Raw genomic sequence first — 55,733 nt, forward strand, 5'->3', positions numbered from 1 at the left:
TGCGCAGTGGATGCTCGTCGGCTTCGTGCACGGGGTGATGAACACTGACAACATGACGATCTCGGGCGAGACCATCGACTACGGACCGTGCGCGTTCCTGGACGCCTTCGACCCGGACGCCGTGTTCAGCTCCATCGACCTCCAGGGCCGCTACTCGTTCCGCAACCAGCCACATGCCGCGGGGTGGAACCTCGCGCGGTTCGCGGAGACGCTCCTCCCACTCTTCGCGGACGACGAAGACGCGGCCGTCGCCCTGGCCGAGCAGGCGGTCTCCGGGTTCGGGCCGGTCTACCAGGAAGCGTGGGTCTCCGGCATGCGAAGCAAGCTCGGGCTTCCCGGCGATGTTGCCCCCGACACGTTCGAGCGCCTGCTCGGCGAGCTTCTGACCCTCATGCAGCGCAGCGGCGCCGACTACACCTCCACCTTCCGGGCGCTCGGTGCCTACGCTCGCGGCAACCGCACCCCAGCGCTCGACATCTTCGGGGAGGCGGGTCCCGCGTTCCGCACCTGGGCGCAGGCCTGGCTCGCGCTCTCCCCGAACGCGAGCGCAATGGATGCCGCCAACCCCGTCTACATCCCGCGCAACCACCTCGTCGAGGAAGCACTCGAGGCGGCTCTTGACGACGAGCTCGAGCCGACGAGGCGTCTGCTCGCAGCCGTGACCGCCCCGTTCGACGAACGGCCCGGCCTCGACCGCTACGCGACCGGAGCACCGCAGGACTTCGGCGACTACGTCACCTTCTGCGGAACCTGAGCGCTGCGGCAGCCAGCAATGGATCTCCCTGTCGAACATGGACTTCTGCCTCTCGCCGAGTTCAACCGAACGGCCGATCCGAATGTCGGTGCGTGTTCCTAGACTCAGCGCATGACCGCTCCTCTCCCGAAGGCCCCGCACCTTGTGGACGAGCTGGCCCTCGACGGAGCGCAGCACGGCGGCAGGCTGACCGAGCGCGACCTCCGGTCGGCGGGGCTGCCGGTCGACAACCCTCGCTGGCGTCCGTGGATGCGGGCCGTCGCGATCTCGCTCGGGGCGCTGCTCGCCGGAGCCCTGCTCTTCATCCTGACGCTGGCCGTGCAGGTGGAGGACCCCGCCACAGACACGGAGTCCGGTGGGTTCATCGCGTTCCTCATCGTGAACCTGGTCGGCGGTCTCGTGGCGTGCATCGCCGTCGGCCCGGTCCGGGGGTCTCGCGCAGGGAACCTGTGGATCGTCGTCATCGGCATGACCAGCTCCCTGGCCGTCGGGGCATGGCTGATCGCCGTGATGCGGCTCGGCGCGCGCCGTTCACTGCCGTTGGATGCACTGGTCGTGGCTCTCGTCGTCGGCGGCGGGGTCCTGTGGGACTGGTTCCAGTCCAGTGTCACCGGCCGCGCCCCCATTGAGGCGCCCCTCTTCTACATCATCCTCATCGCGCTGTCGACGATCATCGCGCTGCTCTTCGGGCGATCCCGCGGCACTCGCGCCGCACTCATCACGTCGTTGCGCGCGCAGGCCGCGTCGGCCGAACGCGAGCGAGCCGCGCTCGCACAGAGCCGGGTTTCCGACCTCGAGCGCGCACGGGCCGAGGAGCGGGCTGCCATCGCGCGCGACATGCACGATTCGATCTCGCACGACCTGGCCGTCGTCGCCACGCAAGCGGGAGCGCTCGCGTACCGCAGCGACCTGTCACCGGAGATCGTGCGGGAGACGGCCGCCACGGTGCGGGAGTCGGCGGCCCGGGCCAACACCCGTCTCCGTGAAGTGCTCACGGGCATGCGCGAGCCTGACGGGGCCGGTCGAGGCGATGCGCCCCTCCCCGACCTGCGAGCACTCGAGTCGCTCCTCTCCGAAGGGGCGCCCCACCAGAATCCCCCGTCGGTGACCTGGCGCGACATCGAGCCAGGTGACCTCTCGCGGCTCTCCGCAGAGCGCATCCGTGCCCTGCACCGCACCCTCTCGGAGCTCCTCGTCAACGCTGGAAAGCACGCTCCCGAGGCGGAGGTGCATGTCGTGCTCGAGGGCGGTGACACTCACCTCAGCGTCACCGTCTCGAACTCCTTCCGGCCACCGGCAGCGCCGGCCCTCGGCACCGGCTACGGCCTCCTGGGCGCCCGGGAGCGCATCCACCTGGTCGGGGGCACCTTCGAGGCAGGTGCTGCCGAGAGCGGCGACTTCGTGGTGGAGGTGACGCTCCCTTGGTAACTCGCGGGCAGGACAGCATCAGCGTGCTCATCATCGACGACGAGGTGGGGATTCGAATGGGCCTCAGGCTCCTCATCGACGGCGCGGAACGCATTCGCGTCGTCGGAGAAGGCGTCAATGGCGACGAGGCGCTCACCCTCGCCGCCCACCACGACCCCGACGTCATCCTCATGGACGTTCGCATGCCCGGCCTCACCGGCATTGATGCAGTGCAGCAGCTCACCGACACCGGGTCCCGCGCGAAGGTCGTGATGCTCACCGCGTTCGACACGGAGGAGTTCCTGCTGGACGCGCTCCGGGCCGGCGCCGTCTCCTTCCTCCTCAAGGACGCCCCGCCGGAGGACATCGTCGGGGCGGTGCTCGACGCGGCACAGGGCAGATCCGTCTTCTCGCCGAGCGCCCTCGACCGGCTCGTTCGCGCCGCCGCCACCGGAAGCAACGGCGAAGCTCGCCCCCTCGAGGGCAGCGGCAAGCGACAGCGCGAGCCGGGCGCCACTCGCGATGACGGGGCGCTGGCCGGGGTCACGAGTCGCGAGCGGGAGATCGCGCGATACGTCGCGCAGGGCATGACCAACGCCGAGATCGCGTCGGCCCTGTTCGTCAGTCAGGCGACGGTGAAGACCCACCTGGCGAGCCTCTTCTCGAAGCTGCACGTCACCAACCGCGTGCAGCTCGCGTTGCTCGCCCTCGAATGGGATGCGGCTGAACACGCCTGAGGCGCCGAAGCCCGGCGTGTACTCTGGGCGGCACAACCGAGATCGAGGGGAGCGCCGCAGTGACGAATGCTCCCTCCGCCGACGGCCCGCCCCGCGCACCCGCATTGAGCGCTGCCCTCACCGCCTTTGCGGAAGCGAGGCAGGCGTCGCAGCATGAAGCGAGGCGTTCGCTCGGCATCGGCGAGATGGATGCGCGAGCCCTCGCGTTCTTGGCCCAGAACCCCGGCTCCAGGCCCAGCGCCCTCCGCGCATACCTGGGTCTCACCTCCGCCGGTGTCTCGACCCTCTGCGACCGGCTCATCGAACGCGGCACCATCCATCGCGATACCGACCCCAGCGATCGGCGCGCGAGCCTCCTCACGGTCACTGTCGACCTCTCGTCGAGTCCGTGGAACCGCCTCAACGAATTCGACCGGAGCCTCGAAGCGGCACTCTCCGCCGAGGCGGACCCTGCAACGCTGCAGAGACTCGCCGAGCTGTTGACGCACGCGGTGAGCGTCACGACGCAGGAGCTCGAAGGGCCCGGGTCCACTCAGGCAGGTTAGGGGCGGGCGTCGCCGTTCGCCGGTTGCGCCTCTGCGGGCGAGTGGAGCTCGGCGAGCAGCACGATCGACTTCGCCTGCAGGAAGGTGCACAGCGCTGAGATGACGGCCAGCTCCTGCGCGAGGGAATGCACGCTCGCCGCTGAGAGGTTCAGCGTATGCTCGCGGGGCTCCATCGTCACCGACCACTTCGGGCTCTCGCGGGTACCAGGTTGTAGGTAGAGCTCGGTGGGAACGTCCGTCAGCTGCACCCGCACGAGCCCCGTGTCATGGCCTTCGTCGCCGTCCTGCACGATGACCTTGACGACCCCCGGCTCGGCATAGCCGAGGCTCTCGAACTCCCGAGCCCATGACTCGAGTACTTCTTTGCTTCGATACGGCATTCTGGCCTCCGACCGGGGGTGACGGCTTACGACGTCCAGCATCCCTCATCCGGGGCACTTTCTCGAACACTCTTGCCTGCCAGCTGCTGGTTTGCCCGACCGCGCCAAGCATCGCCTAGGTTTGTCGGGTGTCAGACGCAGAAACCGCCCAGCCGGAGCAGCACCCCTCGCATCGTCCGATCTTCTCGTTCTCGCGGCGCAGCGGCCGCCTCACCGAGGGGCAGCTGAACTCGTGGAACACGCTCGGCCCGAAGTACCTCGTCGACGTCGAACGCGCCGAGCTCGACTTCTCCGTGAGTCCCTCGTTCCGGGTCGACCCGGCCGAGCTGTTCGGCAGGGACGCGCCGCTCGTCGTCGAGGTCGGATCCGGGACGGGTGAGGCCGTGGTCGCGGCGGCCGCCGAGCATCCGGAATGGAACTTCCTCGCCGTCGAGGTCTTCGTCGCCGGCCTCGCCCGCACGCTGCGCCGCATCGAGGACGCCGGCCTGTCGAACGTGCGTCTCGTCGAGGCGAACGCCGTCGAGGTGCTCGAGCACATGCTCCCCGCCGGCAGCATCGAGGAACTGTGGATCTTCTTCCCCGACCCCTGGCACAAGGCGAAGCACACGAAGCGGCGGCTCGTGCGCGAGGGCTTCGGCGCTGTCGCCGCGAACGCCCTGCGCCCAGGCGGCCGCATGCGGCTCGCCACAGACTGGGAGGACTACGCGTTCCAGATGCGGGAGGTGCTGGATGCGGCTCCCGAGTTCACGAGCGAGCATCCGGGCGACTGGGCCCCTCGGTTCGACGGTCGAACGCTCACCGTCTTCGAGCGGAAGGCAGCGAAGGCCGGGAGGCGCATCCACGACCTCAGCTACGTGACGTCGGAGTAGCCTCTGCGGCCGCCTCCTCCTCGCGCTTCCCGGAGCCGAGGCGCAACGTCGCGGCGAGGCCGAGCGCGAGGAACGCGGCGGCCGTGAACGCCGATGCGCGGGTGCCGTCGGAGAGCGCCGCCTTCGCGTCGTCCGCGAAATCGGCCGTCGCGGGGTTTTCGCCGAGGCCGGCGATGGCGCCGCCTGCCGAGTCGACCACCGCCGAGACCACCTGGTCTCGCTGTTCGGCGGGCACTTGGGCGTCGTCGAGCGAGGCACCGAGGGATGCGCCGGTGGTCGTGAAGAGGATCGTTCCGAGGATGGCGACGCCGAGCGCCGACCCCACCTGCCTGGACGTCGACTGCGTCCCGGACCCCTGACCCGAGAGCTCGACCGGAACATCCTGCAGCACAACTCCCGTGAGCTGCGCGGTGGCCAGGCCGACCCCGAAGCCGTAGACGAACAAGGCGGGGATGAGCCACCCCCACTGCGCATCCGGGGCGATGATGAATCCCGCCCACGCGATGCCGACGATCTCCGCGAGGATGCCGACGCGCACGATCGTGACCGCGTTGACCTTCCCGCTGCTCGCACCCGCGAATCCGCTCGCGACGAACGAACCCGCGGCGAGCGCCAGCAGCACGAACCCGGTCTGCAGGGCGTCGAAGCCGAGCACGAACTGCAGCCACAGCGGCAGCGACAGGATGATGCCGAACTCGCCGAGCGCAACCACCATCGCCGCGATGTTGCCGTTGCGGAACGACGAGATGCGGAAGAGGGAGAACTCGAGCAGCGATGACTCGCCCCGTCGAGACCGCCGCACGCCGCGGACGATGAACGTGATGAGGGCCAGCGCCGCGACGCCGAACGCGACGGGCACGGGCGAGATGGGGAGGGGCCACTCGAACGAGCCGATCGTGAACGTCTCGTTGACGGCCCACCACCCGTAGGTGCGGCCTTCGATGAGGCCGAAGACGAGGGCGCCGAAGGTGACCACGGAGAGCACCGCACCGACGAGGTCGAGTCGCTGCTGCGCGGGCTCTCTCGACTCGTTGACGAAGAGGAGCACGCCGATGACGATGATGATGCCGAGCGGCACGTTGATGCCGAACGCCCAGCGCCACGAGAACTCCGTCGTGAGCCAGCCGCCGAGCAGCGGACCGACCGCGGCCATGCCGCCGATCGTCGAGCCCCAGACGGCGAACGCGATGCCTCGCTCTCGACCCCGGAAGGTCGCGTTGATGAGCGAGAGGGTCGTCGGGAGGATCATCGCCCCGCCGACACCCTGGACGAGGCGGGCGAGGATGAGCAGCCCACCCGTCGGAGCGAGTGCGGCTGCCACTGAGGCGACGGCGAAGATCACGACGCCGATGAGCATCAGCCGGCGGCGGCCGACGCGGTCGGCGAGACTCCCGAAGAGGAGCAGCAGCGACGCGAAGACGAGCGTGTACGCCTCCTGCACCCACTGCACCTCGGTCGACGTGATGCCGAGCTCGGTGACGATCGACGGGACAGCGACGTTCACGATCGTCGAGTCGACGATGATGAGCGCCACCGCGACGCTGATGAAGACCAGTCCAACCCACCGTCGACGTGCTGACTCGGCCATGATGCTCCAACTTCTCGTGCAAGGGGGATGGTGACGACGAGGTGAGGGTACGCCTCCTTGCTTGCGATTTCGCTCAATCGTTTAATTACTTTTGGTGAGACGAGCCTCAGCTCTGGTCTCGCCGTTCCATTCCCGCCCTGACGGTTCGTGACGTCCCGGAGCACACCATTTGTTGTGTGTCATGAACCGTCACACCCGTGACACTCCCCCTGGTCAGGCGTAGCCTCGCTCAGTTCGCGGAATATCCCGCGAAATGAGAAATCGCATCGGGAGATCTTCCATGTCGGCCAACACCCCCACAACAGCCGGAGCATCCGAAGCTGAGGTGACGCCGCGCCCCAAGAGCCGCGCGCGCAAGCTCCTCACGTCGTTCGGATTCCAGATCCTTGCCGCCCTCGTCCTGGGCGTCGTGCTCGGACTGGTCGCCCGCAACCTGGGCGATGACGCGGAAGGCAACCCCAACGGGCTCGCCGCGACGCTCGCCACCATCGGCAGCTCGTACGTCACCATCCTGACCGCCGCCGTCGTTCCGCTCATCCTCACCGCCGTCATCTCGAGCATCGCGCAGCTGCGCCTCGTGACGAACGCGGCCAGGCTCGCGGGCCAGACGCTCCTGTGGTTCGGCATCACCGCGCTCATCGCGGTGACGATCGGCATCGTGCTCGGCGTGACCATCCAGCCGGGCAGCCGCGTCGACCAGTCGCAGCTCGAGACCGGCGAACCCTCCTCCGTCGGCACCTGGTGGAACTTCCTCACCGGGCTCGTCCCGCAGAACTTCCTCGGCATGGGCGTGCGCTCGCGCGTGGACGCAGACACCGGCGACGTGAACTCGACGATCGCGTTCAACGTGCTGCAGGTCATCGTCATCGCCGTCGTCATCGGCATCGCGGCGCTGCGCCTCGGCAAGCGCGCCGAGCCGTTCCTCGAGTTCACGGCGTCCGCCCTCGCAGTCATCCAGAAGGTGCTGTGGTGGATCATCCGCATCGCCCCACTGGGCACGCTGGGCCTCATCGCGAGCGCCGTCGTCAACTACGGCTGGGAGAAGCTCACGAGCCTCGCCTGGTTCGCGATCGCCATCTACATCGGCCTCGCGCTCGTCCTGTTCGTCGTCTACCCGATCCTCGTGAAGGCGCACGGCCTGTCCATCGGCCGCTTCTTCTCCGGCGTCTGGCCGGCAGTGCAGCTCGCGTTCGTGAGCCGCTCCTCCATCGGCACGCTCCCCCTCACGCAGCGCGTGACCGAACGCAACCTCGGAGTGCCCCGCGAGTACGCATCCTTCGCCGTTCCGTTCGGCGCGACCACGAAGATGGATGGATGCGCCGCGATCTACCCGGCCATCTCGGCGATCTTCGTCGCCCAGTTCTTCGGCATCGAACTGTCGATCATGCAGTACATCCTCATCGTCATCGTGTCCGTCGTCGGCTCCGCCGCGACGGCCGGCACGACGGGTGCCACGGTCATGCTCACGCTCACCCTGTCGACACTCGGCCTCCCGCTCGAGGGTGTCGGCCTGCTCCTCGCCATCGACCCGATCCTCGACATGGGCCGCACCGCGACCAACGTCGCCGGCCAGGCACTCGTGCCGATGATCGTCGCGAAGCGCGAGGGCATCCTCAACGAGAAGCTCTACAACGCGCCCCGCGGCGACGTCGCCTTCTCCGACGAGACCGACGAGGAAGTGGAGGAGACCATCCAGCGCTCCACCGGCTCGCAGGCCGACCGCGAGCAGGACGCCTTCGAAGGCGCGACCCTGCAGGATGCGGAACGCCGCAGCTAGCTTCGGCTCAAGCAGTCAACGGGCGCTTGCCCTCGGAACCCCTAGCGGGGCATCCGGGAGCAGGCGCCCGTCTCGCGTGACTACTCGGCCGGCATGCGTCCGTAGCGTCGTTGTGCGGAGTGCGCGCAGCAGCTGCCGCTCTCACCGCGCTTCGACCAGTCGGGCACGTCCAGCGCGGGGTTGCGATCGAAGAACCCGTACGGCTTCAGCTGGAAGCGGTAGATGTCGACCGGCATGATCGGGAAGTCCTCCGGGCGTGGGAGGTGCGTCGGCCCGAAGGAATGCCAGACGACGATGTCGCCCCCATCCACTGACTCCGCATCACCGACGTACTCGGGCAGACCCGCACCACCCGCATGCTGGTTCGGATACTTGCCAGCAGGCCAACGCTCGTCGTCGTGATACCTCGTCACCCAGGTATTGTGGGCGGCGAACGTCGCCCGCTGGTAGACACTCGATTCCGGGTCGGCGAGCAGCGTCGGCCACCCCTCGCCGAGGAGCTCGTACTCCGTGGCCTTCCCTACGACGTTCTTCCGACGGTTCGAACCGATGTGCCAGGTCCGCCGGACGGACCGGTCGTCATCGAAACCACCCTCGACCTGGACTCGCTCGCGGTCCCAGGTGAAGGCGTTGCCGTAGGGATTCTGCTCTCCCATCGGGATGCGCTTCACCTCCGACTTGTCGACGTAGTTGTCGGCACCGTCGATCTCGACGTCCAGCCGCGCGCAGAAGATGTGCTGGTGGACGGGCGCGAAGAGGCCCGGTGCGATCTCGAGGCGATGCGCTTCCGTGACCCCTGGCGTCCCGGAGCCGTTGAACACGAGCCCCGTGGCCTTCGCCTCCACCTCGATGGTGCCGTCGAGGTAGAGGTGCCAGTAGAAGCCGTAGTCATAGTTGCCGATGGTGGCGATGTAGGAGATCACCAGTCGTCGCTGCCGGCGAACGTCCGTGCCGTACCCGAACTCGGTGTGCTTGTACAGAATCGACGCGTCCTCTTCATGCATGCACACGGCCTGCGGGATCCGGAGCGCGTTCCCGTGGTCGTCGTGGCTCATGCCGTCGAAGTAGTGGATGACGCCCAGGCAGTCGCACCCGAGCGAGAGCGCGTTCGCGCTCTTACCGAGGTAGTACTCCCCTGCGTCGAAGTAGCTGATCCAGTACCGGTTTCGCGACGTGTCTCCGTACGGCACGACCATCTCGGGCACCGAGCCGCGATACAGGATCGGTCGTCGCTCATCCCCGTCGAGGAAGCTCAGCTGATTGAGCACAAGCCCCTCGCGGGCGTTGAAGCCGACACGGAACTGCCAGCCCTCCCACTCGACGAGAGACCCGTCGACGCGGTAGCTCGGGCCTTCCGGCTGCGTTATCTCGATGGGTTTCAGCGTGCTGCGTGCTGGACCGACGTGTTCCTCGTCGTAGCGGCCGGAGGTTGCCGCGGTGACGACCTCCCCCTCGTCGTAGACGCTGACGACCTCGCCGGCTGTCAGGTTGATGGTGACCAGAAGGCCCTCGACTGGGTGCGCCCAGGCGACATCGTCGGGGTGGTCTCGGAGGAAGGTCAGCGAGCGGATCATGCGGCGGCCGATCTCGTCTTCGTAGCCGAAGTAGCCGGGAGCGAGGGGTGAGCAGAACGCGTCGGCGATCCGGTCACCCAGTCCGCGGCGACGCATGGCCGCCTGCCACAGCTCGCTGGACTTCGCGATCTCCATCGCCCTGTCGTACTCCTCGAAGAGGTAGGCGGGCTGCCCGTAGGGAAACTCACCGCTCGGGACGACCCCGCTGTGCGCGACGGTGCCCGCGTCGAGGTCGACGATGTGCTCCGTCGAGACGCCCGTGTCGATCTCGAGCACGACGTACTCGATACGGCGTCGCATCGGGGATCCGGGGACGAAGGCGCGCACGTAGTCCTTGTCCGGCTCGACGGGCATGATGCTCGGGAACCGGCTGTGTCCGGTCAGGAGTCCCGCCTCGTCGAGGATCGAACGCCCGCGATCGATCTCGGCCGCGGTCAGGCCGTCGAGTGGATGATGCGCCTCATCGAGGTGCGAGACCCGCTGGCCAGCGGTGTGCAGTGATTCTGTGTTCGTCATGAGCGCCTCCTCGCGCGGTGCCGGCGCGGGACTCTCCCCGCCGGAGTGGAGCATCCGCGTCACCGCTTCCGCGTCGTCTTCGTTCTTGTCTGCATGTGCGTTCGGATACGCGTCTCGGCTCTCGGGACGCGACCTGGTTCTGGGTGGTCGAGGGAGAGACGGTCAGTGGCGGATCAGCGTCGTGGCCATCCAGGCGACCATAACCGTGGACATCCCGAGCGCCGCGGCCCCGCCGCGCGTGAGGCCGTTTCTCTGCAGCAGGCCGACGCGGGCCGCCGCCCAGGCAGTCGCCGTGACGACGGCGGCTCCCTGGGCGATGCTGAAGCTCTCACGCCCGCCGTGATGACCGTGCGCAGCCGCGGCTTCGGGGTCGTGCGCGGAGAGGATCATCGCGAAGATCAGCGCGAACATCGCGAGGTCGTCGATGAAGTTCGGGAGCGTCATCGGGTCGCGGCGGAGGCGGCGCCCGCTGAACAGGCACAGCACGTACATGACGGCGGCCGCTCCGATGTGGACGATCATCTCCGCGCCGACGAGGCAAGGGATCATCGCGACGAGCACGAGCCCGTGGTGCATCGAACGAGCTGCGTCTGCCTGCTGCACGCGCATACCTGCTCCGTTCCTCTGCTGCCGTTCATGCTGACGATGGCGATGGACTCCGCGGGCCCCGTCGCCCTGCTCATACCCAAGCCGCTTCCTGTGCATCACGCAAACACCGGAATACGATGAAGTGCATCAGATCAATGGATTCGACGTGCGCATCGCACCTTCACGCACGGCGGGCCCCAGCGACGGCGCGGATGAGGCCGCTGAGACTCGCAGTGCTGCCACGAGGGGTCAGCTCGCACCCAGAGGACCGTCTCCGCCGTCGCTCACGAGATCGGCCACCGTCCACGCGGTCAGCGTTGCCGCGTCCAGGAGCGCACGCTCAGCGTCCACCCCGACGCACGCCGCGGCGAACTCCTTCTGATGGTTCGTGAACGGCAGCGAATCAACACCTATGTAGGGATGGATCGCGCGTACGACCTGCGACACATTCCCCATGTCCGTCGACGCCCGGTTCATCCGCCCCGCGACGTCCGGGTCGGCGAAGACTCGGCCACGCTCGAGCGCGTTGCGCTTGTACGCAGCGAGCGCACGCTCGTCGGTGGCGAACTCCGCATACGGTTCGCTCTCGGGGCGGACATGCAATGTCGCTCCCGTCGCCAGAGCACCCGCCTCGAAGCAGCGGCGAACCCGCTCCTCCAGCGAGGCGAGCTGCTCGAGGGTGCCGGCCCTGGTGTACCAGCGCCCCTCGGTGTGCTCAGGAATCGCGTTGGGCGCGTATCCGCCGACGGTCTGGATGCCGTGCACGCGAGTATCGGCTGGGAGCTGCTGCCGGAGCAGCCCCAACGCCACCTGGGCGATGATGAACGCGTCGTTGGCGTTGACACCCTGGTCCGGGTACGCGGCGGCATGCGCCGAGACCCCCTCGTACGTGATGTGGTTGTGGGCGACGGCGAACGGCCGCGCTTCTGCGACATCGACCGGCCCAGGATGCACCATCATCGCGAAGTCGAGGTCGGAGAACGCCCCGGCTTTGAGGAGCTCGATCTTGCCTCCCCCACCTTCTTCTGCCGGGGTTCCGTACACGCGCACTGTCAGGCCCAGGTCATCCGCCACCCGTGCCAGCGCGAGACCTGCGCCGACCGAGCTCGCGGCGATCAGGTTGTGCCCGCAGGCATGGCCCAGCCCCGGAAGCGCGTCGTACTCCGCCATGAGGCCGATCGTCACGGGTCCGCTCCCCGCTTCTGCGAGGAATGCGGTCTCGTAGCCCAAGTAGCTCGGCTCGACGCGGAACCCCGCAGTCGCCAGCGCGTCACCGACCCACGCCGCAGCGCGGTGCTCCTCCCAGGCGGTCTCGGGATGCGCGTGCAGCGCCTCGGAGAGGGCGATGAGCGCCGTAGAAGCCCCATCGACCGTCCCGGCCAGGCTCGCCTTGAGGGTCGACACCGTGTCACTCGTCACCGGGGACTCCATACGAGGGGGCGACGCCCGGGTTCAGGCCTCGGTTCACGTAGTCATCACGCTGGGGCATCCACGTGACGAGCAGGGAATCCAGCTCACCGATAGGTGCGCCGTCAGTCCAGTCGACCCGCAGATCAGTGACCCGCCAGCCTGCGTCTCGGACCACCGAGAGTCCGGCTGAATGCACGGGGCCCGCCTCGCCACCAGCTTCGACCGCGGCGTGCATAGCCGAGAGCAGCCGTGCCTCCAGCTCCCCCTCCGAAGCGAGGAACGCATCGACCATGATCTGGGGGATGTCCAGCGACGCGAGCATGTTCCCTCCCGCGGCGACGCCTGGACCACACGCGTCGCCGTGGACACCGAGCGCCTCCGTCCCCGAATACGCCACCGAATTGCCGGTGGCGTCGACCACGAGCAGCTGTCGGAACGCGATGTGGTCGGCGGTCTCCACGACCGAACGCAGCGCAGCCTCTGCTCCGCGACCGTTGCGGAGGACGTCGAGGATCGCGGGTCCGAGCCGTGGATCGGTGATGTTCTGCGAGTTGACAGCACCCACCCCTCCCTCGAGGTGGAGGCACCGTGCGGCAACCGCCGGCGACGACGAGCAGACTGCGGACCCGATGGCCCCGCTGGCATCCCGGGCGACGATCGAGAAGGTCATGCGCCGACTCCCGGAACCGGTGACGACAGGACGGCCGTGGCGTCGATCTCCACCAGCCACTCAGGTCGAGCGAGCGCGCTGACGACGATGCCCGTGGACACGGGATGCACCCCCTTGAGCCACCGGCCCATGACCCTGTAGACCGGCTCGCGATATCGAGGATCGATGATGTAGACGATCACCTTGACGATGTCGTCGAGGGAGGAGCCTGCCTCCTCCAGGAGCATCGCGATGTTCGCCATGGCCTTCTCGGCCTGGGCTTCCACATCCCCGATCCCCACGGAGTCGCGCGTTTCGAGATCCTGACCGATCTGGCCGCGCAGGTAGACCACGCCCCCGGCGACCACCGCCTGGCACAGGTCGTTGTCGAGCGACTGCTCGGGGTACGTCTCCCGAGTATTGAACTTGCGCAGACGGGTGTGCGTGGCCATCAGAGAGCTCCTGCCGGTGTGGGTGCGGACTGTGATGCTGGGACGGGGGTGATGACGGCAGTGTCGACGTCGAGTCGCGCGGACTGGGCCGCGTGCTCGAAGTAGCTCTCCTGAATCAGGATGTGGTCGGCCAGGTAGCGCGCATCGTGCCACACGCCCCAGATGAAGCTCGAGCCGCGTCGCGATTGCCAGGGGAGCCCGAGGAAGTAGACGCCGGCCTCGGCGGAGACACCCCGCTGGTGCAGCGGGCGGCCAGCCTCGTCAAACGCCTCGACCTGCAGCCATTCGTAGTCGCGGGCGAACCCGGTCGCCCAGATGATCGTGGTGATCCCGGCGTCCGCGAGGTTCAGCTGCGTCAGAGGATTCCTGAGGCTCTCCGGATCTGCGGGGCGCTGTCGGGCTGCCGGCTCCTCGGGGAAGTCGAGCCCGTTCCTAGCGATGAACTCGTCTGCCTCATCCAGCACGGAGAGATAGTTGGCGTCTCCGTTCGCGACGTTCGCGACCAGATCCTGGGCGAAGGTCACTGTGCCGTCGTTGAATGTCTTCGTACGCCCCGCGAGGACCACGCCCTCCGCAGCGAGCGCCCGGAAGTCAACCGTGTGCCCGCCTCGCGCGCCGCTGACGGCGATGGTGACGTGCTCGGCGCCTGCTGGCGGAGCAGCCATCTCCCACTTACCGAGCACCCCGAGCCACCAGACGAAGTCCTGGCCCCGGTAGGCGCGCGGCGGGCGGTCGTGGGGTCCGACCGAGAGGAACACCTGGCGGCCGGAGCCTTGCAGCTCAGAGGCGATCTGCACCCCGGACGAGCCGGCGCCGACGACGAGGACGTTGCCGGCCGGCAGCTGCGCTGGATTCTTGTAGCCGCTCGAGTGCAGCTGCGTGACGGCGCTGGCATCTGGGACCAGGGCCGGGATGACGGGGCGCTGGAAGGCGCCGGTCGCTGCGACGACGTACCGCGCCGTGTACGCGCCGTCGGACGTCTCCACGTGGAATCCGGGGCCACCCGCGATCCGTTTCACGGTGTCCACCGTGACGCCGGTGCGCACGGGGAGGTCGAACTTCCTCACATAGGCCTCGAAGTACTCGGCGACCTGGTCCTTCGTCGCGAACTCGTCCGGGGCGACATCCGCGAACTCGAGCCCGGGGAACCGGTCGTGCCACGCTGGCCCGTTCGCGACGAGCGAGTCCCAGCGGCCTGTTCGCCACTGCTGCGCGATCCGCTCCTTCTCGAGCACGACGTGAGAGACGCCTCGCGCCGCCAGATGCTCGCTCATCGCGACGCCCGCCTGGCCCGCCCCCACTACAACGACTTCCACCTCATGGGCTGTCATGACTACCTCCGCTGCGATTACGACTGAGACGTCACCCGGTCGCTCGGCGCTCGTGACTGCGTTGTGTCGAGTGCCGATGCCGACTGACTACGTCTACGAAACCGCACACGTGGCATCACTTCAAACAGCGGATGACGCTTCACTGCATCACTTCAATGCATGCAGAAAGTGCAGCTACGGCCCCTCATGGAGCGCATCGGCGACGGCACGCATCCGCGAGCTCAGGTGCGCGCCCTTCATCCTGGCGACCACGATGGTGAGCGCGTCTTGCTGACCCGTGATCGGGAGCGTCACGATCTCACCACCGTCGTAGGTGGCGTTCGAACTGGCTCGCTGATTGAGGATCGAGAAGCCATGGCCACGGGCCACGAGGGCTCGGATGGTCTCGTAGTTCCGCGACCTGTGCCGGATGCGCGGAGTCAGGTTCGCATCCGCGAGCAGACCCAGGAAGTAGTCCCGGCTCTGCGGAATGTCCAGGAGCACGAAGTTCTCGCCAGCGAGGTCGGCGAGGGCGATCTCGCCCAGGTGGGCGAGCGGGTGTCCGCTGGACAGCAGCACGTAGGGTTCCGCGTGGCCGATGACTCGCGCCTCGACGTCCTCCCCGAAGCCGAAGTCGTAGCCGACAGCGAGATCCACCGCGCCAGCCTGCAGCAGCTCGCGCGCACCCTGGGTATCCACCTCCGAGACGTGGACTTCGAGCTCTGGATGCGCGACCTCGAGCCGTTCGAGAAGTCGCGGCACGACAAACGGCGTCAGCGTCACGAAGCAGGCGAGCCGGACGACCCCGCTGTACTGCTTCGCATCCCCCCTCGCCTCCTCGATGGATTCATCGAGCTGCGAGAGGAGCGCCTGCGCGTTGCGCAGGAAGCGCGCGCCGTCGGCGGTGAGCGTGAGGCCCTTCGAGCGGCGCCGGATGAACAGCTGCGACGCGAGCTGCTTCTCCAGCACGGCGATCGAGGAGGACACAGCCGACTGAGCTACCAGAAGGTCATCCGCCGCCTTCGTCATGCTGCCGAACCTCGCGGCCGCGACGAAATATCGGAGCTGCTGGATTGTGACGTCGTTGCGTGCGGCCAGGGGGTCCTCCCGGACTGGATTCAGTTGTGCTGGAACCAGGTTGTCTTCCACCCAACATAGTTGTCGACGGCGTGCACCGAGAGGTCCTTCCCGAAGCCCGAGCCCTTGAACCCGCCGAACGGAGTGGTAAGGCCAAGCGCATCCACGGTGTTGATGGAGACGGTGCCCGCGACGAGCGCGTTCGCCACCCGGTGCGCTCTGCTGAGGTTCGAGGTCCACACCGACGCGGCGAGTCCGTAGTCGGTGTCGTTCGCCGCACGGATGGCCTCCTCCTCCGTATCGAAGCCCTGGACCACAACGAGGGGCCCGAAGATCTCGTCGCGGTGCAGCGGGTGTGACAGCTCGAGTCCCGACACGATCGCGGGGCTGATGAAGGCCCGCGATCCGCCTCGTTCGTGCCGCTCTCCGCCGATCAGGTTCCCATCCCGCCCTGCTTGAGCGATGGCGGCAGCCACATCGTCAGCGTGCTGCTCGTTGACGAGCGCCCCATTGCCGACAGCGCTGTCAAGCGGATCGCCGGGCTCGTATGCCCTGGCCGCTTCAGCGAGCAGCGTGATGAACTCGTCGTGGATCGAGCGCTCCACGAAGATGCGCGAATTCGCTGAGCACACCTCACCCTGGTTGTAGAACGCGCCGAATGCCGCCTTCGCGGCGGCGGCCGCGAGGTCCTCCGTGTCGGCGAAGACCAGGTTGGAGCTCTTCCCACCGGCCTCGAGGCTGAGCCGCTTCAGGTTCGAGGCTCCGGAATAGCCCATGAGTCGCTTCGCGACACCGGTAGAACCGGTGAAGGTCAACGCATCGATGTCCATGTGTGTGCCAAGCGCTTCGCCGACGACCCGGCCCGGGCCCGTGACGATGTTCAGCACACCCGCGGGCAGCCCGGCTTCGAGCGCGAGGTCGGCGAGGCGAAGGGCAGTCAGCGAGGTCGCCTCCGCCGGCTTCAGGACGACGCTGTTTCCCGACATCAGAGCAGGAGCCAGCTTCCAGGATGCGATCTCGAGCGGGTAGTTCCACGGCACGATGGCGCCGACGACCCCGACTGGCACCCGACTGACGACGGCCGTAGAGCCGGGAGGCGTCGACGGAACCTCATCGGTGAGCTTGTCGGCGAGCTGCCCGTACCAGCGGAAAGTCTCCGCGGACCCCGGAACGTCGACGGTCCTCGTCTGGCTGAGGGGCTTTCCCATGTCGATGGATTCGAGGAGCGCGAGCTCATCGAGGTGCGCCAGCATGAGGTCAGCTAGCGCGATCAGCACTTCCCCTCGGGCCGCCGCGCTGAGACGGCTCCACACGCCGGATTCGAACGAACGCCGAGCCGCTTCGACGGCGAGTTCCACATCGGCGGCACCGCCGCGAGCCACTTCGACGATGGCCAACCCCGTAGCCGGGTTGATGCTCGTGTACGTCTCCCCGCTGAGCGAGTCCACGCGCTGTCCGTCGATGAACGCTCGGCCGTCGATGTGCAGTCGGGCCGCTCGTTCGCTCCATGCCTTGGCTGTGGTTTCCATAGGTTCCTCCGAGAACGGATAGCTGAGCCGCTGCGGCTCTTCGCCGGAACTCTACGCACGACGTCGTCGCAACGGGCGCGCGAATTGGTGCCGAAGTGCATCACGAGCGGAGATGCAGGAGTCAGGGCGCGATGGGACCCAAACTGACTTCATCAGCTGGTTAGATGCACTTCGTCGAAAAAGAGCGCTGGACAGATCACCTCGGCGGGCGGAATCTTGACCTTGGACTCGCCCATCGGGTATCGAGCCCGATGCACCAGCACCCACCCTCAAATGCTCCCGCCATCGACGCACACCATGCCCCACGCGTCGAGGCGGCGCGGCAACGACGCCGAGTCACGGAGTTCTCAACATGTCCGAAAAGACGCCAACGACCTCGCTGATCCAGTTCGAGACCAGGCACATCCTCCCCATCCCGGAGAACGAGCGGAACGGCTCGGTCTGGTCGCTCTTCGCCATCTGGGTCGGCATCAATATGCTGCCACTGACCGTGGTCACCGGAGCCATCGCGAGCGGAAGCTTCGGTCTCTCCATCGGGTGGAGCATCGCCGCGATCCTCACCGGCAACCTGATCGGCGCACTCGGCGCCGCACTGCACGCCTCACAGGGGCCGCACCTCGGCATCCCCCAGATGTTGCAGGCCCGCGCACAGTTCGGCTACCTCGGAGGCAGCCTGCTCGCAGGCATCGCCCTACTCATGTTCCTGGGTTTCTTCGCGAGCATCCTCGTCGTCGCGAAGGACAGCCTGGTCGCCGTATTCCCCTGGATCCCGGGACCGCCGCTGATCATCGCGCTCGCCGCGGTCGGCATCCTCATCGCGATCGTCGGCTACGACCTGCTGCAGAAGGTCATGACCGTGCTCTCCACCCTCATCGCCATCGCGGTGATCGTGGCAATGGTGGCGCTGATCATGCATCCCGAAGCAACCGTGCAGTCTCCAGACGCCGGCTTCACGGCGCAGGGCTTCTTCGGGATGCTCGCGATCGGGATCACCTGGCAGCTCGCCTACGCACCGTACGTCTCCGATTACTCGAGGTACCTGCCGAAGAAGACCGGCCCCGCCGCCGCCTTCTGGGCCACCTACCTCGGACTCGTGCTGAGCAGCGTCTTCGTCATGATCCTCGGCGTGCTCCTCGGAGCGGCCAATCCGGAGAACCCGCTCGCCGCGCTCGGCGAGGTGCTCGGCCCCCTAGGAATGGGAGTGCTGGTGATCTTCGGCCTGACGGCAGCCATCATTAATGCCGCTGAGCTGTACTCAGGAGTCATGTGCGCACTCACGGCGGTCCAGTCTGGCTTCCGCAGAGTCACCATCGACACTCGAACCAGGGTCATCACAACCGTCGTCTGCGGAGTCATCGCGACGCTGGGAGCCCTGGCCGGGGACAGCGACTTCATGCTCGTGTTCCAGAACTTCGTCACCCTGCTGCTGTCCGTCCTCATCCCCTGGTCGGCCATCAACCTCGTCGACTACTTCATCGTCCGCAAGGGGGAGTACGCGGTGTACGAGCTCTTCGACCGCGCAGGCGGACGCTACGGGCGCTGGAACGTGATCGGGCTGGGAACGTACGCCATCGGCCTCGCCGCCCAGGCACCGTTCATGATCTCCGGCATCTACACGGGTCCGCTCGCAGAAGCCCTGGGCTACGTCGACGTCGCCTGGGTCGCCGGATTCGTCGTCAGCGGCGTGGTCTACCTGCTCGCGGTCCGGTTCTCCGAACGCCGCCGCTCTCGGCAGCTGGTCCTGGAAGAGACCCCCACCCGCTAGGCGGCAGCCGAACGGGCGTCTGCTCCCGGACCCCCTCAGGCGTCCGGGGGCAGGCGCCGGTTCCGCTTTCGCAGCTCCCTTCGTGATCGACCTCGCCGCTGGGGCCGGAGCAGGGCGCGTCTCGGGATGCGTAGGGCCGGGCGTGCAACCCTTGCCGCATGCGCGCATCCACCTGGACTCCCCTTGCGATCTTCTACCTCCTGCTCGCCATCGTCGGCGGGGCCGTGACCTGGACGTTCAACGTCATGGCGGGCATGGGGGGCAGCGCCTTCATCGGCGACTACTTCGGCAGCGGGCCCGCCGTCACGTCGATCGTCATCGATGTGCTGGTCGCCGCCACCGTGGGCGCGGTGTTCATCATCGTCGAGGGGCGCCGCCAGGGGATGCGCCGACTCTGGGTCTACATCCTGTGCTTCGGCGTCGCGTTCGCGTTCGCCTTGCCACTGTTCCTCGCGATGCGCGAGCGCCACATCGCGGCGGGGCGCGGCCACGGCGCAGGCAACCGGATCACCGCAGAGCAACCCCACTCATAGCCGCTGAGGTTCCCGTGCGCTGAGCCCGCACGGAGGTCCGCCTGATTGGGTCACTGCATAGCCAACTCAGAGGAGGCCACCGTGCGCAAGACGATCTGGTTCGCAGGCGGCATCGCGATGAGCATCCTGTACGTCCTCCTCGTCGGCTACCTGACACTGCAGGTGATCGGTCTCGCCGCAGGAGCGGCGCTCGGGCTCGACAACCAGCTGACGGCCGTGACGACCCCAGGCCCGGGCCTCCTCCAACTCGGTGGGATCGCCGCGGCGAGCGCCGGCGTGCTCTTCGGACTCACCCGGGCGACACGACGAGCGGACCCCGCGAACCGGTTCTCGCTGCGGCTTGGCTTCGCAGTCGCCACCGCTGCGCAGGTCGTCGCCGCGGCCGCGATCCGCTCGCAGCGCTTCGAGGTCCTGGACCTCGACACCGGACCGGCGCCGTGGGTCGAGGGCTGGCTGACCACGGGCGGCACCGCATCGGTTGTGCACCTCAGGCTGCTCGTGGCCGTTGGCCTGCTGTTCACTCGCCGCGCGCCAAGCGGCGTCAAGCCGCCGAGCATTGCTCGGCCAGCCAGGCATGAGCCAGCTGAGGGGCATCGCCCGTGAGTACGGACAGGTCAGGCTGGATGGGTTCCGGCATGACCGCGCCTGTCCGGTCCGTGTAGCGCGAGGTTGTGAGCAGGATCTCCGATCCGTCGGAGAGCATGAAGCCGTCGACGCCTGTCGCGAGCCCGTTGCTCTTCTCACCGAACGTGCGGACGTTGCTCTGCCCTGAGAAGCCTGCGAGCACCAGCTCGGCGGCGGAGGCCGTGTAGAAATCCTGCAGGACCGCGATCGGCTTGCCCGCGAAGGCATCCGCGTCGATGTCGGCATCGGAGTCGAAGCGCAGCTCGTAACCGGCGGTCGAGGTCGCGCTTTCCGTGGTTACCGTGATCGTGTTGTGCTCGCCGTTGCGGTCCACGAATCCCGCGACGTCGCGCGTGTCGAAGAGTGGCGAGACGGCCCCGAGCATCGGGAACGCACTCCCGCCCCAGTTGTCGCGCAGGTCGACGACGAAGCCGCACGTCTGTGCATCCGCGAGCGCCGCCAACCCCTCGACCCCGGCTCGGGCATACTCCTCGGCGAGTGGGCCGTCGTGTCTGATCGCCGACACCGTGATCGTGACGGTGCGGCCCTGCGTCGCTTCGACCGTGGGCGGGGCGCTCGGTGCCTCCGTGTACGCCGCCTCCCGCTCATCGGCGGGAAGGAACCTCGCGTGCCGACCACCGGCATCGAAGGTTGCCGCCGCGATCAGGTCGTACGCCTCCTCGAGGGTTGTGGCCGACGCGCCCGCGGCGAGGAGTGCATCCCGTTCAGCCGACCAATCTCCGCCCGAGTACAGGCCGTTCTCTTCCAGGACCTGAGCAGCCTCTTGGACGAGCGCCGCGGGGCTGACGGTCGGCGTGGGGACGGGCGCTGGCTGAACGGCGGTGCCGCATCCCGTCAATCCGACAACGAGCGTGGCCACCGCCCCCGCGACGAGCGCACGCGCGGATCCCCCGCGTCTCGGGATGAACGCGCCGCTGCCCATGCGCTCACCTTACGGTCTCAGCTCCCGGAGAAACGGGGCATGTCCAGCAGAACGGAGCCTGTTCCCCGTTGACCAGTTCCTCTCCTGCCGCATTCACGAGCTCGCCTTCGACGGGACGACCTTCGGGTAGGCGAGGTGGCGCAGGAGCCGCTCGAAAGGGCCGCGCTGTCCGCGACGTTCCATCGCCGTCGCGATGAGCACCGTCGTCAGCCACACACAGACCGCGTAGAGGGCACCCTGCCACTCGGTGAGGACACCACCGAGGCCGAGCCCCCAGACTGAGAGCACCGGCACGAAGAGCACGGATTGCAGTACGTAGCTCGTCATCGACCGTTTCCCGGTCGCAACGAGAGCACGACCGACGACGCCGACGCCCCGGCGCTGCCAGGCGACGCCGATGAGCCCGAACGCGGCGGCATACCCGATACCTCCGGCCAAGCCCGTCGCGATGGACAGCATCTGGAAGGTCCAGGAAGGCAGGTCGGCGAGTGCGCCGACGAAGTGCGCGAACGCCACCGCTCCTCCCGCCCAGCCGATCCCCACACCGACGAGCGCGGTCGTCGTCAGCAGGCGCCGATGCTCATCCGCTCGCTCAAGCACCGAGTGCCGGGCGGCCAGCAACGCGAGCAGCACCGCGACCGGCACCGCCAACGTCAGGAGCCCCTGTCCGAGAAGAACGGTCGCCCAGGTGGCGAGCCGAATGGGGACGGAGTGCAGGAACGTGTCGGATTCGGCAGCGGTCGGGACACTCACGCTTCCTCCCGCATCACCGGCAAGACCAAGAGCGGCGCCCCCGATCCACGACGACACGGCCCCGAAGACCAAGAGCCCGGTGAGCACTCCGGCCCAGACGGCCAGTGTCCGGTCGCTCCGATCCAGGAACAGCCAGCAGGCGAGAAGCCCGACGAGACCGTATGCGCCGATGATGTCCCCACCCCACAGCAGCAGGGCGTGCACGGCGCCGAAGGCCAGCATCCACCAATGCCTGCGCCTCAGTAGGCGACGCGCTTCCTCGCGGGAGGCTCCCGCTGAGACCTGTCGCCGGTAGAGCTGCCAGATGCCGTAGCCGAAGAGGAACGCGAACAGCGGGTAGCTGCGCCCGTCGATCGCGATGATGGCGACGGCCTGCCAAGCCCGATCGAGGACGCCCCCGTCGGGGTCGTGCATGGATAGCCCGTCGGTCTCGTAGCTGGAGAGGTGCCAGGGCATGTTGGCGAGCGCGATGAGCAGGAGCATGAGGCCGCGAGCTATGTCGGGGGCGAGGACCCGGGCAGGCGCGGAGTGGGTAGTCGTCATGCAACCACCGTACATAACACTTGTTATGTTGGTACTGTCATGCAGGAGATACACACCTGGGAGGTGATGCGACGTGCCGCACGCCGACGCCCGCGAAGCGCTCATCCGAGCCGCCATAGACACGCTCGGGACCCCCAGGCCGCCGGCCATGCCGCTCCGCGAGGTAGCCGCCGCCGCCGGCGTCACCACAGGCGCCGTGCAGCACCACTTCGGCAACCGCCGAGGGCTCCTGCTCGCTGCCATCGACCGTCAGACCGAAGCGCTTGTGCAGCGGCTCTCCGACGTCGCCGACCGCCACCCGGAAGGTGGCCTCCCGCGCCTGAGAGCGGCGGCGTTCGAGCTGCTGCCACTCGACGAGCAGCGGGTTCGCGAGGCTCGCCTGCTCGCCGCCTTCGAGCAGCTCGCCGTCGACGACGAACCCCTCGCCGCGGAATTCCGGAAGCGATACAACCTGCTGCTCGAGATGCTGCAGCGCGACCTCCCCGGTGGGGCCCAAGACGCGGCACTCCTGCTCTCCGTTCTCACCGGCACAGCCGGAGACATGCTCTTGCGCATCGCCGACGAGCGCGACGCGACGGCGCTCGTCGACCGCTTCCTCGCAGCACTCGGGGCTAACTAGGCGAGGCACCGCCGGAGAACAGCGTCGCTCTTTCGGAGAACGTGTACGCCTCCGCGAGCTGATCTGTGAGACCGCCACCGACTCGCGGTGGAATGTCGGCGGCCGTGGGTAGCGTCAGCGCCATGCACATCATCCTCATCCCCGGCTTCTGGCTCACCGGCGACTCGTGGGCCCCGGTCACGCGATCGCTCGAAGACGCGGGTCACACCGCGCACCCCCTCACCCTGCCGGGCAAGGCCCCGGGTGAAGACGCGGCGGGCGTTGGCCTGCGCACCCACATCGACGCGGTGGCCTCGCTCATCGACGCCCTCGACGGCGACGTGGTGCTCGTCGGCCACAGCGGCGGCGGCGCGGTCGCCTACGGGGCGGTGGATGCACGCCCCGACCGCGTCTCGCGGGTCGTCTACGTCGACTCCGGGCCGCTCGCAGACGGAGGTGTGATCAACGACGGCTTCGAGTCTTCCGGCGGTGCGGTGCCGCTGCCAGACCGGGGCGTCTTCGGAGAACCCGACCTCGTCGACATGACGGAGGAGGCCTGGCAGCGACTCGCAGACATCGCCGTGCCAGAGCCCGTTGGCGTGGCCACGGAGAGGCAGCAGCTCAGCGACGAGCGCCGCTACGACGTGCCGGCGGTCGTCATCACGAGCACCATGCCCGAGCCGATGCTTCGACAGTTCATGGGCGACGGCCACCCCTACGTCGCCGAGCTCACCCGTGCGCGATCCGTGCGCATCGTCGAGCTCCCGACCGGGCACTGGCCGCAGCTCACGAAGCCGGACGAACTCGCGGCCGCCGTCGTCGACGCCGTGACCGGCTGAGAACGCTGAGGGGAGCTAGAGGAAGACCTGGAGCACCGCGAGCAGCGCGACCCCACCCAGAACCGCCGCGAGCACGGTGACGCCGATGCGCATCTGCCGGCGCCGTCGAGAGCCGATGCCGCTCGACGTCTGGGCGAGCTGTGTCGCGGCGATGAGCTCCGGCGAGCCGGCCGGCGGGAGCTGCTCGGTCACGCCCGCCGGCTCGGACGCCGGCACGTCGATCGAATAGTCGCGCGGGTCAACCCGTTCGGGGAGGCTCTGGAACCTGCCGCTCTCAGCCATGGTGCCGCCCCCGATCGTCGCCCGTACCTCCACGCTAACGTGCGCAGGTCCGAGCGCCCGGAGAACGCCTGACGTCCTGCCGGCTCACCCACGCCAGCGCCGCGCTCGTCGAGGTGGGCGACCAGCACCGCGTGCCGGCCGCCCCTTGCCTCAGCTGCGCACCGAAGTGGCGGCGACAACGGTTTCCACCGTGAGCGGTGGCCCGTCCTGCGTGCGACGCTCGACAATCGGGAATGCCGCGCCGTTCAGCACGACCACGGGCGTGGCGAGCGACCGGACCCGGGCACGCACGGCCTCGAGATCCACGGCGACGACCACGTCGCCAGCCTCGACGACGTCACCCTCCGCCCGCTTGAGGTCGAAGCCCTCCCCTTGCAGGTCGACGGTGCCGAGGCCGATGTGCACAAGCACCTCGAGCCCTTCGGCGGTCGTCACGCCGAACGCGTGGCCGGTCGGGAACAGTGCCGTGATAGTTCCGGATACGGGGCTCCGGAAGTCACCGGACGTCGGCTCGACGGCGAAGCCGTCACCCATGGTTCCCGCGGAGAACGCCTCGTCCTGCACGTCCGACAGACGAATGATCGACCCCTCCACCGGAGCGAGGATGTCGATGCGCTGCCCCGTGACGGCCCGGGCCCCGGGGGCGACCGCCGATGCCGGCGCCGCTGCCCTCGCAGGGTCCGCATCCTCGCTTCTCGACGCGCCGTTCTCGTCCTGATCCGCGTTGTGCTCGGCGAGCAGCGCTGGGGTGAAGCCCCAGAAGTAGGTGATCAGGAAGCCGGAGACGTACCCGGCAAGGAGCCCGACGACGTACGCGAGGATCGCGTATCCCTGGCCGTTGTCGCTCTGCAGCAGCGGCAGCAGCGCCCACCCGGAGGGGCCGATCGCCGTCGCGCCGAAGGCACCGGCGAACTGATTGAAGGCACCCGCAACTGCACCACCGACCGCGCCGCCGAGGCAGGCAGTGAGGAAGGGGCGACCCAGCGGGAGCGTGACCGCGTAGATCAGCGGTTCTCCGACGCCCAGGATGCCGACCGGGAGGGCGCCCTTGATCGTTGTCCGCAGCGACTTGTTCCGGTTCAGCCTGAAGTAGATCGCCAGTGCGGCGCCGACCTGGCCAGCTCCCGCCATCGCGAGGATCGTGAGCAGCGGCGTGAAACCCACCTGCTCGATGAGCGTCGCGTGGATGGGGATGAGCGCCTGGTGGAGGCCGAGCATCACGAGCGGCAGGAACAGCCCGCCGAGCACGAACCCTGCGAGGAGCCCGGAGTTGCTGAGCAGCCAGATCGCGCCCGTGCCGATCGCACTCGCGATGTTGCCCGCGACGAACATGAACACGAAGATCGTGGCCAGACCGGAGATAAGGAGCGCAAGCGTCGGCGTGACGAGGATGTCGATGGCATCAGGGATCTTCCCGCGCAGGCTGCGCTCGATCCAGGCGCAGAGACCGGCCGCGAAGATGGCCCCGATCACGCCTCCCTGACCCGGCGCGAGCACGATGTCGCCCAGGACGGGGAGGCTGTACTGCACGTCGCTGATGCCGGCGAAGACGATGATCGCGGCGACGGCACCGCCGAGTGCTGGTGTGCCGCCGAACTCCTTCGCGGCGTTGATGCCCGCGAAGATCGGCAGGAACGCGAAGAATGCCGAGCCGATGACGGTCAGGGCCGGCACCACCGCCTCGACGAACTCCGGAGCCGTCCCGACCGTGACCCAGTTCACCAGGAGGCCGCGAACGGCCGCGACGATGCCGGCTCCGATGAGGGCCGGGATGAGGGGCACGAAGATGTTGGCGATCTTGCGGATGAAGTTCTTGAACGGGGTGTTGTTGCGCTGCTTCTGTCCCGCCTTGATGGCCGCTCCGCGAGCCGCGAGCGCGTCAGCGTCGGCACCCGCCGCACCGAGCTGCTGGCGGAAGGCGTCAGTCACCTTGGTGACCTTGCCGGGGCCGAGCACGACCTGGTACGTGTCGTCGTCGACGACGCCGAGCACACCCGGGAGGGACTTGATCGCGGTCTCGTCGATCAGGTCGCGGTCGACGGGACTGACACGCATCCGCGTCATGCAGTTCTCGACACCGGCGACGTTGCCGGCGCCACCGAGCAACCGCAGCAGCTCGCTGGCGAGTTCGTCGTTTGCGCTCATGGGCATCCTCTTCTCGCGACATTGCTCGAATTTTGAAGAACAGTACCAGGATGCGTCACGAAAAGGTAAAAAAGTTCCCCAAGGTGGCACACGTCAGCACCGAAGGCCCCGGGCGTGACGGGACCAGGCGCGATAGGACCGTTCGTGAACTCAGGCCCGAGCAACCGGCGCCCTCAGCCCCGCAGGACCGCCTGGTGCGTCTTCTCGATGGCGGCAACAGATCCCTCGTAGTCGACCTGCGCGACACCGGTGAAGACGCAGTCCACAACCATGAGCTGCGCGATCCGGCTGCCAAGAGCAGCAGAACGCAACGGCGTCTCCCGCGCCGCGGTGCGGAGCACGATGTCGGCCAGGGCAGCAAGCGGCGACCGCTCGTGGTTCGTGATCGCGATCGTCGTCGCCCCGGTCGCCTTCGCGATGCGGAGGAACTCGACGACCCCGGCGGTCGAGCCGGAGTGCGAGATGGCGATGGCGACAGCCCGCTCGTCGAGGACTGCGGCGGCGGTCCACGCAGCATGCGCTTCCGGCCATTCGAGCGCGATGCGGCCGATCCGCGACAGTTTGCGCTGCAGGTCGACGCCGACGACGGAACTCGCACCGATCCCGTGGATGTCGACACGAGCGGCGCCGGCAATGGCCTCGACGGCGGCCGCCAGTGCATCGATGTCCAGAACCTCCGCGGTATCGGCGATCGAGAGCGTCTCGTTCATCGCGATCTTGGCCACCACGTCGGACAGCGAGTCTCCCGGGGAGATATCTGCTGCCGGGGCGACCCCCGCACTCGAGGCGAGGCGCTCCCGGAGGTTCTGCTCGGTGAGGTCGTGGCGCAGATCGCGGAACCGCGCGTATCCGGCACGTCGCGTGAACCGCACGACCGTGGTCGTCGAGGTATCGGCGAGCTCCGCGATCTCCGCCATCGATCTCGTCGCGAACCCTTCGGGGTCGGCGAGCAGCGCTTCCGCGATGCGTCGCTCCGACTGCCGGAGCGACGGCAGCAGCGCCCGCACCTCGACAAGTACCGTGCGAGAGTTCGCACCAGCGCCCTTTGTGCCCACGATCCACCTGCTTTCCACAGACAGCGTATCGAGCGACGACCGCGAGGACTCTCGAAGATTATTTACTTACCCAGCGTCAATCGTGTACTTTTGCGACAAGACTTGCGCCGTGGCGAGTCAGAAACCGGAGACGAGCATGCCAAACGACGAGATCTCGACGCTAGCAACCCTCTCCACGGAGGCGCGAAACCCACGAACACTGGACCTCGACACCCTCGGCACCGAGCAGATCCTCCGCCTCATGAACGATGAGGATGCGACGGTCGCCGGGGCTGTTCGCTCGGCGCTCCCCACCATCGCCCGCGCTGCGGACCGCATCGCGGAAGCCAGGCGCGCGGGTGGCCGACTGATCTACCTCGGCGCTGGGACGAGCGGCCGCCTCGGGCTCCTGGATGCCGTCGAATGCCCGCCGACCTTCGGTACCGCGCCGGAAGACGTCCTCGGGGTGATGGCTGGTGGCGAGCGAGCGTTCGTCCGCGCCGTCGAGGGCGCCGAGGATGATCCGGAGCTCGCGGCCCGCGAGCTGGACGCTGTTGGCCTGCAGGCGAGCGACGTCGTCGTCGGGCTGGCGGCGAGCGGACGCACCCCGTACGTCATCGGTGGCCTCAGGGCCGCTCGACAGCGCGGCGCCGCCACCATCTCGATCGCCTGCAACGCGAACGCACCGATCAGCGCGGAGGCCGACATCGCCATCGAGGTCGTGACCGGCCCGGAGGTTCTGACCGGATCCACACGCCTCAAGGCTGGCACCGCCCAGAAGCTCGTCTGCAACATGCTCACGACGGCGAGCATGGTTCGCGGCGGCAAGGCATACAGCAACCTCATGGTCGACGTGCGCCCCTCGAACGCGAAGCTCGTCGACCGTGCGCAGCGCATCGTCGCCGAGGCCACCGGGGCCGCACGCCCTGACGCCGACGCGGCGCTCGCCTCGGCGGGCGATCACGCGAAGACCGCCGTGGTCATGCTGCTCGCGGACTGCGACGCAGAACAGGCCGCCGCCCTCTTGCGTGAGACCGACGGCAACGTGCGCCGCGCCGTCGATCTCGCCGCGGTCTGATCCGGTGCCACCTCAGTCGGCTGTGAGCCCGACGAGCTCAGCGCTGCGCTTCCACAGGCCCTCGATGAGGTCCTCGTCGAAGATCTGCGGGTTCACGTTCGTCGCGTGGTGGCGTTCGTCGTAGTACTCGCCCGCCTGCCAGGTGACGCCCGGCTTGCCGGCGATGAACCACTCCAGCGTCTCGCCACCCTTCGCGGCACTGATGGTGAAGAGCTTCGCGAGCGGCGTGCGGTAGAGCAGCCGCATGAGGCTCGTCGAATCGGAGGAGAAGTTCGTGCCGACGACCCCGGGGTGGAACGCGACGCTCGCGACGGGCCGCCCCGCGAGTCCACGGTGCAGCCCTTTCGTGAAGAGGATGTTGGCGAGCTTCGCGTCGCCGTAGGCCTTGTTGGCGCTGAAGCGGGCGTCGTTGTTCAGGTCGTCGAGATCGATGCGACCCATGAGGCGTGCCGCGATGCTCGCCGTGTTGATGACCACCCCGACCTGGACCTCCTCCAGCAGGAGGTTCGTGAGCAGGAACGGTGCGAGGTGGTTGACCTGCAGTGTCAGCTCGTTGCCGTCGACGGTTCGTGTCGTGTCGCCGAAGATCCCGCCCGCGTTGTTCGCGAGCACGTCGATCGGGCCGACCTTGGCGACGAGCGACGCCGCGAGTTCGCGCACCTCGCTCAGGCGTGAGAAGTCGGCGACAAACGACTCGGCGCCGATCTCGCTCGCAACCGCAGCCGTCTTGGCGGCGTTGCGTCCGACGACGACAACCCGCCACCCCTTGGCCGCAAGCGACCGCGCGGCCGCGGCCCCGATTCCGTCCGAGCCGCCCGTGATGACGACCGTCTTCGCCTCAGCCACGAGCGTTCGCCGCCAGGACGTCCTCGAGGCGAGCGATGATCGCCTCGAGGCCGAAGTCGAACGCGAGCTCGAGGCGGCGCGACGGCTCGAGCGACCGCGTCACGCCGTGGAGCACCGGATGCATGTCGGCGTCGGCCGACCAAGGGATGGGTGGCGAGGCCGCATCCACCACTCTCCCGAACGTGAGCCCCTCAAGCACGGCGATCGCGACGAGCGCCTGCTCGTCGGTGAATCCCACCGAGCGGAACGTGATCGCGATCGCTTCGTACACCTCGAGCGTCTGCTCGTCGCTGACCGGCTCCTGCACCATGATCGGCAGGGCGAGCGGATGCTTCGCGAGGGCTCGCGTGTAGTCCTTCGACCACCGGCGCACCTGGTCCTGCCAGCTCATGGCCGCCAGGGCCGCGAGGTCCTCGTCGGTGGCGTCCTCGAGCCCGATCGCCAGCGACAGCTCCGTGCTGATGAGCGCCCGGATGCCGTTCACGATGCCAGCTCGCCCATGCACGTGGTGGTACATCGACGACGCGCTCACCCCGAGTTCCTTCGCGAGCACCGGAATGGAGAAGTCACCCTTGCGATCGATCTGCTCCAGCGCGGCCAGACAGATTTTCTCGGGAGACAGGATCGGAATTCTCGGACGTGCCATGATCAGACTCCCTCGTTCTCAGCGCACGACATCTGCGCGAGCGTTCATCTCAGAAGACTATGACGCTTCGCGCTCGCTCGCCTCTCCGCATGGCGTCGAACGCCTCGTTGACCTCGCTAAGCTGGATGCGTTCGCTGATGAGCTTGTCGACGGGGAGTCGCCCTGCGAGGTAGAGCGCGGCGAGCTTCGGGAAGTCGCGTCCCGGCACGGTCGAGCCATAGTTGGTGCCGATGAGGCGCTTGCCGGTCTCTGCGAGGGCGAGCGCGTCGAACGACACGGGCGCATCCGCTGGCGGGAGGCCGACGATGACGGCGGTGCCACCCGGCGCGATGAGGCTCGGCAGCGATTCGATGGTCTGCACGCGGCCGATGGCCTCGAACGCGTACTCGGCACCACCGCCGGTGATCTCCGCCACCTGGGCCGCGAGGTCGGGGCCGGGAACGATCGTGTGGGTGGCGCCGAGCTCGCGCGCGGCGGCGAGCTTGTCCTCGTTGAGGTCGATCGCGATGATCGGGTTCGCGCCCACGAGCTGCAGCCCCATGATGATGCTGAGTCCGACACCGCCGGCGCCGACGACCACCGCCGACTCCCCCGCGTCGACCTCGGCGTCGTTGACGACGGTGCCGACGCCCGTCGCGATCGAGCAGCCGATGAGGCTGGCCACGTCGTACGGCACCTCCTTCGGCACCTTGATGGCGGCCGACTCGGGGACCACCGCGTATTCGCTCATGGTGCCCGCGGTGAGGTACGGGTACACCGGCTCTCCGTCGAGGGCGAGCGGGGTCGTGCCATCCGGCAGCAGGCATTCCTCGCTGCGGCTGCCCGTGCACACGTAGGCACGTCCGCTGAGGCAGGCCGTGCAGCGACGGCACGGGTAGAACCAGCTGAGGATGACGTGGTCTCCGGGTTCGACGTCGATGACGCCCTCACCGATGGCGACGACCTCGCCGGCACCTTCGTGGCCCATGACGGTGGGCGACGGCAGCTGCCAGTCGCCGTCGAGCACGTGCCGGTCGGAGCCGCACACGCCGGAGGCGCCGAGCTTCACGAGCACGGTCCCTGGTCCTGGTTCAGCGACCTCGATTTCGCGGATCTGGAGCTCGCTGCTTCCCTCGAAGTGAACTGCCGCCTGTGCGCGCATGGTCAGACCCCTTTCCGGGTGGTCGTGTGGTGTGTGGTCGTGGTCGCCGTGTCCGTGAAGGCCCCGACGCCGCGGCGTCGGTAGAGGAGCTGGGCGAGCAGCAGGTAGACGCCGCCCGAGAGCACGGTGGCGGGCGCGGATGCGGTGAGCAGCAGGAAGAGCGGGTGCGTCTCGAGGGTCACCGGGTTGTAGATCCACAGGTAGAAGGCGGCACCGACGACGACGGAGGCGATGCCGGCCCAGTTCACGCCTCCCGTGAAGTGGTAGACGCTCTCGCCGCGGAGCTTGTAGAGGTCTGGCAGGCGCACCCACTGGCGTCGGAGCACGAAGTAGTCGGCGAGGATCGCGCCGCACATGGCGGCGAGGAAGGCGCCGGAGATCGTGACGAAGACCATGAACTGCTGGTACATGAAGTCGGGGAAGAACGTGAGGATCGCGGGCAGTACGAAGAAGGCCCCGCACAGGAGCGGCCAGGGCACGCGCCCGAGGAGGTTGCCGCTCGCCTGCCGGATGGCGAGCACCGTCGAGTAGACGATCGACGACATGCTCGTGATGTTGGCGAAGGAGATGAACAGCAGCATGAACGCGCCGAGGATCGGGCCGCCGAGTGGCAGCATCCAGACCGTTGGGTCGGAGTCGCCGAGCGTGAGCGCCGCCGCCATGCCGACGATCTGCGCGACGAGCGTGCCGACGATGAGGCCGGTGAACGCGGGCCAGAGGGCGGCCTTCGGGGAGCGGGTCATGCGCGCCATAGACCCCATGACGGGGTACCAGGAGAAGCCGACCGCGACGTTGAACTCGACGGCGAGCATGAAGTTGAGCTGCGACTCCTCGAACGGCGCGAGCGGTTCGGCGGCGAACAGCGCCTCCCACGAGGTGTTCGCGACGAGGAAGAAGAGCATGAAGACGGTGACGAGCACGAGGCCGGGTGCGACGAAGCGGTTGAGCTTGCCGATCGTGACGGGGCCGCGCGAGAGGATGAGCCAGGCGATGAGGATCGCGACGAGGCCCACCGCGGTGACGAGGAAGCTGCCTGAGCCGAAGTCGGTGCCTGCCGCCCCGTTGGCGACCTGCGTGACGGCGCGGCCGACCATGATCGCGAGCAGCGACGACCAGCCCATCTCGGTGACGAGGATGACGGTGAAGACCAGCACCCCGACTCCGATGAGCCCGAAGACGGGTCGGAGGATGGTGTACTGCTCGACCCCGAAGCGGGCGCTCGCTGCCGTCGCGGCCGGCACCATGATGCCGAGGCCGATGGCGTTGCCGATGACCATCGCGGCGATGCCGTCCTGGAATCCGACGAGTAGCGCCGTCGAGCCGCCGACCAGGAACGCCCACGTGGCGATCGCGAGGCTCAGGTTGACCCAGCTGTAGTCCCAGCCCGACCAGATGCGTTCCTTCTTGAGGAGCGGCAGCGAGCCGAAGGTCGCGGCCTGGTCGAGTTCGGCGGATGCTCCCTCGAGCTTCCCCTCGACGCCTTCGCGCTTGGCGGCCCCGCTCACAGGATCACCACGAGCGCACCGACGGCCACGAGGGCGACGCAGGTCAGGGCGAAGAGTCCGATGTCGCGACCGCTCAGGGGGTCGTGTGCGACGTCACCTGCTTCAGCGCTCGCGATAGTGTCGAGTCGTCTCTTGAGATCGGCCGTGATCTCCAGGTCGCGCATGTCCATTGGGGGTCCTGCTCTCGTCGTCGAAACCAGATCAACCGAATTACTTTCGGTTTCGGCTATCTTCAGCGGTGTCCCCCACCGTGTCAAGAGCTATTCTCGGGGACATGACGTCGACACCCGCCAGGGTGAGACTCGACGGGCACCGAGACGATGTGAGGCTGGCGATGGCGCTGATTTCCGTACTGCAGGCACAGGGCGCCGTCGGCGCGATCGACGACAACCTCAAGGTGCTGCGCTCCTTCGCGGAGCGGGCCGCCGGAGACGGCACCGACATCCTCGTCACCCCGGAGCTCTTCGCCACCGGGTACGCGCCCGCGAAGGTCGCCGCCGAAGACGGCTCGGCCATCCGCGAGCGGATCGCGCAGATCGCCGCCGACCTGCGGATCGCGATCGTCGCATCCACCGTCGAGCACACGGTCGAGCGCTCTGCCGGGTTCGCCGCGAGCGCGACCACCGAACGCCGCTTCATCTCGGCGTCGCTGTTCGGCAGCGACGGGAACGAGCTCACCCGCTACCGCAAGTCGAACCTCTTCGGCGGCGAGGAGCAGGAGGTCTTCGACCTCGGGGATGCGCCCGCCGAGGTCGTCGAGCTCGCCGGCCTGAGGGTCGCACTCGCCATCTGCTACGACATCGAGTTCCCCGAGATCGCGCGCCGCGCGGCCGTCGCGGGCGCCGAGGCGCTGCTCATCCCGACAGCCGTCCCCTCGACGGGCGACGTCGAGGGCGGACAGCCGGGCCACTCCTACAACGCCGAGGTCATCTCGACCCACATGGTGCCGGTCCGCGCCCTCGAGAACGGGCTCTACATCGCCTACGCGAACCACTCGGGCCCCGGATTCACGGGACTCAGCACCATCGCGAGCCCCTACGGCAACACGCTCGCCATGGCCGGCCGCGACGGGACGGAGCTGCTGAGCGCCCAGTTCCTGTCATCTGAGGTTGCGAAGGCCCGCGAGGTCAACACGTACCTGAAGGACCTGCGCCCGTAAGGCTGGCTCCAGGCGACGCCCGCCTCCGCGCAATCGCTGCCAGTCGAGTGGCCCCTCTGGAGCGCCCAGAACGGCACTATGGCTGGCAGCGATGAGCAGTCGCTGCCCTCCGCTCAGAAGCCGCGCGGGGGTTCCATCGCCCCGGAGGACGGCTCGTCTCGCGGTGTTCCCTCGCGTGCGGTCTTGCGGGCCCCCATCTCTCGGCCGAGCTGTCGCCCACCGATGGCGACGAACACGAGCCCGACGGCCAGCGACGCGATGCGGACCCAGACCGGAACGTCCGTGGCGAAGGCCGGGGCCGCGAAGATGAAGGTCGCCGCGACGAAGTACCAGACGGCGACCTGCTGGGGAGCGGCTTCCTGTTCGGGCTTCATGCCATCGACCCTACGGGCGGTAACTGGATGCGGCGTCGGCGCTGCGAACGCCGGACACCGGCACCGGCCTGGTCGCCGTGGCTCAATGCTCGGCAGGGCGCTCGACACCCGCCACTCGGCACCGGGTCAGGCGCGGCGCGTTAGCATCTGGCATGCTTCAGCGAACCCTCGGTCGTACTGGCCGCCCTGTGTCCATCGTCGGTCTCGGCACCTGGCAGCTCGGTGCCGACTGGGGTGACGTCGACGAGCGAGCCGCCCTGGAGGTGCTCGGCACCGCCGTCGAGCGCGGCGTCACGTTCTTCGACACCGCCGACGTCTACGGCGACGGCCGCAGCGAGTCGCTGATCGGCACGTTCCGGCGCGAGAACCCCGACGTGGACGTGTTCGTCGCCACGAAGATGGGGCGGCGAGGCCCGCAGGATCCTGCCGAGTTCACGCTCGACAACTTCAGAGCCTGGACGGACCGCTCGCGCACGAACCTGGGCGTCGACACGCTCGACCTGGTGCAGCTGCACTGCCCGCCGACGCCCGTGTTCTCCAACGACGCCGTGTACGACGCGCTCGACACCCTCGTCGACGAGGGCTCCATCGCCGCCTACGGCGTCAGCGTCGAGACGGCCGACGAGGCGCTCGCTGCGATCGCCCGGCCGGGAACGGCCTCGGTGCAGATCATCCTCAACGCGTTCCGCCTGAAGCCGCTCGATCGCGTGCTGCCGGCGGCGCGCGAAGCCGGCGTCGGCATCATCGCGCGCGTGCCCTTGGCCTCCGGCCTCCTGAGCGGTAAGTACACGAAGGACACGACCTTCGCGGCCGACGACCACCGCACCTACAACCGCGACGGCAGCGCGTTCGATGTCGGGGAGACCTTCTCGGGCGTCGACTTCGCCACCGGCGTGGAAGCCGCCCGCGCGTTCGCGGCAGCCCTCCCCGAGGGTGTCACGCCGGCTGCGGCCGCCATCGCCTGGGTCGCGGCTCAGGACGGCGTGACGAGCGTGATCCCCGGCGCGCGCAACCCTGCACAGGTGGAGTCGAACACCTCCGCCGCGTCGCTGGAGCTTCCGGCCGGCCTCGACGCCAAGGTGCACGAGATCTACGATCGCTACTTCCGCGCGACGGTCCACAACCGCTGGTGAGCTTGCGTCCGCGGAGCGCAAGCTCCGCGGACGTCTCGACGTCACATCGGCGAGTTACGCGGACGCCTCCGCGAGCGCCGTGCACCTCGGGCAGAGGCCGAAGATGTCGACGACGTGCCTCGCCTGCGTGTAGCCGTGCTCCGCGGCGACGCTCGCGGCCCACTGCTCGACGGGGTCGGCCGTGATCTCGACGGCCGCACCGCAGTTGCGGCAGATGAGGTGGTGGTGGTGCTCGCCCATCTCGCAGGCGCGGTAGACCACCTCACCCTCGGCGTTCTGCAGCGAGTCTGCCTCTTCGCTCTCGCTGAGCGCACCGAGCGTGCGGTACACGGTGGCGAGTCCAATGCGCTCCCCCGCGGCCGACAGCCGCTGGTGCAGCACCTGCGCGCTCACGAACTCCGACGATTCGGCCAGGGCTCGGCGCACGGCCTCCCGCTGTCGGGTGTTCCGCTTGACGGGGGCCGCGGGAGCCTCGGCGGTGGTGCCGCTCTCCTCGTTCGTCTCGTCGCTCATGTCAGCCGACGATACCCGGGGCGGATGCGCTGTGCGAGACGCCCTGCGCGAACCGCTGCGTGATCCCCTTCGCACACAGCGCGACCACGAAGATCGCGACGGCCGCCAGCGCCATCGAACCGCCGGCCGCGAACGACAGCGACCGCGAGACCTGCAGCCCGACCACCGCGGCCGTGACGCCGAACACGCAGGAGAGGGCGAGCATCCACCCGATGCGCTTGGTGAGCAGCCGAGCCGCGGCGGCCGGGGCGGCGATCATGGCGATCGCCAGGATCGAGCCGATCGCCGGCATCGCGACGACCACGGTGAGCGTGATGAGGGCAAGCGCGACGAGGTCCCATGTGCCCTCACGGAAGCCGGCGGCGCGGAAGCCGCGCGCGTCGAAGCTCGAGAACAGCAGCTGCTTGCCGAACAGCGCGTAGACGAGCGCGACCACGACGAGGGCCCCGCCGAGCAGCCACACGTTGGTGGGGTTCATGGCGAGGATCGACCCTGTAAGGTACGAGTCGACACGCACCGACTGGCCCCGGTTGAGGGACGCGAACAGCATGCCGAGCGCGTAGCCGAAGCTCAGGATGATGCCGGCGGCGACCTGCTTGCCCTGCCTCGGTACGCGCGACAGCGCCGCCATGAGCGCCACGAGCAGCAGGCTGAAGATGGATGCGCCCACCACGATATTGATGCCGGCGACGGCCGCGAAGACGCCGCCCGGGAACGTCGCGTGGGTGAGGGCGACTGTGTAGAAGGCACGCTGCCGCAGCAGCACGAGCACGCCGACGAGGCCGCTGAGGAGACCGACGAGCGTGCCCGTGAGGAGCGCGAGGGAGAAGTAGTCCACGGCTACGAGACCACCTCGGCGCGCGTTGGCTCGGCGGCGCGGGGCGTGCCGGCGCGGGGCGTGCCGGCGCGGGTTGCGGCTGCGCGCCGCCGTCCCCGATCGGAGGAGCCGAGCGCGGCCAGCCTCGTCACGGCGACGACCACGAGATACAGCGCGACGAGCACCAGCACGAGCACAGCGCTCGGGGAAGCCTGGATGCCCGCATCCAGTGACAGCCAGAGTCCCGCCCAGAGACCCACGAGTCCACAGCCGACCGAGACGAGCAGCGAGACGGCGACGATCGCCCACACGCGCCGGACGACGAGGCGCGCGACGGCCACGGGCACGATCAGCAGCGCGAGGACAAGGAGATTGCCGACCGCGCGCGCGGCGGCGACGACCACCAGTGCGATGGCGACGTTCAGCGCCAGCTCGTAGGCGAGCACCCGCAGCCCGGAGGCCTGCGCCTGCTTGCGGTCGAAGGAGACGAGCAGCTGCTCCTTCCAGGTCGCGAGCACCAGGACGATCGCCGCGCCGCCCAGCACGCAGATCGCGACGATGTCGCCGCTCGACACGGTGAGGAGCTGCCCGAACAGCAGGTGCTCGAGGCCAGAGGCGTAGTCGACGCTGCGCGAGACGATGACGATGCCGAGCGAGAAGGCGCCGGCGAGCACCACCGCGATGGTCGCATCCGAGCCGATGCCCTTGGACGTGGCGATCGTCAGGGCCACCGTCGCGAGGAGGGCCGCGATGCCGGCGCCCACATAGACGCCGTCGGTGCCAGCGGCGATGAAGCCGATCACCACGCCGGGGAACACCGAATGCACGAGCCCATCGCTGAGGAACTCGAGCCCACGCAGGGCGAGGGCCGTGCCGACGATGGCGCTCGCGACGGCGAGCACGATGATGGCGATGGCCGCGCTCTGCACGAACGGCAGCTGCAGCAGGACGGAGAGGTCGGTCACACCCGGGCCCGCTCGTGCTCGTCCGCGTCGTCGCCACCCGGCGCGCACAGCGTGCCATGGGCGCCGCCGTGCGCTTCCGTGTCGGCGGACGTGCCGGAGAAGGCGGCCGCGAGCGCCGCATCCGTCAGCGCCTCAGAGATCGGACCGCCAGCGATCTGCCGCCCGTTCAGCAGCAGCACGTGCGAGCACACCTCATGGGCGAGCTCGAGGTCGTGCGTCGAGACGACGATGCCGACGCCCGTCTCGCGGAGGCGAAGCAGGGTCGCGATGAGCGCGTCCCGGTTCGTGCGGTCGAGGCCGTTGAAGGGCTCGTCGAGCAGGATGAGCTTGGGCTCGGTCGCGAGGGCGCGTGCGAGGAGGGCTCGCTGGCGCTGCCCACCGGAGAGCTCGCCGAACGTGGTCTTCGCGAGCTCCGTCAGCCCAACCGTCTCGATCGCGCGCCGAACCACTTCGCGGTCAGCGGCGCCCGGCCAGCGGAACAGACCGAGGCGACGGTAGCGGCCCATCATGACCACCTGGCTGAGCGAGACGGGGAAGTCGGGGTCGATGTGCGTCGACTGCGGCAGGTAGCCCACCTCGGAAGCGCGAGCCCCGGGAGTCGTGCCGAGCACCTCGGCGGTGCCGGACGTCGGCAGCAACCCCAGGAGCGACTGCAGCAGCGTCGACTTGCCGGCGCCGTTCGGGCCGAGCAGCGCGACCGCGTCGCCCTCCCCCACCTCGAACGACACACCGGTCAACGCAGGCGCCTCCCTGCCGTAGGCAATGGAGGCGTCGCGGTACGAGACGAGGGGGCTGGGAGACGTCACTGCTGAGCGAGCACCTCAGGCACGTCGGTCGCTGTCGCGCCCCAGGATTCGATGATCATCTGAGTATTGTGCACCGTCGCGCCGACATACGTGCCAGTGGGGGTGCCCGGCTCGCCGAGCGCATCCGTCGCCAGCGCCTTGTCGCCCGAGAAGACCTTCGCGCCGGTCTGCGCTGCGATGGTCTCCGCGTTCTGCGGTGAGAGCTGCGTCTCCGTGAAGATCGCCTTCACGTTGTGCTCCTTGATCTCGGCGATGAGGGCGTCGATCTCGGCGGCGCTCGGCTCCGCGCTGTCGTCGAAGCTCGGCATGATCGAGCCGACGAACGTGATGCCGTACTGCTCGAGGTAGTAGTGGAGCGCGTCGTGGTTCGTGACGACGACCCGATCGGCCTCTGGCACCGCGTCGACGTTCGCGGCGATCCACGTGTCGAGCTCGGTCAGCTCGGCGTCGTACGCGTCGGCGTTCGCCTGCACCGCGGCGGCGTCGATGCCGGGCAGCTCCTCGAGGTGCGTCGCGATCTCGGTCGCCATGAGCTTCGCGTTGGCGGGCGAGGTCCAGGTGTGCGGGTTGCCTTCGCCCTCGGCGTGCTCGTGACCGTCGGCCTCGGCGGTCGTCTCCTCAGCGGTGGCCTCCTCGGCGTGCGAGTGCTCCTCGCCCTCAGCGTGGCTGTGCTCTTCGCCCTCAGCATGGTCGTGGCCTTCTTCGGCGTGCGCGTGCTCGTCCTCGGCGTGCGCTTCCTCGCCGTGGTCGTGCTCGTGGCTGCCCGAGAGGGTGACGCCGGCGGATGCGTCCACGACCTCACCCGCGTATCCGCTCGACGAGACGGCCGCGTCGAGCCACTCCTCGAGGCCGGCGCCGCTCGAGACGACGAGGTCGGCCGAGCCGAGCGCGACGAGGTCGGCGGGAGTTGGCTCGAAGCTGTGCGCGCTCATGCCTGGCTGCAGCAGCTGCGTGACCTCGACGTTCAGGCCGTCGGTGAGCTCACGCGTGAAGTCGGCGACCTGCGTGGTCGTCGCGACGACCGTGAATGCCTCGCCCTCCGCCGTGGGGGCAGCGGATGCATCGGTGCCGGCGGCCGGGCCGGAGCACGCGGCAAGGGCGAGCGTCGAGAGTCCGGCGAGGGCGATGAGGGAAGAAGTGCGGAGGTTCACCAGTGGAGTGTAAAACGTACTGAGAATCAATGTCAATTACACTCGGGCCGCTTCGGCCAGAGTTGTGGGTGGATGCGCCTCCAGCGGGCACCAGAGACGTCGCGCCACAACTCTGTGCGACCCGGCGGACGCGTTCCCTCGCAGCCAGCCCCGAGGCGCGCCTGCGAGCCTGCAGCAAGGCGCCCCGGAGCCCGCAACACCACCGGACAGGGTTGTGGCGAAATGCGCCTCGCGCGCCGCGGAACCGCATGCAGCCACAACCTTGTGCAGCACCGTCGGGGCGTCGCCCGGGTACTCGTCGCGGCCGCGAGCACCGGCTCGACGCGGAGCTCCGTCTGGGACGGACAGTCCTTTCGTTAGCCGCCGCTGCGGCGGCAGGCGACGAGGGTCGGCTTCACGTACCAGTCGTCGTTGTTCGTATTCGGCGTCTCGCCCGCTGCTCCGACGGAGCCGCCGGGCATGAAGAACCGCATCCTCAGCTCCACGGTTCCCGCAGCAGACGCGAAGTAGGTCTGGATGGGAGTCGTGTAGGCGACCCCCTGTGTTCCGTTGTACCCAGCCCGGCTCGTGCGCGCACCGCCGGGCGTGCACGACTCCGGTGGTGCGATCAGCACACTGCCGGTAACTGCGGGCGTCTGTGTGTGGCCGACGAAGAGCACCTGTCTTGCCGCGTCGGCCCCGTTGCCGATGTCGAAGATCGCCGTCGCGTTCTTCGTGGCGCACGTCGCGCCCGCCACGTTGCCCCCGTATCCCTTGCCAGCCTGCACTGCGAAGCGGATGTCATAGTACGTGTTCGCACTGACGTTCATGGTCACCGTCGCGGTGACCGTGACACTGTTTGCGCCTGTGTTCGCGTCGACGAAGCTCCTGTAGTGCGGCGTGCCGATAGCGAGACCAGCCGGGCTATTGCTCTGCCACCCCGCCGATGTCGGGTTGTTCGTGCTTGCGCCTGGAGCGGCTGACGTCACCCAGCCCGCAGTGCCGGTTCCGTTGGCCTGTGGAATCGTGGTCGTCCCGCACGCAACGTTGCGTGACGCGGCCGCGCTTGGGGCGGTGGCCGCGACAGCGATGACGGGAACGGCCCACCCGCCCGCGCGCAGCAGCGTACGCCGAGACTCCGACTGAACATCAGGCATTGGACGCACTCCAGGTGGCTGCGAGTGGCGGAGGTAGCCACGCGGGCCACGCTACCAAGGAACTCAGCAGATGGGGAGAGGGGCACTCGCTCTCGCCGCCTACTCACGCGCCTCGCCCGAGACGAATGAAGGCCGAGAAGCGCAGGGAACTCAGTCGAGCAGCAGCGCGGGCTCTTCCACGATGGTCGCCACGTCGGCGAGGAAGCGGCTCGCGACGTCGCCGTCGACCAGGCGGTGATCGAACGAGGCGCCGAGGGTCGTCACCATGCGGGGGCGAACCTCGTCTTCGAACACCCACGGCTTGAGCTTGATGGTGCCGAGCGCGAGGATGCCGACCTCGCCAGGGTTGATGACGGGCGTGCCCGTGTCCATGCCGAAGACGCCGATGTTGGTGATCGTGAACGTGCCGTCGCGCATCTCGGTGGGCGGCGTCTTGCCGTCGCGGGCGCGGTAGGTGAGCTGCTCGATGGCCTGCGCCAGCTGGTGCAGGGTCATGGCGTGCGCGTCCTTGATATTCGGCACGATGAGCCCACGCGGTGTCGCGGCGGCGAGGCCGAGGTTCACGTAGTGCTTGATCGTGTACTCCTCGTCGGTCCACGCCGCGTTGACGGTCGGGTTGCGACGGATCGCCCACATCACGGCGCGCGCCACGATCAGGAGCGGCGAGACCTTCACGCCCGCGAAGTCGGGCGACGCCTTGAGGCGCTTCACGAACTCCATCGTGCGGGTCGCATCCACGTCGGTGAAGAGCGTGACATGCGGGGCCGTGAACATCGACGACACCATGGCGTTCGCCGTCGCCTTGCGCACGCCCTTGACGGGGTGCTTCTCCTCGCGCACCTCGCCCCAGATGGGAGTCTCGAGGTTCTTGAAGACGCTCGCCTGCTGCGCGTGACGGATGACGTCGTCGCGCGTGGTCTCACCGGCGAGGCCGGTCGGCTCGACCTGCGACAGGTCGACGCCGAGGTCCTTCGCGAGCTTGCGGATGGGAGGCTTCGCGATGATCGGCGATGCGGATGCGGCGGGCACCGACCCGGGCCGGGCCTGCGGCTGCGCTCCCCCGGCGACCGGTGCGGGAGCCTGCGCGGGCGGGCGGTGCGACGGCTGGGCAGGAGCCGGGATCTGCGCGGGGCGCGTCGGCTGGGCGGGCGCCGCCGACTTCTTGCGGCGGCGGGTGGTCGGCGCGTCGCCGAGGCCGTAGCCGACGAGCACCGAGTTGGCGCCGGACTCGGCACCCTCAGTGGAGACGGTCGAAGCCGCATCCGCCTGAGCCGCGTCGAACTCGAGGTCGGCGGCGGGGGCTTCGGGCGCCGCGGTGGGCGTCTCGCTGCCGCTGCTGGCGCCGGCGGTCTCGATGGAGAGGATGTGCTTGCCCACGTCGACCGTCTGGCCTTCGCTCGCGAAGAGCTCGACGACGCGACCCTCGAAGGGGCTGGGCAGCTCGACGATCGACTTGGCGGTCTCGATCTCGCACAGCGTCTGGTTCAGTTCGACGGTGTCGCCGGCCTTGACGTGCCAGGAGACGATCTCGGCCTCGGTGAGTCCCTCGCCGACGTCGGGGAGTTCGAAGTTCTCGGTGCTCATATGCGTGCTGTCTCTATCTGTGCGTGAGGGTGCGTGCGGGCGTCGGGTGCCGAGGTCAGTACTCGAGCGAGCGGTCGACGGCCTCGAGGATGCGGTCCGCGTCAGGCAGGTAGCTCGCCTCGAGCTTGGCTGGCGGGAAGGGCACGTTGAAGCCCGACACGCGAAGCACCGGGGCTTCGAGCGAGAAGAACACCCGTTCCTGCACGGTCGCGGCGATCTCCGAGCCGATGCTCGCGTTCGAGGGCGCCTCCTGCGCGACGACGAGGTGACCCGTCTTGCGAACGGATTCGACGATGGGCGCGTAGTCGATGGGGCTCAGCGAGCGCAGGTCGATGACCTCGATGCTGATGCCCTCGTTCTCAGCCACAGCGGCGGCCTGCAGCGCGACGGCGGTCATGGCGCCGTGCGCGACGACCGTCGCGTCGGTGCCGATGCGGGCGACGCGGCTCGCGTGCATCCCGGCGGCGGGCCCGCCGAGGCTGACCTCGCCCTTCTGCCAGTACTTGCTCTTCGGCTCGAAGAACATGACGGGGTCGTTGCTCTTGATCGCCTGCTGGATCATCCAGTACGCGTCGTTGGGCGTCGACGGGGAGATGAGGCGCAGGCCGGCGGTGTGCGCGAAGTACGCCTCGGGGCTCTCCTGGTGGTGCTCGACGGCGCCGATGTGCCCGCCGTAGGGCACGCGGATGACAACCGGCATCTGCAGGCGGCCCTCGTTGCGATTCGTGAGCTTCGCGAGCTGCGTCGTGATCTGGTCGAAGCCGGGGAAGATGAACCCGTCGAACTGGATCTCGCACACGGGCCGGTAGCCGCGCATGGCGAGGCCGATGGCCGTGCCGATGATGCCGGACTCCGCGAGCGGGGTGTCGAGCACGCGGTTCGCCCCGAAGTCACGCTTCAGGTGCTCGGTGACGCGGAAGACGCCGCCGAGCGTGCCGATGTCCTCGCCCAGCTGGACGACCTTGTCGTCGTCCTCCATGGCGCGGCGCAGGCCGGCGTTGATGGCCTTCGCGAGGGGCATGGTGACCGTCTCTGGCGCATCCGCCTCAGGCCCGCTCTGCGTGGTGCTCGTGGCGACGTCGGTCATCGGCTTGCCTCCTGGTTCGCGGCCTCGTCGAAGGACGCCTCGTATCGGCGCAGCCACTGCTTCTCTTCCTCGAGCTGCGGGTGCGCGTCGCTGTACACGTTGTCGAACATGGAGTCGTTGTCTGGCTCTTCGATCTCGAAGACGCCGCGGCGCACGTCGGCCGCGTAGTCCTTCGCGGCCTCGTCGACACCGGCGAAGAAGTCCTCGCCGACGCCCTGGCCGCGCAGGTAGGCGGCGAGGCGGGCGATGGGGTCGCGGCGGCGCCACGACTCCTCCTCGTCCTTCGTGCGGTACTTCGTGGGGTCGTCGGTCGTGGTGTGCGCGCCCATCCGGTACGTCTCGGCCTCGATGAAGCCGGGGCCGCCACCCGCGCGGGCCCGCTCGAGGTGCGAGCGTGTCACGGCGAAGCTCGCCATGACGTCGTTGCCGTCGATGTGCGTCGAGGGCATGCCGAAGCCGCCCGCGCGCTTGTAGAGCGGGTTGTTCGCCTGCACGGAGACCGGCACGGAGATGGCCCACTGGTTGTTCTGCAGGAAGAAGACGAGCGGCACCTGGTAGCTCGTCGCGAAGACGTAGGCCTCGTTGGTGTCGCCCTGGCTGGTCGCGCCGTCACCGAAGTAGACGACGGTCGCCTCGTCCTTGTCGAGGTCGCCGGTGCCTGTGGCACCGTCGAACTTCTGGCCGAGCGCGTAGCCGGTGGCGTGCAGGGTCTGCGAACCGATAACGAGCGTGTAGGGACGCACGCCGTGGCCTTCCGGCGACCATCCGCTGTGCGTCACGCCGCGCAGCAGGCGGAGCACGTCGACGAGGTCGACGCCGCGCACGAACGCGACGCCGTGCTCGCGGTAGGAGGGGAACACCGCGTCCTGCGGGCGCATGGCGTAGGCGGAGCCGATCTGCGCGGCCTCCTGGCCTTCCGCCGGGACGTAGAGCGACAGCTGACCCTGACGCTGCAGCATGGTCGACTCGCGGTCGAATGCTCGCACGTAGCTCATGTCGCGGTACGCGCGCAGGTAGTCCTCGGTGCCGAGCAGCTCGAGCTGCTCCAGGAAGGGCTCGGCGGCCTTCGTCGGCTTCACCTCTCCCTCTGGAGTGAGGATCTGCACGGTTTCGTCGCCTGGAGTCACGTCGTGTGGCGCCTTCCTGCTGTTCCGATCCCGAATGCGGTTGCCCGAGATTTCGCCAGTCTAGTTCTCCGCCCCACCGCGATTCAGGAGAAATCCTCCAACAGTTCGGGCGGACCCTGCACGAGATGGACGAGGGCACACCGTCAGCCGACCCAGGCCGTTCTCTCCGGCATCAGGGAGAATACGGGTATGCGAGCCCTCTTGAGCATCATCATCAACGCCGTCGCCCTCTGGGTCGTGACCCTCATCCTGCAGTCGCACGTGCAGGTGATCCCGTTCGAGGACTCGACGTGGGGCGTCATCGGAACGCTCGCGCTCTTCGGCCTCATCTGGGGTGTCGTGAATGCCGTGGTCGGCGGTTTCGTGCGCGTCGTGGCGTTCCCCCTGTACATCCTCACGCTCGGCCTCATCTCGTTCATCGTGAACGGCTTCCTCTTCTGGCTGGTCGGTGTCATCAGCGAGAGCATCGGCTTCGGCATCGAGGTCTCCGGCTTCTGGTGGGCGGTGCTCGCGGCGCTCATCATGTCGGTCATCACCTCGATCCTCGGCGCCTGGGTGCGGGGTGCCGACTCGAAGTTGAAGAGCGACAGGCGCCGCCGCGAAGACTGACCCCGTCGCTCAGAGCTTGATGTCGTCGGGTTCGAGGTTGCTGGTGATCGGCGCGAACTTCTCCTCCAGGAAGCGGTTCGCCTCGTCGAGCGCGGCGTCCCGGTCTGGGAGCGGGTTAAGCCTGCTCACTGTCGAGAGCGTCGTCTCTTCGAGTTCGAACCCCTCGTAGGCGTCGAGAAGTTCGGCCCGCGCCCTCTCGAGGGCCTGGTCGCCGCTGGCGTCTGCCAACCCGGCGGTGTCGAGGTACCTCGTCTGCGAGTGCGCCGCCAGCGGGTCGTCGCCCATCGGCGCCAGGGCGTCGGCGTCCGCGACCACCACCGTCGAATCCGAGCCGTCCGGCGCGAGTCCCTGCAGGCCGACGATCGGGTCCTCCCGGTGCTGGATCTCGATGATCGGAGCTTCCCGCCCGCTTCTCCCCTCCTGCTTCTGCAGCTCTGCTCGGAGTCTTTCCGCGTCGATAGGGCCTCCGATGGAGACGAGGCCCTTCGTGTCGAACTTGCCGGTGCCGGCGATGGCCGCCGCGACGAGCGCGCCCTGCGAGTAGCCGGCGAACACGACCGCGTCACCCGGGTCGATGCCAGCGACGTCCATGGCGGCGAGCACGGCTGAGACCGACTGCGCGTCGATACCCGCATAGGCGGCGAGGTTGCCGGCGAGGTCGAACGGGTTCTCCGTCGTCCCGTAGGCCTGGTTCGAGGTCCCCGTGATCGCAACCTCGTAGAGCTGCGCGCCGTCCGCGTCCACGTAGCTTGTGATGCGCACCTGGGGCCCGCCGTCGACGGATGGCGGGATGGCGGCAACGAGCTCGTGAAGGCCGGCGGGCGGTGAGGTCCGCCCGTCGAGCGGGACGGCGGTGCTCGTCACACGGAAACGATCGCTCGGGACGAGACCGACAACACCCGCACCCGCGAGCGCCCACGACACGAGAGTGCTGCCGTCAGCTCCGTGCACGGGCGGAAGACCGAGAAGGCCAAGGGCGAAGTCGTCGGCGTTCTCGACGGTCACGCGAATGAGGTCCTGGATGCGCGGGTCGCTCAACGTGGGCGCGTCGCCGGACAGGGCTACGACCGCAGCGATGCCGGCCGCTGGCCCGAGGAGCGCGACCGTGAGCGGCACCGAGCGGCCGAGCGCGTTGGCGATGCTGGCACCGGCCGCATCGATCACGGCGCGAGAGAGCACCTCGGCACGTTCGTAGAGCTCAGCCGCGAGGAGGATGCGGTCGCCCAGCGAGGAGAGCTGCAGCTCGAGCGGCGCTCCTCCATAGAACGCCACCTCGGCCTGTGCGGACGAGGCCGCGAACGACAAGCCGGATGAGCTCAACCAGGCGTTCGGGGGCATCCACTCCTGCGCGGCGAGGATGGAGCGCAGCGCCGTGAAGTCCACCGCGAAGAGACCGGCGCGGGCGGCGACGGCTCGGACGTCGCTCGCGCCGATGACAACAAGCTCGCCACTCACCGCGCGCTCAGCCCCGCGGATTCGAGGGCGAGGGCGTCGTGCACCGATCGGTAGTCCTCTTCTGCGAGCACGGCCGCGGTGGCGACGAGTGAGATCGCATCGGCGAGCAGTCCCGCCTCGAGCGCGAGGCACCGTTGCGCAGGCGAACTCCACGTGTCCGAGTTGGCGAGCAGTCTGAGCCCAGCACAGATGTCGCGAGCCCCGGAGTCGAACGCCTGCAGTGCTCGAGCATTGTCGAGAGCCACCTGCTGCAGTTCTTGGAGGATCTGCGCTCGGACGGCGTCGACGGCCGGCAGGGTGGGGCCGATCACCGGCAGCGCAATGTGAACGGCTGGCATGGTCTCTGGCATTGGCTGCCGTCCTCTCGTTCTTCGAAGGCTTCGATCCTCGAACGCGAACGCGCACCAGAACGGATGCACCGGCTGCGGTGTGCACAGCGTCACGTCCACAGGCGACTGGTCTGCAGAGTGGGGCCGGGTTCAGCGTCGTCGGAGAAGAGCGGATGAACGGGCACGCGGATGTGCGCGGAATGCGTGACAATGGGCGTCATGGCGAAAAACAGCAGGGACGCGGTCTTTCGCATCATCTTCGTCTGCACGGGCAACATCTGCCGCTCCCCGATGGCCGAGGTCATCTTCCGCGACATGGTCGAGAAGCTCGGGCTGGGCAGCGCCGTCAGCATCGCATCCGCCGGCACCGGGGAGTGGCACGTCGGAGAGAAGGCGGACCCCCGCACGCAGTCGGCGCTCGAGCGGGCCGGATTCACGGCCGAGAACCACCGCGCGAGGCAGTTCGAGGTCGACTGGTTCGACACGTTCGACCTCATCGTCACCTTCGACCGCGGCCAGCGGCGCATCCTGAAGGCGTGGGCCTCCGACGACGAGCAGCGCTCGCTCGTGCAGCCGCTGCTCACGTTCCACCCGGCGCCTCCCGGCGGGATCACGGAAGTCCCGGACCCGTACTATGGCAACGACCAGCTCTTCGACCACGTGCGCGACATGATCACGAGCGCATGCGAGGAGCTTCTTCGCCAGATCGAGCCCGTCGTCCGGTCGGCCCTCACGTCGCGCGCCGGATCGTCCTCATCCCAAGGAGCACAATGAGCCCCCTCCCTCCCCAGATGCTGAGTCCCCTCGACTCGCGGTACCGCAAGAGCGTCGAAGGTCTCGGCGAGCACCTCTCCGAGGCCGCCCTCAACCGGGCCCGTGTGCACGTCGAAGTCGAGTGGCTGCTGTTCCTCACCGACCGCGAGATGTTCGGTTCGCACAAGATCGATGAGGACAAGGCCGCCGCACTGCGCGCCGTCGTCACCGACTTCGGCCAGAAGGACATCGACGAGCTCGCCGAGGTCGAGGCTCGCACGCGCCACGACGTGAAGGCCGTCGAGTACTACGTGCGCGCCCGCCTCGAGGAGCTCGGGCTGAGCGAGCTCGCCGAGCTCACCCACTTTGCCTGCACAAGCGAGGACATCAACAACCTCTCGTACGCGGTCACGATCCGCGACGCCGTGAACGACGTCTGGCTGCCTTCCGCGTCCGGGCTCGCCGACCGCATCGCCGAGCTCGCCGTCGAGCTTCGGGATGTGCCCCTGCTGTCGCTCACGCACGGCCAGCCCGCGACGCCGACCACGCTGGGCAAGGAGCTCGCAGTGTTCGCGCACCGCCTGCGCCGCCAGCTGAAGCGCGTCGAGGCAACCGAGTACCTCGGCAAGTTCGCCGGCGCGACCGGCAACTTCGCGGCGCACCAGGCGGCGAGCGCCGACGCGAACTGGGAGCAGCTCGCCGACGAGTTCGTCACGGGCCTCGGCCTCAGCTGGAACCCGCTGACGACGCAGATCGAGTCGCACGACTGGCAGGCCGAGCTGTACGCCGACGTGTCGCGGTTCAACCGCATCCTGCACAACTTCTGCACCGACGTGTGGACCTACATCTCGCGTGGCGTCTTCCGCCAGATCCCGCAGGCGGGGGCGACGGGTTCGTCGACGATGCCGCACAAGATCAACCCGATCCGCTTCGAGAACGCGGAGGCGAACCTCGAGATCTCGAGCGCCCTCCTCGACTCGCTCGGCTCGACCCTCGTCACGTCTCGCCTGCAGCGCGACCTCACCGACTCGAGCGCGCAGCGCAACATCGGTGTCGCGTTCGGCCACTCGCTGCTCGCCCTCGACAACGTGACGCGCGGCCTGCGCGAGATCGCCGTCGACGAGGAGCTGCTCGCGAACGAGCTCGACAGCAACTGGGAGGTGCTCGGCGAGGCGATCCAGACCGTCATCCGCGCAGAGATCGTCGCGGGCCGTTCATCCATCGCCGACCCCTACGCCGTGCTGAAGGACCTCACTCGTGGCCGCCGCATCGGCAAGGCCGAGCTCGTCGAGTTCGTGACGGGCCTCGACATCGGGCAGGACGCGAAGGACTCGCTTCTCGCGCTCACGCCCGGCAGCTACACGGGCGCCTCGTCGCGCCTCGTCGACCACCTGAGCTAGATCGGGCCTGAGCTAGACGCTCAGCCCGGTCCGGCAACTACTTGCTGGAGGGGGCCTCGCCCGACGTCGTCTCGTCGAGCGGGGCCTCTTCTGCGTCTGCAGTCGGGGCGGATGCGGGGGCGTCCGTTGTCGGCGTCGGCTTCTGTTCAGCGACAGGCTCGGCTGGTACTGCGGTCTCGGGAGCCTCGGAGTCTGCGACGGCCGGCTCGCTGCGCACGGCTTCGTCGGCGGCCGCCCGCTTCGCCGCACGGCTCTCCTCGCCCTCGTCGCTGCGCGAGACACCCTGCTCGGCGTTCTCGAAGCGGTCGAGGTAGCGCTCGGCGTCGGGGTTCGGCGAGTAGGAGAGCACGAGCATCGCGATCACGAGGATCGCGGCGATGAAGGCGACCCCGGCGAAGACGAGGGCGAGCACGAAGTCCTGCGTGGTGAGCAGCAGGATGAGGAGCACGAATCCGGCCATGACGGCGGAGATGCCGAGCAGTTCGAATGGCTTCAAGACCGCGCGGCGCTTGGGTTGTGTCACTGGGGAATCAGGCTTTCTTGGTGAGTTCTGGCTTGGCGGCCGGCGCATCGGCGAGGATGCCGCGAAGGGTGATGCCTTCGATGACCAGCAGCACGCCGAGCACGGCGAGGTACGCGCCGACGTAGCCGACGGTCTGCACGGATGCGGTGAGGCTGCCCTCGACCTGCTCGAGTCCGCCGTAGTCGACGCGCAGGTCTGGTGGGATGATCGCGACGAGGAGTCCGAGCAGCACCGTGATGGCGCCGGTGATGAGGACCTCTCGGGAGAAGAACTTGGTGGCGCGGCCGACTCGGGCGCTGATGAGCTCGAGCGCGCCCGTGACGAGGGCCCAGGTCGCGACGGTCGCGATGAACGCGGCCGGGGTTGCGTGCTCGATCTCGGCCGTGCCCATGAAGAGGGCGAAGCCACCGGCGAGGGCTGAGACGACGGCGCGCACGAAGGTGAGGGCCCGGGCCGGGTGGTCCTTGAAGCCGACGGCCTCGAAGCCGATGAGCACGCCGGATGCGAGCGCGAACGCCCCGAAGGTGATGAACCCGAACGAGGCCGAGTGGTCCTGCGAGAAGGTGATGACGGCGGCGATGATCAGCGCGGGCACGGCGCGGGCGATCATCGACATCCACAGGCGTTCCGGTACCGCGGTGGGCCCCACTTGCATCGTCATCGTTCGCTCCTCACGATCTGCGGCCAGTCTACCCAGTGGGTCGTGTGTGGCTCCCCGGCGGGTCAGGCCGTCACCGTGTTGCAACCTGGGCGCCGCCATCCCGGGCCGAACGCGCCTGCTGCGGTCTCGCTCAGCGGACGTCGACGAGCCCGGCGCGGATGCCCCAGAGCACGACCTGCAGGCGGTCCCTCGACGCGGTCTTCTGGAGCAGCCCCGCGAGGTGGTACTTCACCGTGGTGGGTTCGACGTACAGCTCGCCGGCGATCTCCGCGTTGGACAGGCCGCGCGCGAGCAGCCCGAGCACGTCGAGCTCCCGTTCGGTCAGCACGATCCCCGTGGGCGGGGCGGGGTCGGAGACGGGTCGCCGCCGGTCAGCGAATTCATGGAGGATGCGGCGCGTGAGCCGCTGGTCGAGTGTCCCGTACCCAGCGGCCACCGAGCGGACAGCAGCGAGCAGCGTCGCCTCATCCGCCCCCTTGAGCAGGAACCCGGCAGCCCCGGCCTCGAGCGCCGCGAACACGTCGGCGTCGACGTCGAAGGTCGTGAGGATGAGCACCGCGGCGCCGAGCGATGGGTCTGCAGCGATCATCCGCGTCGCTTCGATGCCGTCGGTGCCCGGCATGCGGATGTCCATGCAGACCACATCGGGGTTCAGCTCACGAGCGAGCCGGGCCGCTTCTGCACCGTCGGCGGCTTCGGCGACGACCTCGAAGTCGGCCTCCGCACCGAGGATGACGGACAGCCCGGCGCGCACGACCGCCTGGTCGTCGGCGATGAGGATCCGGATCATGATGCCTCCCCGTCTCGGTCCACGCCTCGGCCTGCGCCGCCGATCGTGAGCTCGTTGCGCCAGCCGCCGCCGCTCGTGGGTCCCGTCTTCAGAGTCGCCCCCACGAGCTCGGCCCGTTCGGCCATGCCGGAGAGCCCGTACCCCGGCTGCACGGGCGCGCGCGGCGCGACCGCATCCGGTGCAGGCCCCGTCGGCGCGTTCACGACGACGATCGCCACCTCGCCCTCATCGAAGCGGACGCTGACGTCGCTGCGCGCACCCCGAGCATGCCGAGCCGCGTTCGCCAGGGACTCCTGCACCATGCGGTACGCGGCGGCCTCCGTCAGCGGGCCGAGCGACCGAGGCGCACCGATGACGCGGAAGTCGACGACCTGGCCCCGCTCCCGTGCGGCATCGACGAGCGTCGCGATACCGGCGAGATCCGGGGTTGGACTCGGGCGATCCGGCCCGGCGGTGGGGTCGTCGTCGTCGCTTCGCAGCAACCCGACGGTGCGCCGGAGGTCGACGAGCGTCGCGCGTGCGTCATCTTGGATGCCCTGCATCATGGCCCGCGCACGCTCGGGATCGGAGCGCGTCAGGGTGGTCGCCGCCTGCGCACTCACGATGATGCCCGACAGGTGGTGGCCGGCGATGTCGTGCAGCTCGCGTGCGAGCGCGGTGCGCTCCGCCCGGAGCTCGCCGCGCGCCCGCTCCACCTGCCGCTGCTCGGCCATGCGCGCCTGCTCGCGGAGCGCATCCGTCAGCCGCTCCCGCCCGAGCACGTAGTCGGCGACGCCCGCGGGAAGGACGTAGAGGAGCAGGATGCGCAGGAGGAGCGTTGCAGTGAGGACGAGCGGCGCCTCGCGCGACCCGAGGAGCATCGCGACGCCACCGACGGTGGTCGTCGCCGCGGCCCCCACGACGAGCACGGTGAGCGCGGATCGCCGGGGCAGGTGTCGCACGACACGGTACGAGGCGATGCCCACGGCGAGCGCGCCGATGCCGAGCTCCCCGGCCGTCGTGCCGAGGATGGCGAGGTCGATGCCGACGACCGCCCCGAACACAGGCAGCGGTCGGAGGCGGCGCGGCCAGAGGAGCAGCGCCTGCACGGCGATGAGACCCGCCAGCAGCAGCGGTGAACCGGTTCCGGGAACCGACGCGAAGAGTGCGCGATCCCAGGTGCCGATCGCGAGGAATCCGACGGCTCCCGCCAGCACGAGGAGGCTGGGCGTCGCTGACCAGAGGGCGCCGATCACGGCCGAGTTCCGCGGCGATGAGCGCATGACCCGATTCAACCACGTCGGGTGGTGGCCGCTGATGAGGCCACCACCCGACGCGAGCGCGTCGTCTGCTACTGCCCGCACAGCGTCTCGTCGAGGGCGTCGATGACCATGCGGTAGTGCGCGAGGAGCTGCTCGTCGTCGTCGGCCGACACGACCGCCCAGGGCAGCGCGGTGACGGCGATCGTCACGGCGGTGCCGTCCGGGCCGATGGCGTTGCGAGTCTGCGTTCCGGGGATGTCTCCCCCGTGTCCCCACGCGACTCCGCCGCAGGACAGCGGGTAGCTCTGCACGCCGAGGCCGTACGCAGCCCCGGGGGTCAGCTCGTCTCCCGCGGGCACGGTGGTCTGCATCTCGGCGATCGACTCCGCGCTCAGGAGACTGCCGTCGAGAAGTGCCCGCATGAAGGTGTTGAGCTCGGACGGCGTCGACACGAGAGCTCCGGCGGCCCAGCCGAACGCTGGGTCGAGGTCGGTGATGTCCCGGAAGTCGCCAGGCGTCTCCGCGTGGTAGCCGCGGGGATGCTCGCCGCGCAGCTGCCGCTCGCCGGGTGCGGGCAGGTAGGTGTGCTCGAGACCGAGTGGTGAGGTGATGCGCTCCTCGATCTGGGTGGCGAGGGCCCGGTCGGTGACGGCCTCGATCATGAGCCCGAGAACGAGGTAGTTGGTGTTGCTGTACCCCCACTTCTCGCCGGGGGCGAAGGCCGCGGGGCGCTCGAACGCGACGTCGAGCATGTCCCTTGGCGAGATATAGGTGTGCTGCGCGCCGAACGCGTCCGCGGCGATCTTGTCCGCGTATTCGGGCAGGCCGGCGGTGTGCTGGAGGAGCTGGCGCACGGAGATCTTCGTGCCGTCGACCCCGTCCCCGGTGACGAGGCCGGGCAGGTATGTGTTGATCGGCTCATCGAGGGCCACCTGCCCTTCTTCGGCGAGCTGGAGGACGATCGTCGAGACGAACATCTTCGTGTTGCTGCCGATGCGCACCTCCCCGTCAACGGGTGGAGCCTCCCCCGTGGCGAGGTCTCCCTGTCCGAGCGCGAGGTTCGCGCTTCTGCCCTCGGCGTCGGTGACGGATGTGAGAACGCCAGGGTAGCCAGCGTCCACGAGCGCCTGCATCGTCGCCTCGTGCGGGTCCGGGCCGACATCCGCGTTGGCGTTCGCGCTGTTCGACCACGCACCGACGCCGATCGCGCCGGCCGCCAGGACGCCGGCGGTGGCGATCACCGCGGTCAGCTTCCTCGGGCGGCCGCTCCGAACGGGGGCTGTCGGGTCGGTGGGCTGTGCGTCTGCGGTTCGTTGCGTTTCCATGCATCCAGCGTGACGAAACGCGCCGCCCGGCACCCCATCCCTGCGAACAGTCGCGCCTGCCTGCGTGGCCAGTCGGCACGCGGCTCCCGGCTCCAACGTCAGCGATGCAGGCCCGGACCGCCGTCGACGTCGTGACCGTAGAAGTACTTGACTCCGGCCCGCCACGGAAGGGCGAGGAGCCGCTCGGCGTACCCGGCGAACGCCGCGACGTCATCTGGCCCGACCGTGCTGCCGATGGTGGGATGCGCGAGGCCCGACCAGGTCGTCAGGAGCTCCGCGTTCGGGCGGATGAGCACCGGACCCCCGGCCGCAGCTCGGTCGACACTTCCTAGGAGCTCGTCGATGACGATCCGCGGGGTGAAGGCGGCCCCGCGGAAGACGTAGGTTGCGGGGACGTCGGCCAATGCCGCTGTCATCTCACCCGCCCACGCATCGACGGTCGAGTCTTCGTCATAGAGATCGAACTCGACGCCGGACAGGTCGAACCCACTGTCCGTGGCGACCTCGAAAGTGACGTCATGGATCTCGTCGAAGACCCGCGCAAGCTCGACGTACCGGACTGTGGCTGCGCGGGCCAGGAGCATCCGGCCGGAACCGGCGAGGCGGAGGTACACGGATCCGTCGTCATTGTCGGGCAAGACGAACAGGCGATCGTCCGTTGCTTCGCGTTCGGTGGCGGTGGCGAGGATCAGATCGAGGAGCTGTAGCCTGTGCTCACGGTCAAGCGAAGAGATGTCGCCGCTGTAGGTGTCGAGCAGTTCAGCGCGGCACGTGAAGTCGCCGAGTTGCGCGAGAGCGAGCCCTGCTTCGAGTTTCGCCGCTGGCGACGTCGCCGCCGCCCAGGCATGATGCAGCGCATCGAGCTGAGTGGCGTCTGGAGCGGGTCCGAACATGCGGCCAGGCTATCGGGCAGGCTTCTGAGCGCTGCGGTGAGCGCACCACTCTGACCACGGGTTCAGTTTCACCCGGTACCCGCTAGCTTCGAAGCCGACCGAACCGCCGCGGCCAGGATCGTCTGCCGCGCGCTTCCCTGCGGGAGACGCGGCGCGCACTGCCAGATTGTCAACCAGGCATGGGTCGTGGCCTCCTGCGCTCGATCCTCTCGATTCAGGAGTCTCAGCGCGAGCGCGAACATCATCGGGCTCAGGGCATCGTAGAGACGAGACAGCGCTGCACGGTCTCCCCAACCCACGAGCGCGAGGTCGGCGTTCAACGCCTCATCGCCCGAGTCGGATCCTCCATCGGCACGTGGCCGATCTGCCATGACAGTGCTCATCGTGCGCCACCTCGCGTAGGCCCGCAGCTCGATGTGGACCGATCTGAGATCGACATGGTGACTCTCTCCCCGTGAACGCTCCGAAGCCGGCGGCTCATCCTCGAGCACGACAACTATTTAGTTAGGTAACCTACCTAAGCCGAGAGGGTCATGGCCCTGAGTTTCCTGAGACCACATTGCTCTGCGCATCCTCAACCGCCTGAGACTCGCGGCGAGTGCGTGACCTACGTAGCCGGAACCCCGCCACGGGCGACGGCAGCGACGAAGGATTCCTCGTCCGTTGCGCCGCCATGGTCGAGGCCGTGGACGCGGCACAGGCGCGCGCGAACGCGATGCCCGGTCTCTGGGGCGGCGACCGCGCCTCGTCCTCGCGGCGGTCCAGCACGGGTACGCACAGCACGCGTGCTGTCCTCGATGCCCTCTGCCTCTACATGGCCCAGGCTGCACAGCTCACGGTCGAGGCTGACGTGCGCCGCATCTCCGCGGACACCGGGTATGGCCTCACCACCGTCCACGAGGCGCTGCGCCGCCTCGCGACGGCCGCTGACGAAGCCTCCCCGGAGTCAGCCTGGATCGTCCGCGAGGGAACCCCGGAGGGCGCCCACGCGCAGCGCTACCGCCTCTCTCGGAAGTTCTCCACAGGGACAGAGGCTGGTAATCGGACACAAGTGCGTGCACGCCCCGCGGCAGCCTCCCCCCTGCAGGCTCGAAGCCAGCACATCGCCCGGCTTGCGAAGAATCTCCAGACGCTCGCGCACGACACCTTCGCCGCTCCTCGCAGCTTGGGCCGCACCGCAGGACTCGTCTACAAACACGTCGATGAAGGCTCCGTGCTCACCGTCGACGAACTCACCCGCAGTACCGGCCTCGACGCCACCCGCACCCGGCAAGCCCTCCGTGCCCTCCATCTGCACGGCCTTCTGTCCCGGACCGAGCACGGCTGGACTAGGGAAGAAAACTGCGACGTTGATTCCGTGGCGCACGTTCTCAACGTCGCAGGGCATCTCGAAGTTCGTCGAGCGCGATACGCCGACGAGCGGCATTGTTGGGCGTGGTGGCAGGCAGAGGTGCAATGGATGTCG

The 55,733-nt window shown here is 68.6% G+C and carries 56 protein-coding genes (2 of these 56 cut by a window edge); 18 read left to right on the plus strand and 38 right to left on the minus strand.

Annotation, left to right across the window (positions count from 1 at the left end):
• From C5B97_RS17125 to C5B97_RS17140, 4 genes are all read left to right on the plus strand, one after another.
• A protein-coding gene (locus tag C5B97_RS17125) for a YdiU family protein (protein WP_104313308.1) crosses the window boundary here: on the plus strand, positions 1 to 754 show its 3' portion. 713 nt of this gene lie to the left of the window's left edge; 754 of the gene's 1,467 nt are visible here — the last part of the coding sequence; the start codon falls outside the window, past its left edge; the stop codon is at positions 752 to 754.
• A gap of 111 nt (positions 755 to 865) precedes the next feature.
• The gene (locus C5B97_RS17130) at positions 866 to 2,182 is read left to right on the plus strand and encodes a sensor histidine kinase (RefSeq protein WP_104313310.1); all 1,317 of its coding nucleotides are present in this window, start codon (positions 866 to 868) and stop codon (positions 2,180 to 2,182) included.
• Positions 2,176 to 2,898: a response regulator transcription factor gene (locus C5B97_RS17135; protein ID WP_258068342.1), complete on the plus strand. Its 723-nt coding sequence runs from the start codon at positions 2,176 to 2,178 to the stop codon at positions 2,896 to 2,898. The genes C5B97_RS17130 and C5B97_RS17135 overlap by 7 nt, the downstream gene beginning before the upstream one ends.
• A 59-nt stretch (positions 2,899 to 2,957) precedes the next feature.
• Positions 2,958 to 3,443, plus strand: a complete 486-nt coding sequence (locus tag C5B97_RS17140; protein WP_258068343.1) for a MarR family winged helix-turn-helix transcriptional regulator — start codon at positions 2,958 to 2,960, stop codon at positions 3,441 to 3,443.
• On the opposite strand, the gene C5B97_RS17145 is transcribed toward C5B97_RS17140, so the two are convergent.
• Positions 3,440 to 3,823, minus strand: coding sequence for a hypothetical protein (locus tag C5B97_RS17145; RefSeq protein WP_179555563.1), 384 nt, complete (start codon positions 3,821 to 3,823; stop codon positions 3,440 to 3,442). The genes C5B97_RS17140 and C5B97_RS17145 overlap by 4 nt on opposite strands.
• A gap of 128 nt (positions 3,824 to 3,951) precedes the next feature.
• Here C5B97_RS17145 and trmB point away from each other — a divergent pair, with 128 nt between their 5' ends.
• Positions 3,952 to 4,692: a tRNA (guanosine(46)-N7)-methyltransferase TrmB gene (gene trmB / locus C5B97_RS17150; RefSeq protein ID WP_104313312.1), complete on the plus strand. Its 741-nt coding sequence runs from the start codon at positions 3,952 to 3,954 to the stop codon at positions 4,690 to 4,692.
• Here trmB and C5B97_RS17155 read toward each other — a convergent pair.
• Positions 4,670 to 6,280, minus strand: coding sequence for a DHA2 family efflux MFS transporter permease subunit (locus C5B97_RS17155; RefSeq protein ID WP_104313314.1), 1,611 nt, complete (start codon positions 6,278 to 6,280; stop codon positions 4,670 to 4,672). The genes trmB and C5B97_RS17155 overlap by 23 nt on opposite strands.
• 280 nt (positions 6,281 to 6,560) lie before the next feature.
• Here C5B97_RS17155 and C5B97_RS17160 point away from each other — a divergent pair, with 280 nt between their 5' ends.
• Entirely contained in the window at positions 6,561 to 8,057 is a 1,497-nt protein-coding gene (locus C5B97_RS17160; RefSeq protein ID WP_104313316.1) for a dicarboxylate/amino acid:cation symporter, read from the plus strand.
• An 80-nt stretch (positions 8,058 to 8,137) separates the two neighbouring features.
• Here the strand turns inward: C5B97_RS17160 and C5B97_RS17165 are convergent, their stop codons facing one another.
• The 8 genes from C5B97_RS17165 to C5B97_RS17200 all read right to left on the minus strand — a co-directional run bounded on the left by C5B97_RS17165 (position 8,138) and on the right by C5B97_RS17200 (position 17,162).
• On the minus strand, positions 8,138 to 10,147 hold the full coding sequence (locus C5B97_RS17165; RefSeq protein WP_104313491.1) for a primary-amine oxidase: 2,010 nt from the start codon (positions 10,145 to 10,147) through the stop codon (positions 8,138 to 8,140).
• 162 nt (positions 10,148 to 10,309) lie between these two features.
• The gene (locus tag C5B97_RS17170; protein ID WP_104313318.1) at positions 10,310 to 10,756 is read right to left on the minus strand and encodes a hypothetical protein; all 447 of its coding nucleotides are present in this window, start codon (positions 10,754 to 10,756) and stop codon (positions 10,310 to 10,312) included.
• Between the two features lie 228 nt (positions 10,757 to 10,984).
• Positions 10,985 to 12,139, minus strand: a complete 1,155-nt coding sequence (locus tag C5B97_RS17175; protein ID WP_258068352.1) for a M20 family metallopeptidase — start codon at positions 12,137 to 12,139, stop codon at positions 10,985 to 10,987.
• 4 nt (positions 12,140 to 12,143) lie between these two features.
• Positions 12,144 to 12,815 (minus strand): DUF1028 domain-containing protein, encoded by a 672-nt coding sequence (locus C5B97_RS17180; RefSeq protein WP_104313322.1) that lies wholly within the window; start codon positions 12,813 to 12,815, stop codon positions 12,144 to 12,146.
• Positions 12,812 to 13,246 carry a RidA family protein gene (locus tag C5B97_RS17185; RefSeq protein ID WP_104313324.1) on the minus strand — a complete coding sequence of 145 codons (435 nt, stop codon included), beginning with the start codon at positions 13,244 to 13,246 and terminating at the stop codon, positions 12,812 to 12,814. Before C5B97_RS17185 ends, C5B97_RS17180 begins: the two co-directional genes overlap by 4 nt.
• On the minus strand, positions 13,246 to 14,577 hold the full coding sequence (locus C5B97_RS17190) for an NAD(P)/FAD-dependent oxidoreductase (protein ID WP_104313326.1): 1,332 nt from the start codon (positions 14,575 to 14,577) through the stop codon (positions 13,246 to 13,248). Before C5B97_RS17190 ends, C5B97_RS17185 begins: the two co-directional genes overlap by 1 nt.
• 174 nt (positions 14,578 to 14,751) lie before the next feature.
• Positions 14,752 to 15,705, minus strand: coding sequence for a LysR family transcriptional regulator (locus C5B97_RS17195; RefSeq protein ID WP_219819830.1), 954 nt, complete (start codon positions 15,703 to 15,705; stop codon positions 14,752 to 14,754).
• Positions 15,675 to 17,162: an aldehyde dehydrogenase family protein gene (locus C5B97_RS17200; protein ID WP_104313328.1), complete on the minus strand. Its 1,488-nt coding sequence runs from the start codon at positions 17,160 to 17,162 to the stop codon at positions 15,675 to 15,677. Before C5B97_RS17200 ends, C5B97_RS17195 begins: the two co-directional genes overlap by 31 nt.
• A 352-nt stretch (positions 17,163 to 17,514) precedes the next feature.
• On the opposite strand from C5B97_RS17200, the gene C5B97_RS17205 reads away from it, so the two are divergent.
• From C5B97_RS17205 to C5B97_RS17215, 3 genes are all read left to right on the plus strand, one after another.
• Positions 17,515 to 18,927, plus strand: a complete 1,413-nt coding sequence (locus C5B97_RS17205; RefSeq protein ID WP_104313330.1) for a cytosine permease — start codon at positions 17,515 to 17,517, stop codon at positions 18,925 to 18,927.
• A 158-nt stretch (positions 18,928 to 19,085) separates the two neighbouring features.
• Positions 19,086 to 19,460, plus strand: a complete 375-nt coding sequence (locus C5B97_RS17210; protein WP_104313332.1) for a DUF2834 domain-containing protein — start codon at positions 19,086 to 19,088, stop codon at positions 19,458 to 19,460.
• Between the two features lie 81 nt (positions 19,461 to 19,541).
• Positions 19,542 to 20,063 (plus strand): hypothetical protein, encoded by a 522-nt coding sequence (locus tag C5B97_RS17215; protein WP_104313334.1) that lies wholly within the window; start codon positions 19,542 to 19,544, stop codon positions 20,061 to 20,063.
• Here the strand turns inward: C5B97_RS17215 and C5B97_RS17220 are convergent.
• Both C5B97_RS17220 and C5B97_RS17225 read right to left on the minus strand, forming a co-directional pair.
• Complete coding sequence (locus tag C5B97_RS17220; protein ID WP_104313337.1) at positions 20,002 to 21,027, minus strand: S41 family peptidase; 1,026 nt, start codon at positions 21,025 to 21,027, stop codon at positions 20,002 to 20,004. The two genes, C5B97_RS17215 and C5B97_RS17220, sit on opposite strands and share 62 nt — an antisense overlap.
• A 93-nt stretch (positions 21,028 to 21,120) precedes the next feature.
• Complete coding sequence (locus C5B97_RS17225) at positions 21,121 to 22,323, minus strand: DUF418 domain-containing protein (RefSeq protein ID WP_104313338.1); 1,203 nt, start codon at positions 22,321 to 22,323, stop codon at positions 21,121 to 21,123.
• A 73-nt stretch (positions 22,324 to 22,396) separates the two neighbouring features.
• On the opposite strand from C5B97_RS17225, the gene C5B97_RS17230 reads away from it, so the two are divergent.
• Positions 22,397 to 22,942 carry a TetR/AcrR family transcriptional regulator gene (locus C5B97_RS17230; RefSeq protein WP_104313340.1) on the plus strand — a complete coding sequence of 182 codons (546 nt, stop codon included), beginning with the start codon at positions 22,397 to 22,399 and terminating at the stop codon, positions 22,940 to 22,942.
• Positions 22,943 to 23,064: 122 nt separating this feature from the next.
• A complete protein-coding gene (locus C5B97_RS17235; RefSeq protein ID WP_104313341.1) occupies positions 23,065 to 23,760 on the plus strand; it encodes an alpha/beta fold hydrolase in 696 nt (231 codons plus the stop codon).
• Positions 23,761 to 23,775: 15 nt separating this feature from the next.
• Here the strand turns inward: C5B97_RS17235 and C5B97_RS17240 are convergent, their stop codons facing one another.
• The 3 genes from C5B97_RS17240 to C5B97_RS17250 form a co-directional block, all read right to left on the minus strand.
• Positions 23,776 to 24,042, minus strand: a complete 267-nt coding sequence (locus C5B97_RS17240; protein ID WP_104313343.1) for a hypothetical protein — start codon at positions 24,040 to 24,042, stop codon at positions 23,776 to 23,778.
• Positions 24,043 to 24,192: 150 nt separating this feature from the next.
• Positions 24,193 to 26,187: a glucose PTS transporter subunit IIA gene (locus tag C5B97_RS17245; RefSeq protein ID WP_104313345.1), complete on the minus strand. Its 1,995-nt coding sequence runs from the start codon at positions 26,185 to 26,187 to the stop codon at positions 24,193 to 24,195.
• 173 nt (positions 26,188 to 26,360) lie between these two features.
• Positions 26,361 to 27,242: a MurR/RpiR family transcriptional regulator gene (locus C5B97_RS17250; protein ID WP_104313348.1), complete on the minus strand. Its 882-nt coding sequence runs from the start codon at positions 27,240 to 27,242 to the stop codon at positions 26,361 to 26,363.
• Between the two features lie 136 nt (positions 27,243 to 27,378).
• Here C5B97_RS17250 and murQ point away from each other — a divergent pair, with 136 nt between their 5' ends.
• Entirely contained in the window at positions 27,379 to 28,299 is a 921-nt protein-coding gene (gene murQ, locus C5B97_RS17255; protein ID WP_104313349.1) for an N-acetylmuramic acid 6-phosphate etherase, read from the plus strand.
• Between the two features lie 12 nt (positions 28,300 to 28,311).
• On the opposite strand, the gene C5B97_RS17260 is transcribed toward murQ, so the two are convergent.
• From C5B97_RS17260 to C5B97_RS18035, 5 genes are read right to left on the minus strand one after another with little or no spacing between them, the layout of a single operon-like run.
• Positions 28,312 to 29,145 (minus strand): SDR family NAD(P)-dependent oxidoreductase, encoded by an 834-nt coding sequence (locus tag C5B97_RS17260; RefSeq protein WP_104313351.1) that lies wholly within the window; start codon positions 29,143 to 29,145, stop codon positions 28,312 to 28,314.
• The gene (locus C5B97_RS17265; protein WP_104313353.1) at positions 29,138 to 29,791 is read right to left on the minus strand and encodes a TetR/AcrR family transcriptional regulator C-terminal domain-containing protein; all 654 of its coding nucleotides are present in this window, start codon (positions 29,789 to 29,791) and stop codon (positions 29,138 to 29,140) included. The genes C5B97_RS17260 and C5B97_RS17265 overlap by 8 nt, the downstream gene beginning before the upstream one ends.
• A gap of 49 nt (positions 29,792 to 29,840) precedes the next feature.
• On the minus strand, positions 29,841 to 30,932 hold the full coding sequence (locus C5B97_RS17270) for an alcohol dehydrogenase catalytic domain-containing protein (RefSeq protein WP_104313355.1): 1,092 nt from the start codon (positions 30,930 to 30,932) through the stop codon (positions 29,841 to 29,843).
• Positions 30,933 to 30,934: 2 nt separating this feature from the next.
• A complete protein-coding gene (locus C5B97_RS17275; protein ID WP_181027063.1) occupies positions 30,935 to 32,437 on the minus strand; it encodes a cytosine permease in 1,503 nt (500 codons plus the stop codon).
• A complete protein-coding gene (locus C5B97_RS18035; RefSeq protein WP_181027064.1) occupies positions 32,434 to 32,607 on the minus strand; it encodes a hypothetical protein in 174 nt (57 codons plus the stop codon). The genes C5B97_RS17275 and C5B97_RS18035 overlap by 4 nt, the downstream gene beginning before the upstream one ends.
• Before the next feature lie 104 nt (positions 32,608 to 32,711).
• Between C5B97_RS18035 and C5B97_RS17280 the strand changes: the two genes are divergently transcribed.
• Entirely contained in the window at positions 32,712 to 33,596 is an 885-nt protein-coding gene (locus tag C5B97_RS17280; protein ID WP_104313359.1) for a nitrilase-related carbon-nitrogen hydrolase, read from the plus strand.
• A gap of 113 nt (positions 33,597 to 33,709) precedes the next feature.
• Here C5B97_RS17280 and C5B97_RS17285 read toward each other — a convergent pair whose 3' ends face one another.
• Entirely contained in the window at positions 33,710 to 33,970 is a 261-nt protein-coding gene (locus tag C5B97_RS17285) for a hypothetical protein (protein ID WP_104313360.1), read from the minus strand.
• A 152-nt stretch (positions 33,971 to 34,122) separates the two neighbouring features.
• On the opposite strand from C5B97_RS17285, the gene C5B97_RS17290 reads away from it, so the two are divergent.
• Complete coding sequence (locus C5B97_RS17290) at positions 34,123 to 35,103, plus strand: aldo/keto reductase (protein ID WP_104313362.1); 981 nt, start codon at positions 34,123 to 34,125, stop codon at positions 35,101 to 35,103.
• A gap of 54 nt (positions 35,104 to 35,157) precedes the next feature.
• Here the strand turns inward: C5B97_RS17290 and C5B97_RS17295 are convergent, their stop codons facing one another.
• The 9 genes from C5B97_RS17295 to C5B97_RS17335 all read right to left on the minus strand — a co-directional run bounded on the left by C5B97_RS17295 (position 35,158) and on the right by C5B97_RS17335 (position 44,289).
• The gene (locus C5B97_RS17295; RefSeq protein WP_104313364.1) at positions 35,158 to 35,616 is read right to left on the minus strand and encodes a Fur family transcriptional regulator; all 459 of its coding nucleotides are present in this window, start codon (positions 35,614 to 35,616) and stop codon (positions 35,158 to 35,160) included.
• Between the two features lies 1 nt (position 35,617).
• The gene (locus C5B97_RS17300) at positions 35,618 to 36,454 is read right to left on the minus strand and encodes a metal ABC transporter permease (RefSeq protein ID WP_181027065.1); all 837 of its coding nucleotides are present in this window, start codon (positions 36,452 to 36,454) and stop codon (positions 35,618 to 35,620) included.
• 2 nt (positions 36,455 to 36,456) lie between these two features.
• Complete coding sequence (locus C5B97_RS17305; RefSeq protein ID WP_179555537.1) at positions 36,457 to 37,398, minus strand: metal ABC transporter permease; 942 nt, start codon at positions 37,396 to 37,398, stop codon at positions 36,457 to 36,459.
• Positions 37,395 to 38,204 (minus strand): metal ABC transporter ATP-binding protein, encoded by an 810-nt coding sequence (locus tag C5B97_RS17310; RefSeq protein WP_104313370.1) that lies wholly within the window; start codon positions 38,202 to 38,204, stop codon positions 37,395 to 37,397. The genes C5B97_RS17305 and C5B97_RS17310 overlap by 4 nt, the downstream gene beginning before the upstream one ends.
• Complete coding sequence (locus C5B97_RS17315) at positions 38,201 to 39,355, minus strand: metal ABC transporter substrate-binding protein (RefSeq protein ID WP_219819831.1); 1,155 nt, start codon at positions 39,353 to 39,355, stop codon at positions 38,201 to 38,203. The genes C5B97_RS17310 and C5B97_RS17315 overlap by 4 nt, the downstream gene beginning before the upstream one ends.
• A gap of 356 nt (positions 39,356 to 39,711) precedes the next feature.
• Positions 39,712 to 40,491 carry a hypothetical protein gene (locus tag C5B97_RS17320; protein WP_104313372.1) on the minus strand — a complete coding sequence of 260 codons (780 nt, stop codon included), beginning with the start codon at positions 40,489 to 40,491 and terminating at the stop codon, positions 39,712 to 39,714.
• Between the two features lie 150 nt (positions 40,492 to 40,641).
• Positions 40,642 to 42,075: a dihydrolipoamide acetyltransferase family protein gene (locus C5B97_RS17325; protein ID WP_104313374.1), complete on the minus strand. Its 1,434-nt coding sequence runs from the start codon at positions 42,073 to 42,075 to the stop codon at positions 40,642 to 40,644.
• 55 nt (positions 42,076 to 42,130) lie between these two features.
• Positions 42,131 to 43,096, minus strand: a complete 966-nt coding sequence (locus tag C5B97_RS17330) for an alpha-ketoacid dehydrogenase subunit beta (protein WP_104313497.1) — start codon at positions 43,094 to 43,096, stop codon at positions 42,131 to 42,133.
• A 62-nt stretch (positions 43,097 to 43,158) separates the two neighbouring features.
• Complete coding sequence (locus C5B97_RS17335; RefSeq protein WP_104313376.1) at positions 43,159 to 44,289, minus strand: thiamine pyrophosphate-dependent dehydrogenase E1 component subunit alpha; 1,131 nt, start codon at positions 44,287 to 44,289, stop codon at positions 43,159 to 43,161.
• A gap of 189 nt (positions 44,290 to 44,478) precedes the next feature.
• Between C5B97_RS17335 and C5B97_RS17340 the strand changes: the two genes are divergently transcribed.
• Positions 44,479 to 44,898, plus strand: coding sequence for a phage holin family protein (locus C5B97_RS17340; RefSeq protein WP_104313378.1), 420 nt, complete (start codon positions 44,479 to 44,481; stop codon positions 44,896 to 44,898).
• Between the two features lie 9 nt (positions 44,899 to 44,907).
• On the opposite strand, the gene C5B97_RS17345 is transcribed toward C5B97_RS17340, so the two are convergent.
• Both C5B97_RS17345 and C5B97_RS17350 read right to left on the minus strand, forming a co-directional pair.
• On the minus strand, positions 44,908 to 46,353 hold the full coding sequence (locus C5B97_RS17345; protein ID WP_104313380.1) for a hypothetical protein: 1,446 nt from the start codon (positions 46,351 to 46,353) through the stop codon (positions 44,908 to 44,910).
• Complete coding sequence (locus C5B97_RS17350; protein ID WP_104313382.1) at positions 46,350 to 46,703, minus strand: hypothetical protein; 354 nt, start codon at positions 46,701 to 46,703, stop codon at positions 46,350 to 46,352. The genes C5B97_RS17345 and C5B97_RS17350 overlap by 4 nt, the downstream gene beginning before the upstream one ends.
• Before the next feature lie 198 nt (positions 46,704 to 46,901).
• Here C5B97_RS17350 and C5B97_RS17355 point away from each other — a divergent pair, with 198 nt between their 5' ends.
• Positions 46,902 to 47,456: a low molecular weight protein-tyrosine-phosphatase gene (locus tag C5B97_RS17355; protein WP_308471458.1), complete on the plus strand. Its 555-nt coding sequence runs from the start codon at positions 46,902 to 46,904 to the stop codon at positions 47,454 to 47,456.
• Entirely contained in the window at positions 47,453 to 48,835 is a 1,383-nt protein-coding gene (gene purB, locus C5B97_RS17360; protein ID WP_104313386.1) for an adenylosuccinate lyase, read from the plus strand. Before C5B97_RS17355 ends, purB begins: the two co-directional genes overlap by 4 nt.
• Positions 48,836 to 48,872: 37 nt before the next feature.
• Here purB and C5B97_RS17365 read toward each other — a convergent pair whose 3' ends face one another.
• From C5B97_RS17365 to C5B97_RS17390, 6 genes are all read right to left on the minus strand, one after another.
• The gene (locus C5B97_RS17365) at positions 48,873 to 49,358 is read right to left on the minus strand and encodes a hypothetical protein (RefSeq protein ID WP_104313388.1); all 486 of its coding nucleotides are present in this window, start codon (positions 49,356 to 49,358) and stop codon (positions 48,873 to 48,875) included.
• A 7-nt stretch (positions 49,359 to 49,365) separates the two neighbouring features.
• Positions 49,366 to 50,019: a hypothetical protein gene (locus tag C5B97_RS17370; RefSeq protein ID WP_146080858.1), complete on the minus strand. Its 654-nt coding sequence runs from the start codon at positions 50,017 to 50,019 to the stop codon at positions 49,366 to 49,368.
• A gap of 130 nt (positions 50,020 to 50,149) precedes the next feature.
• Positions 50,150 to 50,809: a response regulator transcription factor gene (locus C5B97_RS17375; RefSeq protein WP_104313392.1), complete on the minus strand. Its 660-nt coding sequence runs from the start codon at positions 50,807 to 50,809 to the stop codon at positions 50,150 to 50,152.
• Complete coding sequence (locus C5B97_RS17380) at positions 50,806 to 52,152, minus strand: histidine kinase (protein WP_104313394.1); 1,347 nt, start codon at positions 52,150 to 52,152, stop codon at positions 50,806 to 50,808. Before C5B97_RS17380 ends, C5B97_RS17375 begins: the two co-directional genes overlap by 4 nt.
• Positions 52,140 to 53,375, minus strand: a complete 1,236-nt coding sequence (locus C5B97_RS17385; protein WP_104313396.1) for a serine hydrolase — start codon at positions 53,373 to 53,375, stop codon at positions 52,140 to 52,142. Before C5B97_RS17385 ends, C5B97_RS17380 begins: the two co-directional genes overlap by 13 nt.
• A gap of 98 nt (positions 53,376 to 53,473) precedes the next feature.
• The gene (locus C5B97_RS17390) at positions 53,474 to 54,268 is read right to left on the minus strand and encodes a hypothetical protein (protein WP_104313398.1); all 795 of its coding nucleotides are present in this window, start codon (positions 54,266 to 54,268) and stop codon (positions 53,474 to 53,476) included.
• 598 nt (positions 54,269 to 54,866) lie between these two features.
• Here C5B97_RS17390 and C5B97_RS17400 point away from each other — a divergent pair.
• Positions 54,867 to 55,733: the 5' portion of a hypothetical protein gene (locus C5B97_RS17400; RefSeq protein WP_146080859.1), read on the plus strand. It continues 177 nt past the right edge of the window; the window shows 867 of its 1,044 coding nt (coding positions 1–867); it begins with the start codon at positions 54,867 to 54,869; the stop codon falls past the right edge of the window.

The organism is Pseudoclavibacter sp. RFBB5, assembly GCF_002931555.1.
Classification (GTDB): domain Bacteria; phylum Actinomycetota; class Actinomycetes; order Actinomycetales; family Microbacteriaceae; genus Pseudoclavibacter.

What these genes read in the sequence shown, in the direction of transcription:
- C5B97_RS17390 (WP_104313398.1), bottom strand. Translation starts at nt 54,268, where the DNA reads ATGTTCGGACCCGCTCCAGACGCCACTCAGCTCGATGCGCTGCATCAT.
- C5B97_RS17340 (WP_104313378.1), top strand. Translation starts at nt 44,479, where the DNA reads ATGCGAGCCCTCTTGAGCATCATCATCAACGCCGTCGCCCTCTGGGTC.
- C5B97_RS17355 (WP_308471458.1), top strand. Translation starts at nt 46,902, where the DNA reads ATGGCGAAAAACAGCAGGGACGCGGTCTTTCGCATCATCTTCGTCTGC.
- C5B97_RS17165 (WP_104313491.1), bottom strand. Translation starts at nt 10,147, where the DNA reads ATGACGAACACAGAATCACTGCACACCGCTGGCCAGCGGGTCTCGCAC.
- C5B97_RS17130 (WP_104313310.1), top strand. Translation starts at nt 866, where the DNA reads ATGACCGCTCCTCTCCCGAAGGCCCCGCACCTTGTGGACGAGCTGGCC.
- C5B97_RS17350 (WP_104313382.1), bottom strand. Translation starts at nt 46,703, where the DNA reads ATGCCAGAGACCATGCCAGCCGTTCACATTGCGCTGCCGGTGATCGGC.
- C5B97_RS17225 (WP_104313338.1), bottom strand. Translation starts at nt 22,323, where the DNA reads ATGACGACTACCCACTCCGCGCCTGCCCGGGTCCTCGCCCCCGACATA.
- C5B97_RS17180 (WP_104313322.1), bottom strand. Translation starts at nt 12,815, where the DNA reads ATGACCTTCTCGATCGTCGCCCGGGATGCCAGCGGGGCCATCGGGTCC.
- C5B97_RS17235 (WP_104313341.1), top strand. Translation starts at nt 23,065, where the DNA reads ATGCACATCATCCTCATCCCCGGCTTCTGGCTCACCGGCGACTCGTGG.
- C5B97_RS17265 (WP_104313353.1), bottom strand. Translation starts at nt 29,791, where the DNA reads ATGGCACGTCCGAGAATTCCGATCCTGTCTCCCGAGAAAATCTGTCTG.
- C5B97_RS17285 (WP_104313360.1), bottom strand. Translation starts at nt 33,970, where the DNA reads ATGAAGCCCGAACAGGAAGCCGCTCCCCAGCAGGTCGCCGTCTGGTAC.
- C5B97_RS17385 (WP_104313396.1), bottom strand. Translation starts at nt 53,375, where the DNA reads ATGGAAACGCAACGAACCGCAGACGCACAGCCCACCGACCCGACAGCC.
- C5B97_RS17220 (WP_104313337.1), bottom strand. Translation starts at nt 21,027, where the DNA reads ATGGGCAGCGGCGCGTTCATCCCGAGACGCGGGGGATCCGCGCGTGCG.
- C5B97_RS17330 (WP_104313497.1), bottom strand. Translation starts at nt 43,096, where the DNA reads ATGCCCCTCGCGAAGGCCATCAACGCCGGCCTGCGCCGCGCCATGGAG.
- C5B97_RS17270 (WP_104313355.1), bottom strand. Translation starts at nt 30,932, where the DNA reads ATGCGCGCACAGGCGGCAGTTCACTTCGAGGGAAGCAGCGAGCTCCAG.
- C5B97_RS17145 (WP_179555563.1), bottom strand. Translation starts at nt 3,823, where the DNA reads ATGCCGTATCGAAGCAAAGAAGTACTCGAGTCATGGGCTCGGGAGTTC.
- C5B97_RS18035 (WP_181027064.1), bottom strand. Translation starts at nt 32,607, where the DNA reads ATGGACATGCGCGACCTGGAGATCACGGCCGATCTCAAGAGACGACTC.
- C5B97_RS17155 (WP_104313314.1), bottom strand. Translation starts at nt 6,280, where the DNA reads ATGGCCGAGTCAGCACGTCGACGGTGGGTTGGACTGGTCTTCATCAGC.
- C5B97_RS17245 (WP_104313345.1), bottom strand. Translation starts at nt 26,187, where the DNA reads ATGAGCGCAAACGACGAACTCGCCAGCGAGCTGCTGCGGTTGCTCGGT.
- purB (WP_104313386.1), top strand. Translation starts at nt 47,453, where the DNA reads ATGAGCCCCCTCCCTCCCCAGATGCTGAGTCCCCTCGACTCGCGGTAC.
- C5B97_RS17205 (WP_104313330.1), top strand. Translation starts at nt 17,515, where the DNA reads ATGTCCGAAAAGACGCCAACGACCTCGCTGATCCAGTTCGAGACCAGG.
- C5B97_RS17240 (WP_104313343.1), bottom strand. Translation starts at nt 24,042, where the DNA reads ATGGCTGAGAGCGGCAGGTTCCAGAGCCTCCCCGAACGGGTTGACCCG.
- C5B97_RS17370 (WP_146080858.1), bottom strand. Translation starts at nt 50,019, where the DNA reads ATGACGATGCAAGTGGGGCCCACCGCGGTACCGGAACGCCTGTGGATG.
- C5B97_RS17210 (WP_104313332.1), top strand. Translation starts at nt 19,086, where the DNA reads ATGCGCGCATCCACCTGGACTCCCCTTGCGATCTTCTACCTCCTGCTC.
- C5B97_RS17320 (WP_104313372.1), bottom strand. Translation starts at nt 40,491, where the DNA reads ATGCCTGATGTTCAGTCGGAGTCTCGGCGTACGCTGCTGCGCGCGGGC.
- C5B97_RS17185 (WP_104313324.1), bottom strand. Translation starts at nt 13,246, where the DNA reads ATGGCCACGCACACCCGTCTGCGCAAGTTCAATACTCGGGAGACGTAC.
- C5B97_RS17375 (WP_104313392.1), bottom strand. Translation starts at nt 50,809, where the DNA reads ATGATCCGGATCCTCATCGCCGACGACCAGGCGGTCGTGCGCGCCGGG.
- C5B97_RS17295 (WP_104313364.1), bottom strand. Translation starts at nt 35,616, where the DNA reads ATGAGCGACGAGACGAACGAGGAGAGCGGCACCACCGCCGAGGCTCCC.
- C5B97_RS17290 (WP_104313362.1), top strand. Translation starts at nt 34,123, where the DNA reads ATGCTTCAGCGAACCCTCGGTCGTACTGGCCGCCCTGTGTCCATCGTC.
- C5B97_RS17280 (WP_104313359.1), top strand. Translation starts at nt 32,712, where the DNA reads ATGACGTCGACACCCGCCAGGGTGAGACTCGACGGGCACCGAGACGAT.
- C5B97_RS17190 (WP_104313326.1), bottom strand. Translation starts at nt 14,577, where the DNA reads ATGACAGCCCATGAGGTGGAAGTCGTTGTAGTGGGGGCGGGCCAGGCG.
- C5B97_RS17170 (WP_104313318.1), bottom strand. Translation starts at nt 10,756, where the DNA reads ATGCGCGTGCAGCAGGCAGACGCAGCTCGTTCGATGCACCACGGGCTC.
- C5B97_RS17325 (WP_104313374.1), bottom strand. Translation starts at nt 42,075, where the DNA reads ATGAGCACCGAGAACTTCGAACTCCCCGACGTCGGCGAGGGACTCACC.
- C5B97_RS17160 (WP_104313316.1), top strand. Translation starts at nt 6,561, where the DNA reads ATGTCGGCCAACACCCCCACAACAGCCGGAGCATCCGAAGCTGAGGTG.
- murQ (WP_104313349.1), top strand. Translation starts at nt 27,379, where the DNA reads ATGCCAAACGACGAGATCTCGACGCTAGCAACCCTCTCCACGGAGGCG.
- C5B97_RS17200 (WP_104313328.1), bottom strand. Translation starts at nt 17,162, where the DNA reads ATGGAAACCACAGCCAAGGCATGGAGCGAACGAGCGGCCCGACTGCAC.